At 42.5% G+C, this 42,777-nt stretch carries 36 protein-coding genes and 1 CRISPR repeat array; of the genes, 22 read left to right on the top strand and 14 right to left on the bottom strand.

Annotated features, from left to right (window positions below; genetic code table 11):
* Positions 1–2: 2 nt before the first annotated feature.
* Positions 3–621: direct repeats of the CRISPR family, unit length 28 nt; unit sequence TTTTATATAAACATACTGGAATGTAAAT.
* A 351-nt stretch (positions 622–972) separates the two neighbouring features.
* Positions 973–2,727, top strand: coding sequence for a methyl-accepting chemotaxis protein (locus T344_RS0127070; RefSeq protein ID WP_027631301.1), 1,755 nt, complete (start codon positions 973–975; stop codon positions 2,725–2,727).
* 13 nt (positions 2,728–2,740) lie between these two features.
* Here the strand turns inward: T344_RS0127070 and T344_RS0127075 are convergent, their stop codons facing one another.
* Genes T344_RS0127075 through T344_RS0127085 form a run of 3 tightly spaced genes read right to left on the bottom strand, consistent with a single transcriptional unit; the run spans position 2,741 to position 6,814 of the window.
* Complete coding sequence (locus tag T344_RS0127075) at positions 2,741–4,168, bottom strand: sugar ABC transporter ATP-binding protein (RefSeq protein ID WP_027631302.1); 1,428 nt, start codon at positions 4,166–4,168, stop codon at positions 2,741–2,743.
* A gap of 15 nt (positions 4,169–4,183) precedes the next feature.
* Positions 4,184–5,170, bottom strand: coding sequence for a sensor histidine kinase (locus T344_RS0127080; protein ID WP_027631303.1), 987 nt, complete (start codon positions 5,168–5,170; stop codon positions 4,184–4,186).
* Positions 5,171–5,203: 33 nt separating this feature from the next.
* On the bottom strand, positions 5,204–6,814 hold the full coding sequence (locus T344_RS0127085; protein ID WP_027631304.1) for a response regulator: 1,611 nt from the start codon (positions 6,812–6,814) through the stop codon (positions 5,204–5,206).
* A gap of 341 nt (positions 6,815–7,155) precedes the next feature.
* Here T344_RS0127085 and T344_RS0127090 point away from each other — a divergent pair, with 341 nt between their 5' ends.
* The 8 genes from T344_RS0127090 to T344_RS0127125 all read left to right on the top strand — a co-directional run bounded on the left by T344_RS0127090 (position 7,156) and on the right by T344_RS0127125 (position 17,161).
* Positions 7,156–9,390 carry a pyruvate formate lyase family protein gene (locus T344_RS0127090; protein WP_027631305.1) on the top strand — a complete coding sequence of 745 codons (2,235 nt, stop codon included), beginning with the start codon at positions 7,156–7,158 and terminating at the stop codon, positions 9,388–9,390.
* Positions 9,391–9,510: 120 nt separating this feature from the next.
* Positions 9,511–9,762, top strand: a complete 252-nt coding sequence (locus T344_RS32020) for a glycine radical domain-containing protein (RefSeq protein WP_027631306.1) — start codon at positions 9,511–9,513, stop codon at positions 9,760–9,762.
* 56 nt (positions 9,763–9,818) lie between these two features.
* Positions 9,819–10,952 (top strand): substrate-binding domain-containing protein, encoded by a 1,134-nt coding sequence (locus T344_RS0127100; protein ID WP_027631307.1) that lies wholly within the window; start codon positions 9,819–9,821, stop codon positions 10,950–10,952.
* A 238-nt stretch (positions 10,953–11,190) separates the two neighbouring features.
* On the top strand, positions 11,191–12,747 hold the full coding sequence (locus T344_RS0127105) for a sugar ABC transporter ATP-binding protein (protein WP_242842153.1): 1,557 nt from the start codon (positions 11,191–11,193) through the stop codon (positions 12,745–12,747).
* Positions 12,748–12,760: 13 nt separating this feature from the next.
* On the top strand, positions 12,761–13,714 hold the full coding sequence (locus tag T344_RS0127110; RefSeq protein WP_004628951.1) for an ABC transporter permease: 954 nt from the start codon (positions 12,761–12,763) through the stop codon (positions 13,712–13,714).
* Positions 13,715–13,755: 41 nt separating this feature from the next.
* The gene (locus tag T344_RS0127115; protein ID WP_162178062.1) at positions 13,756–14,727 is read left to right on the top strand and encodes a glycyl-radical enzyme activating protein; all 972 of its coding nucleotides are present in this window, start codon (positions 13,756–13,758) and stop codon (positions 14,725–14,727) included.
* 194 nt (positions 14,728–14,921) lie between these two features.
* Positions 14,922–16,427, top strand: coding sequence for a hypothetical protein (locus tag T344_RS30145; protein WP_027631311.1), 1,506 nt, complete (start codon positions 14,922–14,924; stop codon positions 16,425–16,427).
* A 176-nt stretch (positions 16,428–16,603) separates the two neighbouring features.
* Positions 16,604–17,161 carry a GNAT family N-acetyltransferase gene (locus T344_RS0127125; RefSeq protein WP_027631312.1) on the top strand — a complete coding sequence of 186 codons (558 nt, stop codon included), beginning with the start codon at positions 16,604–16,606 and terminating at the stop codon, positions 17,159–17,161.
* Here the strand turns inward: T344_RS0127125 and T344_RS0127130 are convergent, their stop codons facing one another.
* Both T344_RS0127130 and T344_RS0127135 read right to left on the bottom strand, forming a co-directional pair.
* Positions 17,162–17,578 (bottom strand): Fur family transcriptional regulator, encoded by a 417-nt coding sequence (locus tag T344_RS0127130; RefSeq protein WP_027631313.1) that lies wholly within the window; start codon positions 17,576–17,578, stop codon positions 17,162–17,164.
* A 79-nt stretch (positions 17,579–17,657) separates the two neighbouring features.
* Positions 17,658–18,581, bottom strand: coding sequence for an ArsR/SmtB family transcription factor (locus T344_RS0127135; protein WP_004628956.1), 924 nt, complete (start codon positions 18,579–18,581; stop codon positions 17,658–17,660).
* Positions 18,582–19,432: 851 nt separating this feature from the next.
* Between T344_RS0127135 and T344_RS0127140 the strand changes: the two genes are divergently transcribed.
* The 5 genes from T344_RS0127140 to T344_RS0127160 all read left to right on the top strand — a co-directional run bounded on the left by T344_RS0127140 (position 19,433) and on the right by T344_RS0127160 (position 25,281).
* The gene (locus T344_RS0127140; protein WP_027631314.1) at positions 19,433–20,800 is read left to right on the top strand and encodes an ABC transporter substrate-binding protein; all 1,368 of its coding nucleotides are present in this window, start codon (positions 19,433–19,435) and stop codon (positions 20,798–20,800) included.
* A 165-nt stretch (positions 20,801–20,965) separates the two neighbouring features.
* The gene (locus T344_RS0127145; protein ID WP_027631315.1) at positions 20,966–21,862 is read left to right on the top strand and encodes a carbohydrate ABC transporter permease; all 897 of its coding nucleotides are present in this window, start codon (positions 20,966–20,968) and stop codon (positions 21,860–21,862) included.
* A gap of 1 nt (position 21,863) precedes the next feature.
* Entirely contained in the window at positions 21,864–22,724 is an 861-nt protein-coding gene (locus tag T344_RS0127150) for a carbohydrate ABC transporter permease (RefSeq protein WP_027631316.1), read from the top strand.
* 216 nt (positions 22,725–22,940) lie between these two features.
* Complete coding sequence (locus T344_RS0127155) at positions 22,941–24,227, top strand: arabinan endo-1,5-alpha-L-arabinosidase (RefSeq protein ID WP_242842154.1); 1,287 nt, start codon at positions 22,941–22,943, stop codon at positions 24,225–24,227.
* 70 nt (positions 24,228–24,297) lie between these two features.
* Positions 24,298–25,281 carry a glycoside hydrolase family 43 protein gene (locus T344_RS0127160; protein ID WP_242842155.1) on the top strand — a complete coding sequence of 328 codons (984 nt, stop codon included), beginning with the start codon at positions 24,298–24,300 and terminating at the stop codon, positions 25,279–25,281.
* A gap of 266 nt (positions 25,282–25,547) precedes the next feature.
* On the opposite strand, the gene T344_RS0127165 is transcribed toward T344_RS0127160, so the two are convergent.
* The 3 genes from T344_RS0127165 to T344_RS0127175 form a co-directional block, all read right to left on the bottom strand.
* Positions 25,548–26,738 (bottom strand): glycoside hydrolase family 130 protein, encoded by a 1,191-nt coding sequence (locus T344_RS0127165; RefSeq protein WP_027631319.1) that lies wholly within the window; start codon positions 26,736–26,738, stop codon positions 25,548–25,550.
* Positions 26,739–26,775: 37 nt separating this feature from the next.
* The gene (locus T344_RS0127170; RefSeq protein WP_027631320.1) at positions 26,776–27,984 is read right to left on the bottom strand and encodes an AGE family epimerase/isomerase; all 1,209 of its coding nucleotides are present in this window, start codon (positions 27,982–27,984) and stop codon (positions 26,776–26,778) included.
* Positions 27,985–28,101: 117 nt separating this feature from the next.
* Positions 28,102–29,112, bottom strand: coding sequence for a glycoside hydrolase family 130 protein (locus T344_RS0127175; RefSeq protein ID WP_027631321.1), 1,011 nt, complete (start codon positions 29,110–29,112; stop codon positions 28,102–28,104).
* 236 nt (positions 29,113–29,348) lie between these two features.
* Here T344_RS0127175 and T344_RS0127180 point away from each other — a divergent pair, with 236 nt between their 5' ends.
* The 6 genes from T344_RS0127180 to T344_RS0127205 all read left to right on the top strand — a co-directional run bounded on the left by T344_RS0127180 (position 29,349) and on the right by T344_RS0127205 (position 33,519).
* Positions 29,349–30,392 (top strand): LacI family DNA-binding transcriptional regulator, encoded by a 1,044-nt coding sequence (locus T344_RS0127180; RefSeq protein WP_027631322.1) that lies wholly within the window; start codon positions 29,349–29,351, stop codon positions 30,390–30,392.
* A 212-nt stretch (positions 30,393–30,604) separates the two neighbouring features.
* Entirely contained in the window at positions 30,605–31,741 is a 1,137-nt protein-coding gene (locus tag T344_RS0127185; RefSeq protein ID WP_027631323.1) for an aldo/keto reductase, read from the top strand.
* An 83-nt stretch (positions 31,742–31,824) separates the two neighbouring features.
* Positions 31,825–32,280 (top strand): YaiI/YqxD family protein, encoded by a 456-nt coding sequence (locus tag T344_RS0127190; RefSeq protein WP_027631324.1) that lies wholly within the window; start codon positions 31,825–31,827, stop codon positions 32,278–32,280.
* The gene (locus tag T344_RS0127195) at positions 32,277–32,492 is read left to right on the top strand and encodes a DUF1653 domain-containing protein (RefSeq protein ID WP_027631325.1); all 216 of its coding nucleotides are present in this window, start codon (positions 32,277–32,279) and stop codon (positions 32,490–32,492) included. The genes T344_RS0127190 and T344_RS0127195 overlap by 4 nt, the downstream gene beginning before the upstream one ends.
* Before the next feature lie 24 nt (positions 32,493–32,516).
* Complete coding sequence (locus tag T344_RS0127200; RefSeq protein ID WP_027631326.1) at positions 32,517–33,191, top strand: lactate utilization protein; 675 nt, start codon at positions 32,517–32,519, stop codon at positions 33,189–33,191.
* Between the two features lie 46 nt (positions 33,192–33,237).
* Positions 33,238–33,519: a DUF503 domain-containing protein gene (locus T344_RS0127205; protein ID WP_027631327.1), complete on the top strand. Its 282-nt coding sequence runs from the start codon at positions 33,238–33,240 to the stop codon at positions 33,517–33,519.
* Between the two features lie 97 nt (positions 33,520–33,616).
* Here T344_RS0127205 and T344_RS0127210 read toward each other — a convergent pair whose 3' ends face one another.
* Complete coding sequence (locus tag T344_RS0127210; RefSeq protein WP_027631328.1) at positions 33,617–34,930, bottom strand: MFS transporter; 1,314 nt, start codon at positions 34,928–34,930, stop codon at positions 33,617–33,619.
* Between the two features lie 103 nt (positions 34,931–35,033).
* Positions 35,034–35,765, bottom strand: coding sequence for a glycerophosphodiester phosphodiesterase (locus T344_RS0127215; protein ID WP_027631329.1), 732 nt, complete (start codon positions 35,763–35,765; stop codon positions 35,034–35,036).
* 269 nt (positions 35,766–36,034) lie between these two features.
* Between T344_RS0127215 and msrB the strand changes: the two genes are divergently transcribed.
* Positions 36,035–37,015 carry a peptide-methionine (R)-S-oxide reductase MsrB gene (msrB, locus tag T344_RS0127220; RefSeq protein WP_027631330.1) on the top strand — a complete coding sequence of 327 codons (981 nt, stop codon included), beginning with the start codon at positions 36,035–36,037 and terminating at the stop codon, positions 37,013–37,015.
* A gap of 131 nt (positions 37,016–37,146) precedes the next feature.
* Here msrB and T344_RS0127230 read toward each other — a convergent pair whose 3' ends face one another.
* From T344_RS0127230 to T344_RS0127245, 4 genes are all read right to left on the bottom strand, one after another.
* Positions 37,147–37,335: a hypothetical protein gene (locus T344_RS0127230; RefSeq protein WP_004628950.1), complete on the bottom strand. Its 189-nt coding sequence runs from the start codon at positions 37,333–37,335 to the stop codon at positions 37,147–37,149.
* A 267-nt stretch (positions 37,336–37,602) separates the two neighbouring features.
* Positions 37,603–37,911, bottom strand: a complete 309-nt coding sequence (locus tag T344_RS0127240) for a hypothetical protein (protein ID WP_004628971.1) — start codon at positions 37,909–37,911, stop codon at positions 37,603–37,605.
* Positions 37,912–38,000: 89 nt separating this feature from the next.
* Positions 38,001–38,228 (bottom strand): helix-turn-helix domain-containing protein, encoded by a 228-nt coding sequence (locus T344_RS31840; RefSeq protein WP_313561487.1) that lies wholly within the window; start codon positions 38,226–38,228, stop codon positions 38,001–38,003.
* Positions 38,171–38,527, bottom strand: coding sequence for a sigma-70 RNA polymerase sigma factor region 4 domain-containing protein (locus T344_RS0127245; protein ID WP_004628965.1), 357 nt, complete (start codon positions 38,525–38,527; stop codon positions 38,171–38,173). Before T344_RS0127245 ends, T344_RS31840 begins: the two co-directional genes overlap by 58 nt.
* A 324-nt stretch (positions 38,528–38,851) precedes the next feature.
* Here T344_RS0127245 and T344_RS0127250 point away from each other — a divergent pair.
* Positions 38,852–42,777 (top strand): HYR domain-containing protein (locus tag T344_RS0127250; RefSeq protein ID WP_027631331.1); only part of this gene is annotated, 3,926 nt, incomplete at its 3' end.

Genomic DNA, 42,777 nt, shown 5'->3' on the forward strand with positions numbered 1-42,777 from the left:
GTTTTTATATAAACATACTGGAATGTAAATATTTAAGCAAATATTTTAATACGAGGAGGTTAACTTGGTTTTATATAAACATACTGGAATGTAAATATATCCTCCGTCGGGGAATGAATAAATCGAGATATCGGGTTTTATATAAACATACTGGAATGTAAATTTGTCAATATCTGTGATCATAACGTCCAAAACCGGAGTTTTTATATAAACATACTGGAATGTAAATGTGAAAAAGTCAGAACAACTGACTTTGGATATATAAGTTTTATATAAACATACTGGAATGTAAATCGGATTATCATTGTCAGTTCCATATGTTCCTGGGACGTTTTTATATAAACATACTGGAATGTAAATACCACGACCACGACCAGTACTACAATTAGCCACCCATTTTTATATAAACAAACTGGAATGTAAATGCTCTTGATGGGTGCCCGTTGCGGGCCTTGTATCGGTTTTATATAAACAAACTGGAATGTAAATAGATCAGGCGTTTCGAGGAACATTGCCAGCGGCAGGGTTTTTATACAAACAGATTGGAATGTAAATTCACAAAATACCCTTGCTTTTCTAGGGTTAGTTCTGGTTTTTATATAAATATACTGGAATGTAAATATGGGAAAGAATGACGGTGGCCCGGACGGTTTGCAGCTTTTATATAATCAAAATGGAGATAAAGTTTGCTCAAGAAATAAATCCTTAACCGGAGGGAATAGTAAGGTTTTATTTGAACTCATTTACCTATTGTCAATCAAATAATCTTCTCAAATAAATAAACATTCCTACCATTTAGGTACGTATTTGTACCGGCAGATTCCGTAAACTAAAGATTCGGCATAGTATATAGGAAAAAGTTGTCATAATAAGTCAATTTAACTAAAAAACAGTTTCAATTTACCTTCTCTGGGTATATAATCTAGGAGTATATACAAGTTTACGTAATAAGTAGAGAGAGGTGCTAATGTTATGTTCAAAAACATGAAAGTATTTAACAAGGTATTGGTTATGGCTGTTTTTTTCCTGATATTGCTGTTAGGCCAGGGAGCTGTATCCTATTACTTCTTGAATGTGGCCAATTCCGGTATTGACAGTTTATACAACAATTATCTTAAGGGTACGGAATACATAAATGACATAAGAGCAAATTCGCGGGCTAATGAAGCGAATTTGCTCTATATAATTTTGAATACCGGTAACAAAACTTTTCAGGAGGAAAAACTGAAGGATCTTGACCTGAGAACACAGACCATATCAGAAGATATTTCAAGGCTCAAGGAATTGGAAATAGATGATTTTGAGGTTGATGCCCTTTCTTCGGCTTCTCTTAACGTCAAGAATTTCAATGAAGCCAGAGACGAAATCATAAAGCTGGCAATGGCCGGAGATCAGAAGTCTGCAATGAAAAAATACAGTGATAATGTCAAGTATATGAATGATTATCAGCAGCAGTATCAGGAACTGTCAAAAAGTCTTGTCAATCTGTCTATGACGATACATACCGATAGTGAAAACAATAAAAAAATAGCAATAGCCTTTTTGATTGGAACTTTCCTTATTGCAGCCGCCCTTGGCATCATCCTTGCCATTATAATCGCAAGGTCAATTTCAAGGCCTTTGAACAGTGCCGCCAGGCATTTGAATATCATAGGTTCGGGAGATTTGTCACAGGAAATTCCTGAGACCTATAAGAAGCACAAGGATGAGGTCGGCCAGATAATAAATTCCATCGGCAAAATGCAAATGTCCCTGACCGATATTTTACGTACGGTCAAATATGAGGCCGACAGATCCATGGAACATATTGCCGTAACCCATGAGAGAATCGAGGAACTGAACGGTGAAGTGGCCGCCATTACAGGGACTGCCCAGGAATTATCGGCAGGGATGCAGGAAACGGCGGCTTCGGCACAGGAAATGACAGCCACTGCCCATGAAATAGAAACGGCAGTTGAAAATGTAGCTTCAAAGGCTCTGGAAGAGGTGAATATTGCAACGGATATTAACCAAAGAGCCGGAAACATAAAGCAGAAGGCCACGGATTCCTTGAATGAAGCCAGACAGCTTTTTGAGACCGCACAGGAGAAGCTTAACAGTTCATTGATCCATGTAAAGAAAGTTGACCAGATAGGGGAGATGTATTCCACAATACTTGCCATTACCGAGCAAACAAACCTGCTGGCATTGAACGCGGCAATTGAGGCCGCAAGAGCCGGTGAGCACGGAAAGGGTTTTTCGGTGGTTGCCGATGAAATAAGAAAACTTGCCGACGAATCAAAAAATACCGTCTCAAAGCTGCAAAACATAACAAATCTTGTGACCGGCTCGGTAGCGGATTTGGCGGATAACTCAACCAATATGCTGAAATTTATGAATGAAAGGGTACTCAACGACTATTCTCTATTATTGGAAACCAGTGAACAATACAGCAAGGACGCTATTTACTATTACGACAATTCAACCGACTTAAGCGCAACCTGCGAGCAGCTGCTGGCTACAATACAAAACATGGTTTCGGCCATAAATGAAATTGCTCTGGCAGCAAATGAAGGTGCGGCAGATATTAACGATATCGCCCGCAAAACAATGACAATAAATGAAAAATCGGCAGAAACCAAAGACATGACCTATAATATTAAAGAAAGCTCGGACAGAATGATAGAACAGGCGGCACGGTTCATTATAACGCCCGGAAATGATGCAGTCAGGGGCACAGGAATTTAAGACCGCCGGGATTTTATAACCCCAGCCTGCCATCTTTGAGATAAATGGTATCACCCCTCAGATCGCTGAGCGATGGCCAGTTGGATGTGACTATCAAAATTGCAATTCCCCTGTCTGCCAACAAATTAATCATCTGCTCGGTAATCTGATTGACCTTTACATCGGTGATTGAAAAGGGCTTTATACACACAAGAACCCTGGGCGAATACAGCAGCCACTTGCAGTAAACCACTTTCTGCTGTATGCTGGGCGGAACCATGTACACCGGCTTTTTGAAATAAGTTGGATCTATCAGCTGATCAAGAGTCCTTATTACACTTTTGCCGTATCTGCTTTTGACCCAGAACCAGTTGACCTTGTTTGATAATGGTATGCACAGGTTATACAATACGCTTAGCCTTTTAAAAAGCATTACTTCGGTTGGATTTTCCTCGACAAAGCACACTCCCTTTTCCTGGGCATCGGCTATACTGCTGGCAGAATAGCTGTTATTATTAACGGTGATCCTCCCCCTGTAAGTGCCTATTGTACCGTTAAGAAGACCGATAAGGTCATTTTTGCTTTCATCGTCCATATAAAATATCTTCAGGATTTCGCCGCGCCGGATATCCAGGCTGATATCCTGCAAAACATCGGTATATATGTTATTCAGAGAAAGCACGACCTCCCTCTGCTGTGAGGATGTGCCGCCCTCACTTGCAATATCCCTGTAGGAATCATCCGGCTGTTTGGCATTCAAGAGCTGATATATCATTTTTCGGTCCAGGTTGGCCGAATTGAAAAGGCCCATTGTTTTTCCGTTTTTTATCAGACAGAGTTGGTTGGTCTGTTCGAAGACAACATCTTCAAAGGTCTCAGTTACAATAAAGCCAATCCCTTTACTTTTCAGCTTGTTTACCAGTTCAAAGAAAGTGATCAGCTCTGTGGTGGTCAGAATGCTGGTTATATTGGAAAGTACGATAAGCCTGCAATCAAGGGTATATGCCTTAAGCAGTTCTATGGTGATGCTTTCCAGGTTGGTCAGCTGGGGGATGGGCTTGTTTATGGGTATATCTATATTAAAGTGCTCAAAAAGCGTTTGGGTTTTTTTCCTGTATAGGCCTGATCTCAGAAAAATATCCTCTGAGTGGAAGAGAAAAATATTTTCATATATCTTCATCTGTTTTATCAGTTTTGATGATTCGGTTATCGTAAAGATGTTTTTTTTGACAGGATCGTCATTGCTGCTGCTTTCTATGACCTCCTCATTAATATACATCCTTCCGTAGGACAGTCTGGCATCTCCGTTTAACAACTTCAAAAAGGCGTTCTTTTCCTCCATGTTGTCAAAGATAATCCCAAGGGTTTCACCTGCAAAAACCTGAAGGTAAATGCTGTTAAAAATTTTCTGCCCCTTGAGCACAAGCTGGCCGTTGTCTATTCTGAAAATCTCCTCTTTCATTGCATTCCTCCGGGTCTATTCTGCATGCTTTGGAATTTTAGGAAGTGTGAGCCGTACATCCGTTCCGACATTTACCGTACTGTATACATGAACACCGTACTCGTCTCCGAATATGAGTTTTATCCTTCTGCATACGTTCTTAAGTGCGATTCCTCCGGCTTTCCTCTTATCACTGTTAACATAGCTGACGGCCACACGCTCCAAAGAATCATTTATTTTAGTCAATACTTCCGAGGGTATTCCCAGTCCGTCATCCTTTACACTTATAAACAGGTTTTTCCTTGTGCTTTCGATACTTATAAAAATATTGCCGCCCTGGGATTTACCCTCTAATCCATGAAAGATTGCATTTTCGATTATTGGCTGGAGGGTTAGCTTGGGCACCTGATTTAACAGGATATCTTCATTGTCGGGATAGTTTACGGTCAACTTGAATTTATCGCCGAATCTGTATTGCTGTATTGTAAAGTAGTTTTCTATATTTTCCAATTCATCCTCCAGGGTAACAAGGTTACCCACATCAGTTATGGTGTACCGGAAGAAGGAGGCCAGTGCTTCGGTTGTTTCGGCAATACTTGCAAGACCTGCATACAAGGCATCTCCTCTGATGGCCTCAAGAGTATTGTACAGGAAATGGGGATTTATCTGATTTTGCAGAGCCAGATACTCAGCCTGTTTCTTTGACATATTGATTGCATCCTGCTTGTTGAGCAGATAGTGAAAACGGTCCATGACCTTGACGGTTTCGGGTGTAAGGTAGTCGGGATTTTGAAAGAGTTCTTCATATATCTGACCGTTCAGAAACATTTTATATTGCTTCTTTATATTCACGTAAGGCAGGACAATCAAATAATAAAGGCAGGAAATTAAGGCCAGCAGCAATATTGTCATCACCGCTTTAAATTTTAGATCGTCAACTGCAATAATTCCTGCAATATTCATTAAAATCAATACAATAAAAGCCAGGGTACTTCTTGTGGATAAGGCAGTTTTTCTTTTCATATGCGCACCTGTCACAATGTATATAATGAGTTTTTAGGAATACAGCTTCCGGTATTCAGTGGGGCTGAGTCCGGTAGACTTTTTGAATTTCTTTGTAAAGTATTTTATATCATTAAAGCCTACCTGGGTGGATATATCAATAATGCTTTTATCGGTGTCGACCAGGATTTGTTTGGCATTCTGGACACGGATCTCGGTAATGTAATCCACGAAATTCATACCGGTTTCCTTTTTAAAGACACTGGAAAAATAGGTGGGATTAAAGCCTATTTTATCTCCGATTATCTCCAGGGTAAGTGCCTGGTTATAGTTTTCGTTGATAAACTGCTTTGCCAGCCTTATGGGTTTTGAATTCTCCAATTTTTTTTCGGCAGTCCAGGTATCAAGACTTTCATCAATCCTTTGCAGGAGATTGTCAAAAACCTCGTCCACAGAGCAGTACATAAAAAAGTCATACATCAGTGTTTCAAGGAGGTTCTCATTCTTTATGATAATTCCGTAAGTCCTTATACTGAACTTAAATAAATCAATCAGCTCCTTATAAACATCAAAGACAAGCTGGCCGGTTAAATTGCTGACCGACTTGATGTCTGACTTCAGCTTATCGAATAATATCTTTTGCTGGATATGATTCAAGGTCTCAATATTAAATAAAAACTCTTTTCTGAATTTTCCGTCAACAATCTGTTCTGAACGGACGGCAGCTGGTTTTATGTTGGTGTACTCCAATAAATCGGCACCGGATATCAATTTATTCAGATTTGCAATCCTCACTTCGCGTTTGCAGTCATTTATCCCGCTTAAATCACTTTTTTCCGAACTCAGGGCAATAAACAGTCTGAAATCACCTATGACATCTTTTAATTCCAGGATGGTGGTTCTGAACTTCTTCAACTGCTTGCGCAGCCTGGAAAATTCTTCATTGGTCCCATTTATAAGGCAGTAGACATAATCACTTCTAACTATGGAAATAACCTCGCTGAACAGAGAAAGATCCTCGGCCACAGTATCCCTTATTTTTGACAAAACAAATTCATATACGCGGGAATCGGTATTTGAGCCTTTGATAACCGGTTGTATCAGCAGCAGCTGGATGTTGCCCCTGACAAAATTGCAGTGGTAATGTTTGTTTATTTCATCCGGATTTGAGCTGTCTGCAGTAATTGTGCTTTTTTCCAGCAGCTCACTCAGAAAATTTCTTTTTAACTTCTTCTCGGTAAACGTCAATTGTTTTTTTATCTCTTCCTTTTCAGAAAGGTTGTCTTTCAAGACCTGGTGTTTTGTTATCAGCTTTTGAAGAGTCTGAAGCAGCTCTTTCTTTTTAACGGGTTTCAGTAAATAATCGTCCACCCCGAATTTTATAGCCTTCTGGGCATAATCAAATTGGCTGTAACCGCTTATGATTATGAAATGTATGTTTTTATTAATCTCCAGAGAATTCTTTATCAGGTCCAGGCCATCATAGTTTGGCATTCTGATATCGGTTATTACAATATCGGGACTATATTGCTTTACATAATCAAGCGCAGTCAGACCGTCCTGTGCAAACCCTATAAGCTCCAGCCCCAGGGCTTCCCAATCCACAAGACATTGGATCAGTCTGCATACCTTTATTTCATCATCTACTATCAGAACTTTTAGCATTGACATTACCCCCGCTGAATAACGTATAAGGATTTAAATTGCTGTGCTTGGTGTTTCGGATATTTTTATGATGCTCTCATTTCATTGTTCATTATACACTATAAATTTTTTAAAATACATATATAAACTATGGATATTATACAAAAGAGACGCAACATCTAAAGAAGTTACCCCCTGATATAAAGATATTAAGTTTTAAAACAAAACTTCAGATGCTAATATAGTGTTGTAAGAAATCACTAAGCGATATGGGAACTCGAAAAGTGGTTTTTGTGCATATCTTACAATCTAAATCAATCAAGATAAATATTCTATCTCATTTTCCAAAAGGAGGATTACAAATGGCACTTGGATCATTTCAAATTGACACCCAGCCGGTCAGATCAGAGCGAATCGACAGATTGCATAAATATGTGACATCATTTGCTTATGGTATTTGTCCGGAGAGAGGTCATTACCTGACAGAATTTTATAAGGACAATATGAGTCTGCCGGCGATAGTCAGAAGGGCAAAAGCAATTGACCATGTACTTCAGAATATGAGTATATACATTATGCCGGGCAGTCTGTTTGTGGGAAACCAGGCATCAAAACCAAGATGGGCACCGCTGTTTCCAGAGTTTGAAGTAGAATGGGTGGAGGAGGAGCTTATAAAGGGGAATCCTTATTTTCCTGATGAAAGACCTGCCGACAAATATATCTTGTGTGAAGAAGACAAGCCTGTAATAAAGTCCATGTGTGACTGGTGGGCCGGAAAAACACATACCGATACACTGAGGGCCAGATTGCCAAAGGATGCCCTGGCTACACATTACGACTTAAAGGCGGCCGATATCGGAACCTACTTCCAGGGAGGAGACGGTCACTTTGCACCGGATCATGAATTCCTCTTTACCCATGGTATCCAATATATAATTGATGAATGCCAAAAGAAATTGGAGGAAATCAACTGGAATGAACCTGATGCAATTAAAAAGAAGGATTTCTATGACGCAGCTGTGGTAAGTGCAAACGCAATTATCAGGTTTGCCGAAAGATATGCCGATCTGGCTGAAAAGACGGCAGCCCAGGAAACAGACAAGGCAAGGAAAAAGGAACTGTATGAAATGGCTGAAATCTGCAGAAGGATTCCTCGCTACCCGGCTCAAAACTTCAGGGAAGCACTCCAGTTCATAATATTGGTACACATCTGCATCCAGATTGAAGACAACGGCGCCGGAGTCTCCTTCGGAAGATACGACCAATTTATGTATCCGCTGTATAAGAAAGGACTGGCCGACGGTTCACTTACCCGTGACCTTGCCCTTGAGCTGACAGAAAACTTCTTCCTTCAGATATATACCTGCAACAAGGTAAGAAGCTGGGTGGACACAGACTTCTACAGGGGTGTTCCAATGTTCCAGAACCTTACCATAGGCGGACAGCATCCGGTAAAGAAGTGCGATGCTACAAATGAACTGAGCTACATCTGCCTTGATGCAACCTTCAATACAAGGGTGCCTCAACCGTCACTAACAGTCCGTTTCCACCGCAATACTCCATTTGAGTTCAAAATGAAGGTTGCCGAAGTAATCAGACTCGGAACAGGTCTGCCGTCAATATTTAATGATGAAACCTATATTCCGGCCTTGATGAACAGGGGATATGAATTGAATGACGCCTATGACTACTGTGTAATCGGCTGTGTTGAGCCTGGAACAGCAGGCTTGCTGGGAGGAAGAACAGGCGGTGCATGGCTCAATTGTACCAAAATCCTTGAAATGTCCCTGTATAACGGAACTGATCCAAGAACAGGAATATGCCTGCACCCGAATAAAAACGGAAAAGATCTCGCAACCTTTGAAAGCTTTGAAGAGGTCCGGGAAGCATATCTTGACCAGTTGGCCTATTACGTCAAAATGGAGGCAATTCTCGAAAATACAATTGACCAGGTATGGGAGGAAACTCTTGACGAACCCATGGCAGCCATATTTGGATGTCCCACAACGACCATTCCAAGAGGAAAGCCCATAAAGCAGGGCGGAGCAAAGTATGATCTGACAGGCCAGCAGACAATAGGTACCGCCAACGTTGCCAATAGTTTGTATGCCATCAAGAAATTGGTGTTTGACGATAAGGTCATAACTGGTGCACAATTGAAGCACGCACTTGAAACTAACTTCAGTGATATGAGTACCGATCCTTCAGGTGTTCAGATCAAAGCCATGTGTCTCCAGGCTCCAAAATACGGCAACGATATAGATGAAGTGGATGAGATCGCACGTGAGATGCTTGCAGCTGTGGCTAATGAACTGGTATCCTATAAGAATACCCGCTATGGAAGAGGGCCTATAGGAGGAACCTTGCACTGTTCCACAAGTACAGTTTCAAGTAATACGCCATTCGGCAAGGTTTGCGGTGCTACACCTGACGGAAGGGAAGCTTATACCGCCGTTGCCGACGGACAGTCTCCCATGCGCGGAACCGATATAAAAGGTCCCACAGCCGCAATAGCTTCAGTAGCAAAGCTTAATAATATTTTACTTTCCTGCGGTTCATTATATAATATGAAATTCAGCCCCGCTGATTTGGTATAGAGCATTTTACTGTATTTTATGTAAACAAATAATTGGCAAGCAGGCAGCTGAATAATGTTTATTTATTAAAATCAAAATATTTGTTATATTGTTAAATTTAATGAAAAAGGGGGATCAGCCATGTCTGAAATCACTGTAAACAAGAACGACGGCCTGAAACGTTTCGTCAGTCTCATAGACCGCTATTTTGCGGCAGGCGGCTCACAGATGCAGTTTAATATAGTAAGTAAGAAAACTCTTCTGGAGGCCCAAAAGGACCCTGAAAAGTATTCGAATCTTCTGGTTAGAGTCGCCGGGTACAGCGCATATTTTACCCAGCTTTCAAAAGAGGTTCAGCAGGATATTATCGAACGTACCGAAGAAAAACTTTAGAAAAACTTCAGTAACACAATAAATTTCAAATAATTAGTTTGAGGGGGAAAAAAATAATGAAAAAGAGATTGGTGAGTCTTGCATTAAGCATCAGTTTGCTGGCAACCCTGGCAATAGGCTGCAGTTCGGGGCAAACTGCTTCAACAAATGGCGGCACGGGAGGTGCCGCAGCTAATGTATCAACAACCCAGCCGGCACAAAAAGGCGGAGTATTTTCAGCAACAAAGGAACAATTGGAAGCTTTGCCTGAAGCAATGCTGGGTGAGAAAGATGAATTCAAAGGTTTAACCATTGGTTTTTCCCAGAGAAATATAGCCGGCTCCGAATGGTGGGAGCAGCTGGTAAGACTGGCTAAGATGGAGGCCGAGCACCTGGGTGTGAAGCTTACGGTCTATGATGCCGGAAATGATTTGGCTCAGCAGCTTGCAGACATTGAAACACTTGTTAATATCAAACCTGACGCAATGATAATCAATCCTTTCCATTCGACAGGAGTACTTCCGGCAGTGTCCAAGGTACACGAAGCCAATATTCCGCTTACAGTTGTCAACTGTGCTCTGGATGCCCAGGGAGCGCCATTCACCTTTGTATCCTGTGATGTTGAAAACAGCGGATATAAGGCAGGCTTTGAACTTGCAAAGTCCTATGACGAAAAGAATGGCTGGAAACCTGAAGTTAAGGCACTTGTGCTTTCGGCCGCAGCCCAGGAGCAGGAATCCGACCTCAGACGCTGGGGAATGCTGGCAGGCTATAACGATTACATGCTTGAAAAGTACGGCAAATCCAATCTTAAAATTGTGGCTTACAGATATTATAACTGGCAGCCTGAACCTGCAATGAATGAAACTCTTGACGCTCTGCAGGCAAACCCCGACATTGATGTAATATTCAGCGCCTGCGACGGAGGAGCCCAGGGAGTTGTGGCTGCACTTGACTCCATAAACAAGTCCGGACAGATACTTGTAACCTCAATAGATGCAAGAAAGTCAGTTCTTAAATGGATAAAGGACGGAGACAAGGGTATAGTTTCAACTGTTGCAAATGATCCCAGAATGATGGGTAAATGGGCTGTATATCTTGCAGCAAAACAAGCAAAGGGAGTTACAACTCCTGCAACCTTCTATGTACCAAATACTTTATACAACAAAGCCAATGTTGATAAGGTATACGATGAAAAATCCCAGTATTAATATATAAAAATACTATAAGAACACTATAGGAACAGTCATAAGAAGGGGATGTCTCAAAATGAGACAAATGCAATACATGAATTAATACCGGATACAGTGCGCGAGTACGGTTTTAACAGATGGGAAGTTCCATTAAAAGTACATGCCCGAATTTGTAGGAGATACACTTGTGATGAGCTTTACAAATTTCAGGCATGTACTTTGTGGCACTCCATTTTAATCCAATAATATAGGGGAGATGTATGTGGAAAAGTTTTGTCAAAACGCATGTGAAATATCCTGTACAATCCAGATGAAAAATATAACTAAAGCTTTTTCAGGCGTAAAGGCCCTGGACGATGTTTCCCTATCGGTCAATATGGGAGACATTCATGCATTGATCGGAGAAAACGGTGCGGGAAAATCCACGCTGATGAATATACTCGGCGGAAAATATTCACACGGCACCTATGAGGGGACAGTATGCATGAATGGAAAGGAATTGAAGCTGAACAGCCCGAGGGATGCAAATGAAGAGGGTATAGTGATGGTGCACCAGGAACTGGCTTTAATTCCCGAATTGAGCGTTGCTGAGAACATGTTCCTTGGCAACATGCCTCTTAAGAACGGTATGGTGGATTGGAAAAAAACCTTTGAGCTGGCCGAAGAAACACTCAAAAAATTATCTCTTGAAATAGATGTCCATACAAAGGTAAAGTATTTGAGCATCGGGCAGCAGCAGCTCATTGAAATAGCCAAGGCCATCAATCTGGGAGGCAGGGTAATGATCCTGGATGAGCCGACGGCACCATTGACAGGAAGAGAAATAAGCTTTTTGTTTGAAATTTTAAGAGATTTGAAGAAGCACGGAATAACTATTATATATATCAGCCACAGACTGGAGGAAATATTTGAACTGACAGATACTATTTCAGTCATGAGAGACGGCAAAATGATAACCACACAAAAGACCTCCGACATGACTCACCACGATCTGGTGTCGTATATGATAGGAAGAGAAATGCAGGAGTTTTATCCGCAGGATGAAACACAGACCGGAAAAACCGTTATGAAGATAGAAAACTTTTCGGTGGAACATCCAACCTACCACGGTAAAAAAATTGTTGACGATGTGACAATGGAATTCCGGGAAGGTGAGATTGTGGGCATTTCAGGACTGCTGGGTGCCGGGCGTACCGAGCTCATGAGTGCCGTAGTGGGAGCCTATATAAAAAAGGGCAAAGGCAATGTTTTTATTAATGACAAAAGGGTGGAATTAAAAAATCCTAAACAGTCCATTAACAGCGGTATAGGTTTTATAACTGAGGATCGAAAAGGAAATGGTCTGATTCTTTCAAAATCCGTTGCCTTCAATTCATCTCTGGCCGCATTAAACAGGATTACAAAAAACAGGCTTCTAAACAAAAAAAGGGAGACGCAGCTGGTTTTGGACCTTGTCGACAGACTTAAAATCAAAACCGCCAATGTACAGAACAAGGTAAGCAGCCTGAGCGGAGGTAACCAGCAGAAGGTTGTAATAGCCAAATGGCTGGCTACCATGCCTAAAATTCTTATTCTCGACGAACCGACCAGAGGTGTGGATGTCGGGGCCAAATTCGAAATATACACAATTATGAAAAACCTTGCAAAGGCTGGTGTTTCAGTAATAATGATATCCTCTGACCTGCCTGAGGTAATAGGAATGAGTGACAGAGTATATGTTATGCGAGAAGGTAAGCTTTCGGGCGAGCTGAAAAAAGAGGAGCTGTCTGAAGTGAACATCATGAGCTATGCAACCGGAACTATTACCGCATAAAGGAGTGTATCAAATGGAACTTATAAAATCCAATCAAAATCAAAAACTGAAAGCTGTAACAAGATTTGCCAAGGAAAACTTCGTAATTATTGCATTTGCAATTTTGCTGATATATGGATCACTTGCTTCGCCTGCCTTTTTAACTGTCAGCAATATTAAAACGGTACTTCTTCAGAATTCTATTTATGCGATATGTGCTATCGGTATGCTGCTGATAGTCATAACCGGAGGAATTGATCTGTCGGTAGGTTCGTTTGTTGTGGTATCGGTGTGCTTCACAGCCGGTTTCATACAGGACGGGCATGGAATATTGGCAATAATTTTTGTAATTTTATTATGTATTGTGTTTGGAATTGTTTCGGGGATATTGGTGGCATATGCCAAAGTTGCCCCGTTTATTGCAACTCTTGCAATGATGACCATTTTAAAAGGTATTGCCTACATGTATCAGGTAGGGCAAAACAGAAGAATAGACGGAACATTTCTTCCTAAATTCATACAGGGAAATCTTTGGGGCATTCCAATTCCGGTTATTATACTTGCATTGATTTTTGTAGTGTTTGCAGTAATTTTAAGAAAAACCAAATATGGCCGGGGTATTTATGCTATTGGAGGAAATGCCGAGACTGCAAGGCTTGCAGGAATAAACGTTAAAAAATATCTCATAATAACCTATGCCCTGGGCGGACTGCTCTTCGGCATAGCAGGAATGATTCTGGCAGGCAGGCTCAGCATGGGAACGGCAACAGTCGGAGAGGGCTATGAACTTGATGCCATTGCAGCCGTTGTTGTGGGCGGTGCAAGCTTATCCGGCGGTGTGGGCAGTGTTACGAAAACCCTGATAGGTGCATTCCTGATGGGGGTTCTGATAAATATAATGAACCTCATGGGTATAGCATCATATCCGCAGATGATATTAAAGGGCGTTATTATAGTGTTCGCAGTTTTAGCCAACAGGGACAATTAATATATAATCGGATAAAAATGTATTGGAGCGGAGGTATGGCTTTGATAGACAATAAGTACCTGAACAGCAGTAGTGAGGAACTAAACCAGGTTACAGGAACTATATCGGATATTGAAAGGTATGCAATCAACGACGGTTTTGGGTTGAGAACCACTGTTTTCCTGAAAGGCTGCCCGCTCAGGTGCAAGTGGTGCAGTAACCCCGAAACCCAGAAATTTCACCAGGAAATGGTATTTTTTCAGGATAAGTGCATAGGCTGCGGAGCCTGTGTAAGGCTATGTGAATACGGGGCACTGGATAACGGTCTTATTGCCGACAGAAGTATTTGCGATTCATGCAATAAGAGAGAAAAAGCTTTTAAATGTATTGAAAAATGCTATCCCAAATGCCGTAAAATAGTCGGTGATAAAATGACGGTTAAAGAGGTAGTTGATATTGTAAAGAGGGATATGCCCTTTTACGAAATGAGCGGCGGCGGAGTCACCTTGTCGGGCGGAGAACCCATGTCACAGCCGGAATATGCATATGCTCTTCTGAAGTCCTTCTGCGAAAACTGGATTGATACTGCCATTGAAACCTGCGGAGCAGGGGAAAAACATGACTATGAGCTGGTGGCGCCATATTTGAAATTTGTATTTATGGACCTTAAATCCTGTGACAGCAGCAGGCATCTGGAATGGACGGGCTCCGACAACAGCAGGATAAAGGAAAACATCATTCTTATGGACACACTGGCGGCCAGGTACGGCTATGATCTTATCATAAGAACACCTGTAATACCGGGCTTTAATGACAGTGAGGAAGAAATCGGAAATATAGCAAGGTTTGTATCGGAAAATTTAAAAAATTACAAGGGGATGGAACTGCTGCCGTATCATAAACTCGGCAGGGGCAAATACACCAGTCTCGGCCGGGAATATCAGCTGGCTGATGCTGCAGTGCCGTCCGATGCAAGGATGCTGGAATTAAATAAAATATTAAATGAGTATAATATCCATATTTATAAATTTTAATGGGATGCATGTATACCCTATGGTTTTATTGCCTGAAGGACAACAACGGACAAAGGTAATAATGCCATAGGGTGTTTTATTTTGATAAAAACACCGGGTGGTATCCGTTAACATAATCGATACCTGTTTTTGTAGCCATATCAGTCAATCCGGCATATTTTATAATTATAATATGGTGGCTTAGGGGAAAAATTATGAAAAGGAGAAGAAATCCTGGCAGTTTGAACAGAAGGAAGCCCGAAGTAGCAAATGTTCAACCGGGAGAACCGGTTGGCAAAGCACCGGATACTGGGAGCGCAGATATAGTTGAGACAGCAAGCGTATTTACCAATCAGGTTAACGGCTATGAATGTGAGGAGTATACTAGAGGTAACAAATCCAGCAAATGTAATAAGTGTAAATACAACTGTGAAACAATATGCTGCAAATATGGTGATTGCGACTGTTGTAATTTTGCCTGTGCCAGCGATAAGGAATTGCTTATAAGGATTATTTGTCTTTTAATCAATAAGGAATATGGCCTTAAAGCAATAGAACAAAAAATTAGAAATTCTGAAGAAAATGAGGATAAAAAGAATATAGAGTCAATTACCGATCTCCTGGAGAGAGCCATAGTAGGTCTGGGAGAAACTGCGGTGGGAGCTGTTAAAAAAGCAGTTGACGCAGCCGGAACGATGACGGATATAACACATGGATTGGCAAATATAGCTGCAGGAGCAGCCGGAACAGCAGGGGCATTGGCGTTAACATCCAGTGGATTAGCGAATGTATCTGCGGGAACAGCCTTAACAGCAGGGGCGGCGGCGAGTACAGTACATGGAGTAGTGGAAGTACCAGCGGCGACAGTCTTAACAGCGGGAACAGTAGCAGATACAGTAGCAGAAACTGCAGGCCTGGCAGCGGCAGGGGCAGCCACAGTGGGAGTGGCAGGAGACATAGCGGCAGAAACCGCAGGCTTGGCGGCAGCGGGAGCAGCAACTGTGGGAGTGGCGGGAGACATAGCGGCAGAAACCGCGGGCCTGGCAGCAGCGGGAGCAGCCACCGCAGGAGCGGCAGCAGACATACTGGCAGAAGAGGCTGGAGCAGCCGCAGCAATATCGGGTACACAGGCAAGTTTGGCCGACATAGTGGAAGGAGAAGCAGCCACAGCCGCTGCCGTATCGGGAACTATAGCAAGTGCGGCAGAAACAGTCAACGGAGCGGCCGCGACATCAGCCGCCATATCCGGAACGGTAGCCGCCATATCCGGAACGGTAGCCGGTATAGCCGGGACGGCAGCCGGAGCAGCTCAAACCGCCGCAGGAGCGGCCGCAACATCCGCCGCAGCTTCCGGGACGGTAGCTGATATAGTCGAAACAGCCGCAGGAGCGGTCACAACAGGACCGGTTACTGCCGGCGCTGATGCCGGCACTGTCCAGGTGTGGGTACTTAACAATAACAATGAAGCAACAGGAGTAATTGATATTATCATGTACAATATGACGGTTACTCCCAAAACCGGTTACTACAGGAATAGTTCTGCAGTACCGGCCAGAAGCTCGGTTTTCTTCACCATCGCCTCGGTACCTGCCGCATATGAAGTACAGATAAGGGGACTGGCACGCAATATAATTGCATATGCGGTTTCTCTGAATGGAATGAAAGACAGTTTAAATATGCAGGTACCTGTTGAAGCCAGGATTTTGTTCATGTATCCCTAGTGGTCTGTAACATCTAAATTCATATATTGCCGGCGGTTGAATTTCCCCGGGACTGCGTTGTCGTCAGTTGAGTTTCCGGGGAAAATTCATTTGTATTCTATTTTTGGGGCTTATCATATATAATATAGCAGGATGATCTGTTTTCATCATAAGAATTATATTCCGGAGGCGGCCCCATGAACCTGACAACAACACGTGTAAATTACAGACTGTTTGAGAAAGAGGATTTTGATATTTTTTATTCTGTTTTTTCAAATAAGGATATTATGAGATATGCATGGATAGATGAATTTAACAGTGAGCAGGAAATACTTCCGTTTTTTGAAGACTTCCTAAGTGTGGAAGATATGCCCAACAGGAATAACTCCTATGCTTTTGCAGCCTTCTCAAAAGAAGATAACAGTTTTATCGGTTTTGCTGATATACAGATACACAGCCGGAATGATGGGGGAGGCTGCGGCGAAATAGGGTACTTTCTGATGCAGGAGTTCTGGGGAAAGGGCTATGCCACTGAAGTGGCGGGCGCAATGACGGATTTCGGCTTCGAATGCCTGAAACTTCATAAGGTCTGTGCCCGCTGTAACGCCAATAACTTCAGATCGGAAAATATTATGAAGAAATTGGGAATGACTCTGGAAGGCCAGCTGAGAAAAGTAAGATATAAACGCGGAGACTGGGATGATGAAAAGTATTATGGGATACTCCGCGAGGAATGGCAGTCAAAAAAAGGGTAGCTATTCTTTCATATTTTCAGTGCACTTCGGACATATTCCGAGAAATTCAAGACTGTGCCCCGTTATTGCAAAGCCGGTTTTACGTGTCAGATACTCTTCCATATTGGTCAGCGGACATTCATCAATGGGTACGGTTTTACTGCACAAGGTACAGACAAGCTGATGCTTGTGCTGGTGATTGTTTATCTGGTAATAGGTCTTGCCGTCCTGGCTTAAATTTTTAAGCAGTATTCCCTTATCCGAAAGTGTTCCCAGAGTGCGGTAGGCTGTGGAAAGACTCAGATGAACATCCTTCACAACAATAGAATATATATCCTCGGCTGTCATTGGCACCGAGGATTTCTCCAATAATTTCAATATTGCCAGACGGCTTTTTGTGGTTTTTAGATCCGTTGCCTTCAAAATGTTTTCCTTCATTGGAATTCCCCTTCAATCGATTAAATGGCGGTAAATAAATATATACCACTCCAATTTTTATATGTCAATCAACTTGAGGTTATCCCTGAACGGGTACCTGTTCATAAATAACCCTCACATTTATACCCTGGTTATAGTTGCCGAAATTTTTGCCGAAAATTGTAAGTCCTCCCACATGGGCGGCTTCTTCAGGGACCGACATTCTAAAAAACAAATCGCTTTTATAAGTCAGATTCAGGTCTTCCAGCGTAATGGGGGAGATCTGAAGGCCGTCTATAAAGGTTCCGAATTTATTTACTGTCAAAAGCTTTAAAAGCCCATACTGATTCCAGACAGAAAACCACCAGGAGGGTGTGAGTATACCTTTGGTGTCGGCATAATCGCCGGGGCTGGTCCAACTGCCTAAATGTACGTTGTTTATGCAGAAGTTGACGTCCGAGGGCCAGTTGCTGCAGTTCCCGGGTGCTTCGGAACTGATTTCCATGGATATCTGGATTTCAGAGAAATCCTGTCCGGGTTTCAGATAATTAGGTATCCTGTATTCCACATATCCTTTTGTAAACCACAAAATATCGCTGTTTATTCTCTCGGGGTCGGCAAAATAGCTGGGATTGTCAACTTCACCGATTAGTTTATATTGTGTAGCCAGGCCGCAGGTTGGAAAAATCTCGTAAGAGGAGTAATGACCCACTCCGATTTCAAGTTCATAGGAATTGGCAACCTCCTGCTGGGCTATGTCTATAACAAATTTATCCTCATGCAGTGCACATATTTTTTGGATACCGTGTTTTGCTGTCAGAGTAGAGATTTTTATCAGACCACATTCCTGTAACTTTTTAATATGCATAGTAACCGCACCGTTTGTAAGATTTAACTTTTCAGCGATATCATTCATATTCAGCTGTTTATGTTCAGCCAGGAGATCAATAATCTCAATCCTTATATCGGAGCTCAATGCTTTGAATATAGGAAGGCTGTCTTTAAGTTTAGTAATGTGAATCATTTTAGTCTCCTTGTAATATTTAAAAATTAAATATTCTCAAATATAGCTAATAATATTCTAACATAAATAAGTAAAAGGTAAACAGTTCAATAATGCTGTCTAAAAATATGTTGAATATTGGTTTGAATTCATTAAATTAGTTTATAAAATGCTAAAACATTCCATGGAATATCCGTAATAATTTATTTTGTCTTTCAATTCATGCCTCAATATTTATTATATAACATAAGCTTATAAATAGAAAGATAATGATTTAGTGTTTTATAAACTATTACCGAAAATTCAGGACTATATTAAGAAAATGTAAAATAAAGCGCAAATAATTACCTAAATATGTAATATTGGGCGAATATTTTATATTAGTTTAAAATATTATATAAAAATTTAAATTTTTATATTGACAGGCTTTTGTAAAAAAGAGATAATAAACACATAAAATATTGAACAAAAATTGTGAAACTTTTTATAAAATACGTAATTTCATATTCTAAATTGTTCTAAATGGGATAATATTAATATAAAACTGTTATTGTTTTAATAAAATATAAACTAATTCAAATTATTTTAAATTATTGATTTAAGGAGAAAATACATTAGAGAATAAATTAATTAATTTGAAATCTACATGTTAATCAACGCTTTCCAGTGAAACTCTTCCGGTGTAAAAAAAATCATCAGTAAAAGCAAATATTGGACTGAATTAAAATGCAGTTTAATTATGAACCAAAGTGAGAAAAGTTATTATTTGATTGTGCGTGTACATAATGATATTAACACAAGCAGATTATGGTCTTTCTCATGATTAAAGTTCAGGTTAAATATAAAAAATAATTTAGAGGAGGATATTTTTTATGAAAAGAATTCTTTGTTTGACGCTTGCGGTATGCATGATGGCGGTATTTGCTCTGACAGGCTGCGGCAGTTCTTCCGGCCCGGCAGATTCAACAGCTGCGGCTTCCAGCTCGGCTGCGGTGCAAACCCAGCAATTAGGCTCAAATGCAGGTGCAAATGCAACAGAAATGAACTTTTGGACATTTGTTGATTTACATGGTAAACATCTGGATAAAATGTTAGGTTTGTGGAATGAGAAAAATCCTGACAAACAGATCAAGCTGAACGTTACCGTTATGCCTTACGACGATATGCATAACAAGCTTCTGATAGCCGTACAGACAGGTCAGGGTGCTCCGGATATAGCTGATATCGAGCTTGGAAAATTCCCTAACTTCCTTGAAGGAGACAACGTTCCTTTGGAAGCGTTGAATGATGTATTTGAACCCTACAAGAGCACAACCGTTCCCGCCCGTGTTGAAATTTACAGCAAAGGCGACAAGGTTTATGGATTCGACTATCACGTAGGTGCCACTCTTGCGTACTATAACACTGAAATATTGGAAAAGGCAGGTGTTGATTACAAAACTATCAAGACCTGGGATGATTATAAAAAAGCAGGAATACAGGTTTATGAAAAGACTGGAAAATATATGGGAACAGCTGATACATCAGCCACATGGCAGGCTTCATTACTCCTGGCCCAGCAGAATTCCGACTTTACAGATGACAATGGACAGCCAAAGGTCAACTCCCCTGAAATGATTAAAGCCATGGAAATGCTGGTGGATTTGCAGAAGAATAATGTTATCCACACTATTCCGGGCGGACAGCCGGATACTGAAGAAGCAAAGGGTGAATACAACAAAGGCAACTATGCAAGTGCACTAATGCCGGAATGGTTCATGTCAAGATTTATAAATGAAATGAAGGATCTTAAAGGTAAATATGCCATAGCTCCGCTGCCGGTATTTAAGGAAGGCGACCCCCGTTCGGTAGGTTTGGGCGGAACAGGTACCGTTGTTACCAAGACTGCCAAGAACGTTCAGCTTGCTAAGGAATTCGTTGCATTCGCCAAGCTTTCAAAAGAAGCTACTACTGAAATTTGGAACACTTTGGGCTTCGACCCGGTCAACATGGAAGTGTGGAACGACAAAGCCGTAACTCACAACCCTGACAACGAGTACGTTCAATACTTCAAGACCAATGCATTTGATACATTGAATGAAATCAAAAATGAAATCAAAGCCATTAAATCAGTCAAAGCTTCTCCGACTATTAATAATATCCTTTGTACGGTTACACTGAATGCTATTTTCGAGGATGGGCAGGATGTCAAGGAAGCTTTAAATGAGGCACAGGAGCAAATTACCCAGGAATTGAAGTAATAGCAGAGCATCAAGACTCATGTCTTATATATCGCATAATATGATTTAGAACTGCCATATGTTTCATGGCCGGAGGCCGCATAATCAGTGGGAGATTTATACTCGCACTGATTATGTAATTCCGGCATATGTCGGTTACTTTATCACGAAAGGGGGAATTTGAATATGATAAAGAAGTTTGTGTATTCTCAGAAGGTTGCACCATACATTTTTGTTTTACCGTTCGTAATCATATTCTTGATATTTTGGCTGTTTCCTCTTGCTAACTCATTTGTTATGAGCTTTCAGGAGAGAATGCTGGGTCAGGATCCCAAGTGGATCGGAACGGCAAATTATACTAAACTGCTTACAGATAAAGTATTTCTTAAATCAATAACAAACAGTGTTGTTTATATGGTTGGAACTCTGATTCTATTAATACCGTTCCCCATGTTATTTGCATGTCTTATAAACAGTAAGCTTATGTGGGGAAGAGAATTTTTCAAATCATCCTTCTTCCTTCCGGCTTTAACTTCAGTTGCTGTGGCAGGTACTATTTTCCGTTTGATTTTCGGTGAAATGGAAAGCTCACTAATGAATTCAATTTTATCTCTTTTTGGAATGGGTCCTTTCAAATACCTGAAGGAGCAGAATCTAAGCATGGCCGCCTTATTGACTCTCGCCTGCTGGAGATGGACAGGGGTTAACATGTTGTATTACCTGTCCGGTTTAAAAAGTATTGACAGTGAATATTATGAAGCGGCATCGATAGATGGTGCTTCGGCCTGGCAGAAGTTCAGGGCCATTACAATGCCATTGCTGAAACCGACAACCATCTACGTTTTGACGATCAGTATCTACGCCGGTCTGGCGATGTTTACCGAAAGCCTGATGATGTTCAATGGAAACAACTCTCCGAAAAATATTGGTTTGACCATAGTCGGATATTTATATAGACAGGGTATAGAAAAAAACAAGCTGGGATATGCAGCTACGGTTGGAATTGTCCTTTTAATAGTTGCTATGACTATTAATCTGACTCAGCTCAAACTTTCAGGAACATTCAAAAAGGAGGAGGATTAATGTGAACAACCTGCAAAATACAGGCGGGACAAGGCAAAATATAATTGCAAAAGTACTCCTGCTTATATTCTTTTCAGTTTTATTCATAGTTATTATGCTTCCCTTTTATGCAGTGGCGCTTTCTTCCTTTAAACCGGGTGCCGATTTGATACGCTATGGCTTGAATTTAAGATTCGACCTGGATGTTATGAGCTTTAAGAATTTTGAATTTCTTTTTACGGGGAAACATGATTATTTTATGTGGTTTAAGAACAGTATGTTTCTTACCATCGGACAGGTGACACTCACCCTGTTCATCAGTGCTTTTGTAGCCTATGGTTTTGCAGCCTATGACTTCAAAGGACGCAATCTGCTGTTTGTCTGCGTACTGCTGATAATGATGGTGCCCTTTGAAATATTGCTGCTTCCGTTGTATTCATTGATCAATGATCTTCACATGATGAACAGTTACAGTGCCATTATAGTGCCGGGTATTGCAAATGCAGGAACCATATTCTTCTTCAGACAATACCTGAGAAGCATACCGAAGGAACTTATCCAATCAGGCAGAGTTGACGGAGCCAACGAATATCTTATATTCTTCAGGCTGATCCTGCCGGTTATGAAGCCTTCCTTTGCGGCTATGGCCATATTGAACGGTATGAACAGCTGGAACAATCTCCTGTGGCCGTTCATGGTATTGGGGGATCAGAACAAGTTTACCCTCCCGATAGGTTTGAAGACCCTGCTGACACCGTATGGCAATAACTACGACCTGTTGATTGTAGGATCTTTCTTTTCAATAATCCCTATATTCATACTGTTTGTGGCCTTCCAGAAATATTTCATTGACGGTATGACGGCAGGTGCGGTAAAAGGCTAAATTTCAGTGTCACGGACAGCTGGGGCAATGTATTGAAAATTGTGAGCCGGGAGTTCACAAACTGTTGGTTAAGGGGGCTTTCATATAAAAAAATTTATTGCAGTTATCCTGGCAGGATTATTTATTTTTAATTTAACTGCCTGCGGTGATAATGAAGATAATCTATCTGCAGCGTATCCGGAGGAACCTCCAAAAGAGACTCTGTATGACCACTCTGTGACAAGTGATGAAACAAAATGGGGCAGCCTGAATTTTCATGATCCATCCGTTATTAAAGACGGTGAGTGGTATTACACAATCTCAACGGATGTAAAGGTCGGGGGAACGCCTAAAGGCGGAATACCCATAAGAAGATCAAAGGATCTTATCAGCTGGGAATGGGTGGGCAGAGTTTTTTCAAAAGTGCCCGAGGATGCCCGCAAGTGGACCAGAGCCAGGACGCTGTGGGCACCGGATGCAATAAAGTCCGGCGACACCTTTTACCTGTACTATGCAGCCTCAAGATTCGGTACAAATCAATCCTTTATAGGACTGGCCACCGGCAAATCCATGGAGGGCCCCTGGGAATACAAAGGGGAAGTGATTAAGTCAACAAGCTCCTCCATCTGGAATGCCATCGATCCCAATCCTGTTTATGATGCGGAGGGAAACCTGTACATGTCCTTCGGCTCCTTTTTTGGCGGAATTTTCATAGTTGAAATGGATACAAGCACGGGAAAGCTCAAAGAGGGGTGCAAGCCTTCTTTGATTGCAACCAGAAGCAATAGTGTGGCCTCTGCAATTGAGGGCCCGTATATTGTCTACAATCCCGAATGTAAAAAGTATTATCTGTTTGTATCATATGATTCTCTGTCAAAGGACTACAATGTCAGGGTGGGCAGGGCTGATAAAATAACAGGACCCTATGTTGACTTTAATGGGAATGTTATGACCGATACCGGGCTGCCCCCCAATGATGTGGGCACCAAAATAATGGGCGGATACAAATTCGGCCGAAAGGACGGCTGGGTAATGCCGGGACATAACTCGGTACTGAAGGAAGGCAATGACTACTTTATTGTGCATCATGCCAGAGGAGACCGGGATACCAACTGGCCCTATCTGCACATAAGAAAAATACTCTGGTCGGATGACGGCTGGCCTCTGATATCACCTGAAAGGTATGCCGGTGAAAAAGAACAGAAGCTGAGTAAAAAACTTCTGGTTGGGGACTGGGAGGTCATTGTACTTGATAAGGACAATAACCTGCAGCTTTCCTCAAAAAAAATTACTCTGAAGTCAAACGGAAAAATTGATGACGGAACAGGCAAGAGCACCTGGGAATTCAGAGCTGATAATACTATTTGTATGAAGCTGTATGACCCGGGCAGGAAGCCGGGAGCCGAATATATTGAGCAAACTTCGAAGGTGATGCCTTCGTGGGACTGGGAAAATTGGAAAACCACTTTAGTGTATACGGGAATAGACAATTCGGGAATCTGCGTTTGGGGTAAAAAAGACTGAAAGACCATGACAACTGACAGCGGACAATTGCTATAACCGTAACATTAATAAACAGCATTGCGGGGATCAATTGATTTACAAAAATTACGATGACAAGGGTGAAAATGTAATGGCAGAAAAAATTTTAATAAAACCGGTTTTGGAGCAGAGAGCAGATCCCTGGATTTATAAGCACACAGACGGATTTTATTACTTTACGGCATCTGTGCCGGAATATGACCGGATTGAGGTCATAAAATCAAAAACTATAAGCGGTCTGGCCGGCAGCCAACCCGCCGTTGTATGGAGAAAACATAAAAAAGGTATTATGAGCGAGCATATATGGGCTCCCGAAATACACAATATCGATGGGAAATGGTATATATACTTCGCCGCCGGAGAAGCGGGAGATGCGTGGAAAATCAGGCCATATGTGCTGGAGTGCACAGGCTCCGACCCGATGACCCACATGTGGGAGGAAAAAGGAAAGATCCAGAGCGAAACAGATCCAACTGCATTTACCGACTTTTCATTGGATTCCACTACTTTCGAGCATAGGGGAAAAAGATATCTGATCTGGGCAGAAAAACGCAGAAACCTATCAAACCTGTATATTGCCGGGATGAGCAACCCCTGGACTATAGCTTCAAAGGCGGTAATGATTTCAAGTCCCTCTTACAGGTGGGAACAGATCGGCTTTCATGTAAACGAAGGGCCTGCTGTTATAAAGAGAAACGGCAGGATATTTGTCAGCTATTCCGCAAGTGCAACGGATTCAAACTACTGTATGGGTTTACTCAGTGCCGATGAAAACTCAGAGCTGCTGGAGGCCGGGTCCTGGACAAAGGCGGCAGAACCTGTATTCAAAACAAACGAAGATACAGCGCAGTATGGACCGGGGCACAACAGTTTTACAGTATCCGAAGACGGCAAAAAGGATATCCTCGTTTATCATGCCCGTACTTACAGAGAAGTGGAAGAGCCTTTGTATGACCCCAACAGGCATACGTTCACCAGGGAATTAAGATGGAATGAAGACGGTACGCCTGATTTCGGGAGACCGGGAGAACAATAAATTAAAACTGTTGATTGTACTTAAAAATAGGGGAATGTCATTTTAAATGGACATCCCTTATTTTTATTGATAGCTTAAAATAATCTGAGCAGAAATCTGGTTTCATTGTGGACAACATCATACTTTGCCACGATACCGGGAATTTTTACTATGCTGAGAAGCTTCCACATACAGTAACCAATGAAGAAATTTCATATTCTGCCGGTATACTTTTCCAGCTCCTCCAGGGGCATATCTCCATGGCTTGGATTCATAAGCGCCTCCACTCACAATATAATTTTCTTACTGCTGAGCAATTCAAGATTCCCTGAAATCAGCTCTATTCGCTGTTGTACACAGGCATAGCTTCTCAGAGGGTCCTCGGGGGTGTTCATTACATAATCCAGCATTTTGTCCACTGTGGTGGCTGCAACATGACACCTTGTGTCAGAAGAGGCATAGTAAATGAGAATATCTCCGTTAGCCCTTGCTACAGCGCCATTACAGAATACAACATTGGATACGTCACCAATACGTTCTTCACCTTCGGGGGCTATGAGGAATCCGCCCGGGCGTTTTGTGACCTGTTCCGGATGCTCAAGGTCCGACAGGAAGGCATAAACCACGTAACGCAAGCCGGCGGCGGTGTTTCGTACCCCGTGGGCAATGTGGAGCCAGCCTTTCGGTGTTTTTATGGGAGCAGGACCCTGTCCGTTTTTGACCTCTTTTATGGTGTGGTATTCCTTGCATTCCATAAGAATTTCTTCATCAATGCATGCATTCTCCATACTGTCGGTATATCCGAACCCAATACCGCCGCCTTTTCCGGTGTCGATGAAACCGTCCTGGGGCCGGGTATAGAGAGCATACCTGCCTTTGATGAATTCCGGATGAAGCACGACATTGCGCTGCTGCGGGGAGGAGGTCTTAAGGTCGGGCAGGCGCTCCCAGTCTCTCAAATCCCTTGTTCTTGCCATGCCGCATGCTGCAACGGCACTTGAAGTATCACCGGAGGGTGCGGCCGGGTCCTTCCTTTCTGTGCAGAAAAGTCCGTATATCCAGCCGTCCTCATGTTTTACAAGCCTCATATCATATACATTTACATCAGGATTTTCAGTTTCAGGCATTACAACAGGGTAGTCCCAAAACTTGAAGTTGTCTATTCCGTTATCACTTTCGGCCACGGCAAAGAAGGATTTCCTGTCGGTGCCTTCCAGCCGGACCACCAGATAAATCTTTCCGTTTAATTCAATGGCTCCCGGATTGAATGCGCAGTTGACACCAATTCGTTCCATGAGATACGGATTTGTGTTGTGGTTTAAATCGTATCTCCAGAACAGAGGGGTATGTTCATTGGTGATTACAGGATATTGGTATCTGTCAAAAATACCGTTTCCCCCTTTTAATTTTGAATTTTTCCTGCCTGTCAGACTGTTATGCTCCTGTACCAGATAACGGAGCCTCTCATCAAATACCATAATTTTCTCTCCATGACCATAAAATATTTTGTTTACTTTAAGGGATATACTTACCCAGTCTTTCTATCATTTCAAAACACATCCGGCTGTTGTGGTAGGGACATTTCCAGGGCCCGGCTTTCTGATCTCCGATGATCCGGGAACCGTCGGCTGTGGTTCCCCAGAACCATTCACCGTTTACCCTGTCGATAATATGCTTATCAATGAATTCCCACATGCTGCAGGCTGCATCCAGGTAGCAGTTTTCTCCTGTGAGCTGATAGGCATTGGTGAAACCCACTACGGCTTCTGCCTGTGGCCACCACTCCTTAAAATCTTCCAGTGAACCGTTTTCCAGCTCATAAAAAAGTCCTCCGTTGATTCTGTCCATGCCGTCGGAAAATACCTTTCTGGCCATTAAAACGGATATCAACCGCACTCTTGAGAGCAAGGCCTCATTTCCAAGCACTTCTGCGGCCTCATACAACAGCCAGCTGCCCTCGATATCATGTCCGTAGGAAACAGCTTTGGAAAGGGAGGTCCAGCTCCTGTCAAAGAAAAGCCGGAATTGAAAGGTGAGAGGATCGATGATGTGGTCAATGGTGACATTTATCAACTCCCGGAGACTTCTTTCCAGGCTTTTGTCCTTCCACACCCTGTAGAGATTTGTGTAGGCCTCCAGCACATGCAAATGAGTGTTCATGGATTTTTCAGCATTCATATCCTTACCGCTTAAACTCATGTGGGGTGTAGGTGACCAGTCTCTTGCACGGGCCTCCACGTAACCTTTTTGGCCGGCATCATAAATATTGTTTTCTATTGAATGGTACAGCCGTACAGCATGATCCAGACTTTCTTTTATGCCGGCAGCCCTGTAGAATTCCGACAGGCCGTATATTGCAAAAGCAATGGAGTAGGTCTGCTTTTTTGTATCAACAGGGTTCCCTTTGTAATCCAGCATCCAATACACACCTGAATATTTATCGTCCACAAAGTGTTTGATTATATAGTCGTAAGCTCTTTTTGCCATGACAAGATACTTTTCATCCCTATAATATCTGTAGGCTGCGGAGAAAGTCCACAGTATCCTGAAATTGAGGACCGAGGCCTTGTCATGTCTTATATCGGGAGACAGGTCGTTGGATATATAACCGTAAAAGCCGCCGTTTTGAACGTCAACTGAATGATTGATCCAGAACTCCAGAATATTATTCTTGAGTTCATGCTCAAATCCGCTTGCGAGATTTTTAATATCATGCTTCTCCATATTGACCTCCTAAGCCATATTATGGCTTGAGCCGCATGGCGGCCGCAAAATGAATGAAATTTGTTCGCTCCTCTACCGCTATAAGGCTAATAAAGGAGGTTAATTTGCAATACTTCACTATCTGTATTCCTCGGAGTCCCCTGCCGCAAGCTCGGAATTTGCTTTTATAAAGCCGAGCAATTCATCTGCTTTGGCATATGCCAGGGCTGAATAGGTGTCGGCAGCACCGTAATATATGGCGATTCTCCCGGTGTCGGCATCCGTCAGGGCTGCGCAGGGGAATACGACATTGGGGACAAAACCCGCGGTTTCATAAGGTCTTTCAGGAGTCAGCAGGTAATCCCTGGTACGGTATAAAACCCTGGAGGGATTGTCTGTATCGAGAAGTGCCGCTCCGAAGCTGTAAACAAAACCGTTGCAGGTGCCGGACACGCCGTGGTATAGCAGCAGCCAGCCTTCGGTAGTTTCTATGGGGACAGCTCCGGCTCCTATTTTGACACTTTGCCACCAGCCCGAGCCTCCCTTTTGCATCACCCGTCTGTGCCGTCCCCAATGGATCATATCCGGGCTCTCACTGAGAAAGATATCTCCGAAGGGTGTATGCCCGCTGTCGCTGGGCCTGCTGAGAAGCAGGTACTTTCCGTTTATCCTTCTCGGAAACAGAACACCGTTCCTGTTGAAGGGGATAAAAGGGTTCTCGAGGCGTATGAATTCCCTGAAGTCCCTGGTCATTCCCAGACCAAGGGCGGCTCCGCCGAAATCAGTGCACCAGATGATGTAATATGTACCTTCCACTTCTACAAGCCGTGGATCATAAGAATAGTTGGGCTGATAGGGTTTACCGTCACTGTCCTGCCATCGTATGGGTTCATCTTCAATTTTCCAGCTGAGGGCATCGTGACTGAAACCCACATGAATACGGGCTTTACCGTCTTTGTGATCTGCTCTGAAGATCCCTGCAAAGCCGCTGCCCCAGGGAACAACCGAACTGTTATATACTCTTGCCGTGCTTGAAGTAGGATTCCAATTGATGATGGGATTTCCCGAATGTCTCCAGACAACTCCTCCGAAACCTTCGGGTTTTTCCTCCCAGGGGATATTTTTTAAAGCTTTGCCAATAATTTTCATTACAGCCCTCCTTAAAAAAATAATATTATATATTCATTAATATTTAAATTGTGTAACATGAAATATTAATATATGTAATATTATAATACTTAAAAATCTTAAAAATGTAAAGTAAAAATAACATTATATGTAATATTACAAAATGCTTTGAATAAAGCACTATTTATGCTATAATTCAATACATAATTACGAAGGAAGCATCAAATATTCACACCAATCTTGAGTCTGGAGGAAGTATGCCAAAAAAAGTAACAATGGATTCCATTGCATTAAAACTGGGCATTTCTAAAAATACAGTTTCACTTGCACTCCGCGGCATGCCCGGAATAAGTGAGGCAACAAGAAAAAACATTGAGGCTGCTGCAGAAAGCATGGGCTACAAATATAAAAGCAATGCCCGGCAGCAGACAACACGAAACCTCTGCCTGGTTATTGCCAAAAGCACCCGGGATTCAATAGGATTTTTCAGTTTCATACAGCTGGGAATTGAGGATGAAGCAAAGAAGAACAACGTTAATACCATCATACACTACTATGACGAAAAAGATGAAATATTTGAAATACCAAACTGTGTGAAAGACGGTATGGTTTCAGGTATAATAACTCTTGGCAGGATTTCCCGCAAGACCATCAATGCTATAATAACCTATGATCTGCCCGTTGTTATGGTGGATAATTATTTTGACGATCTGGTTATGGACTGCGTATTGACGGATAATCAATGCGGAGGTTATCTTGCCGCTGAACACCTGATAAACTGCGGACATACAAAGATCGGTTTTTTAGGGAATATTTATGCCTCTGTCAGCTTTTATGACAGGTATCAGGGATACTTAAAGGCGTTGAGAGAATACGGGCTCCATTATAACCCCGGGTACTCGGTAATTGACCTCAAGCTCGAAAATGTTGTCAATGAAGAAATAGCATTGATAATTGAGGGGATGAAAGCCGGAGAGGGGATTCCCACAGCGTTTTTCTGCTGTAATGATGCCGAAGCTCTTGTCATACTGAAGGTTTTATCAAACATGGGAATAGCAGTACCCGAGGAAGTGTCCGTTATGGGTTTTGACGACATAGAGACATCACGGAGTGTAACTCCGGAGCTTTCAACCATGAGGGTACAGAAAGAAATGATGGGCAGAAGGGCCGTATGTAAACTGCTGCAAAAAATGAGTGGCATTGAAGAACCCACGGAAAAGATACTGTTATCCGCAAATATAATTAGCAGGAACTCTGTAAGGAAGCTGGATAAATACAGCCCCGGCGGCGCGAACTTGTAAAATATACGTTTAATCCGGCTTTGGACTATAGAAAATATAGTTGGATTACGCGGCCTTTAGTATCCGGTCAGCAGCTTGAGTACAACCTTTGCCGTACCTGGGCCGGTCATCGGCACTTATACTGATTAAAGCAATTGTTAAAAGTTCAAAAACAAATCAATGGTTCAGTGGTGTAATAAGGTAATATTTTATAGAAAAGGGAGAGGTTTGTCATGAATTATAATGATTTTGGAAAAACAGGTGAAAAAGTATCCTCACTGGGATTCGGCTGCATGCGTCTGCCTGAATACCAGGAAAACGAAAAATGGTTTATTGATCAGGATAAAGCATCCGAGATGATAGGCTATGCGTTTGAAAACGGTGTAAATTATTTCGATACCGCACCTTATTACTGCAATAAAAACAGCGAAGAAGCGCTGGGTAAGGCAGTAAAAAAATTCCGCAGCAAGGTCATGCTCTCCACAAAAATACCCTTGGAAGTGGTAAAAGGGCCTTCGGATTACCGGAAAACCCTTGAGGCAAGCTTAAAGAGAATGGATACCGATTATGTTGATTTCTATCATTTCTGGGGTATTAACAAAGGCTCTTTTGATAACATTATCATGCAGCATGATTTGCTGCTTGAAGCGCAAAAAGCCAAAGAGGAAGGCTTGATCCGCCACATCTCCTTCTCTTTCCACGATGAACCCCAGAGCATAAAATACATAATTGACGGTTCCATCAAGCGTGGCATTTCAATGGAAACAATGCTTGTACAGTACAATCTGCTTGACCGCAGCAATGAAGAAATGCTGGCATATGCAGCGTCAAAGGGTCTGGGTACTGTTGCAATGGGGCCTGTGGGCGGCGGAAGACTTTCAGCACCTACCGACTTGTATACAAAGCTGACCGGAAAACCTGCAATTGCCACATATGAGCTTGCTTTTAAATTTGTACTGGGAAATCCCAATCTAAGCTGTGCATTATCCGGAATGGAGACTCTGGACATGGTTCAGAAAAATGTTAAGATCGGAAATGATCCGGCCGTGCTCTCCGAAATGGAATGGGAGCAGCTTGGGAAAGCCATGGAGCAGCTCAAAAAATTCAGTGAATTGTACTGTACGGGTTGTAAGTACTGTCAGCCCTGTCCCTCTGAAATCAAAATTCCTGACATATTTAATTTCTATAACAACCATAATGTTTATGGCTTAACGGAAACAGCAAAAAACCAATTTGCGGGCTACAGGAAAGATGGCGGAAAAGCAATATCCGACTGCATAGACTGCGGGGTCTGTGAAAAAAAATGTCCTCAGCATCTTAAAATCCGGGATGAGCTTGCACGTGTTGAAAAGATACTGCTTTCACTTTAAGAAACTTTCTGGCGGCTCATTGAATGGGATAATTTACAACGAATCAGATATTTTATAATATGTTTACGGTTTGGAGGCTGTTTATGCAGATACTTGTTGATGCTGACGCATGTCCGGTTAAAGATATAATAGTGAGAACTGCAAAAAAGTACAAGGTTCCGGTGACCATGATCATTGATACAAGTCATGAGCTTTCGGACGGCTACAGTACTGTGATCACTGTAGACAAAGCAAGGGACAGTGTGGATATAAAGCTTATAAACCTGTTGAAGCGCGAAGACATTGTGGTTACACAGGATTACGGCGTTGCCGCAATGGGGCTGGGAAAGGGTGCCAGAGTATTAAATCAGAACGGACTCATCTATACCGATGATAACATTGACAGACTGCTTTTTGAAAGGCATCTGGGGCAAAAGGTCCGCAGGGCGGGAGGCAGGACCCGGCCTATAAAAAAACGTACCGGAGAAAATGATGAGGTGTTTGAAAAAGCGCTGGTGAGCCTTCTGGAAAGACAGAGATTGGAGGGAGGGCCGGGATGAGTCGGATAAGACCGGGAATATACAGACATTTTAAAGGAAAGGAATACAGAGTGCTATACATAGCCAGGCATAGTGAAACACTGGAGGATATGGTGGTGTATCAGGCACTTTATGGTGAAATGGGAATATGGGTTCGTCCTGCCTCCATGTGGGATGAGATGGTTCAGCGGGACGGTCAGAGCTTCAGGCGTTTTGAATACATTGGAGAGTAATATGGGGAAAGGGGTTAAAACACTATGGATATGAATACTAAGGCAATTATCGGAAAAAGAATAGACAAAACAATGAAAAATCTTGAGAAAAACAATATGCAGGTACACTATGTTGAAACAAAGGCCCAGATACCTGAAAAGGTCTGTGAACTGCTGAAGGACGGGGATACTGTCGGAGTCGGCGGTGCCATGACTCTGTTTGAAAGCGGTGTCATAGACCTGCTGCGTTCTGGAAGGTACAAATTTCTGGACAGGTATGAAGAGGGGCTCACAGGCGAGCAGATAAATAAGATATTTATTGATTCCTTTTCTGCTGATGCATATATAAGCAGTGCGAATGCCATAACCGAAAACGGGGAACTATATAATGTCGATGGCAATTCCAACAGGGTTGCGGCAATTTGTTTCGGGCCCAAATCGGTAATTATTATCGCAGGTTATAACAAACTGGTAAAGGATTTGAACGAAGCCATAATAAGGGTAAAAACTATTGCTGCTCCCGCAAACGCTACAAGACTTTCCTGCCAGACCTATTGTAAGGAAAAAGGGGAATGTATGTCCTTCAACGGCCATCCCGGCGAAATGGAAAGCGGCTGTTCGGGTCCGGCCAGAATTTGCTGCAATTATGTGGTTTCGGCTTACCAGAGGCATAAGGACAGGATTAAGGTAATCCTTGTCGGAGAGGAACTGGGCTATTGATTTACTGCCATGACAACAAGTCGGCTTGCGTATCCGGGGAGGCTTTATGATAGTATCGTCACTGACTGTTAGGCTCTATGCACCAACCTGCCATTCCCTCAAGGATAAGAGGATGATTGTGAAGAGTCTGGTGCAGCGGGCACGCAACAAATTTAATATTTCCATAGCAGAGGTGGATGAGCAGGATTACTATCAGACCATCGTAATAGGTGCTGCCTGTGTATCCGGCAGCAGAGCTCAGACCAATGCCGTACTGGGCCAGGTCCTGCGCTTCATAGAGGAGAATTCCGGCGCTGAAGTGGTGGATTTCCTGTATGAGGAGAGATAAATATTTATTTAATAACCGAACCTTTTTCCATTTTTTTTGTATATAATGTGAATACCCGGGTGATTTTGATATTAAGCTTAAAGGGCAAAAAAATACGTTATTTCTGAATTTTTACATCCCCGGCGGCTTCTCCGTGGGTTACAAAAAGCATGCATATTATTGCCAGAGCAAAGGATATTGAAGAATATACAAAAATGGCATCGTAACTGCTTACCATATCCCGGATGAAGCCGAACAGTATTGGGCTTATTATTGCCGCACTGAAGGAGAAGAAATAATAGTAGCCTGTATATCTGCCTATATCCTTCCACTGAGCCATTTCAACCACCATGGGAAGTGAGTTGATATTCACACAGGCCCAGAAGATACCTCCCAAAAGCAGAAGTATTCTCAATGCCCATATATTATCGGTAAAAAGCATCAGTGTGAATAAAAGTGTCACACCTGCAAGTCCGGCAAGGATAGTTCTTTTCCGGCCCAGCTTTGAGGAAATAAAGCCCGCCGGTATTGAGAAACCCAGAAAAGTCAGTGAGAACATTGCCAGCAGCAGTGAGGCATCACCGGCAGTAAGAAAATTTCCCGAAGTATCCCTCAAGGTGTTGGTAACATAAAGGCTGAAAAAGGTTTCTACTGCATTATAGCCCGTAAACCAGAACAGGATGGCAAGCAGCAGAAAAACAAGACTTTTGTTTCTTCCCGGCTCGGCCGCATGTGACCCGTCGGGACTTTTCTGAGGGAAACCATGAATTTTGGCCGGTACAGCAGATTTTTCAGGTTCAGCCGGCTCAACTGCCAATCCAGGCAGTTTATTATCCGCAAGTTCTTCTTCCAGCTCCTTGCCCGTTTTCTCCCTGACAAAAACTTTTAAAACTATAACTGCAGCGAGCATGAGAACAGCACTGGCTGCGAAGGGCAGCGGCATGCCTCCCAGCTTGAACAGCAGGCCTCCGGCAAAGAAGGAGAACAAACTTCCAAGGCCCCCCATAAAGTTGATGATCCCGTTGGCCTGGCTTCTCAGCGGAGCGGGTGTCAGATCAGGCATGAGGGCTACAACGGGGGCTCTCCAGGTGGACATTACAAAATTGAAAATTATAATGACTGCCATTAATGAAAACAGTGATTTGGTAAACGGTATGAAGGGAAAGACTACTGCGCATACGGGTATCCCCAATAATACATAGGGCATTCTCCTGCCGAAGCGGGTCCTGGTTTTGTCCGATAATGCTCCGAATACAGGCTGGAAAATCACCCCGAAGATATTGTCAAAAGTCATTACTATTCCAATCAGAGTGGTACTTGAGAGATAGTTCTTTAACAAAACCGGCACATAATTATTGTACATGGCCCATGCTATGGAGCTGGCAAAAAATCCAAAGCCTATCAGAAAGGTCTGTTTATAGTTTAGCTTCATAAGTGTTCCTCCCACTGCAATTTTCCAGATGTTTCACAGGTATGCTATTTTCAGAGGTATACTATTTCCATGGATATACCATTTTTATGGATATGCCATCACATCATGCCATCTGTCTTCTGATTTTAAAGGCTGTATCAGGATAATTTGTGATAACGGCATTAACGCCTTCCTTATACATCCATCCAAGGTGTTCGGCGGTATTTACCGTCCAGGGATTGACCAGGATACCGTTCTCCCTGCACTTTTTGACAGTATCGGGGACCGCAAGTGTATAGTAAAAGGGATGCACTGCCTCGGCCGTCAAATGGGCCGCATAGACATGGGGATCCACCATTGCCTCGGTGTACAGCAGTCCAATGGGGATTGATTTGTCGATCTGTTTTATCAGCATCAGGCTGTAGTGGTTAAATGAGGAGTAGATGACTCTTTTCTTCATGCCCGTCTTTGAAACCAGAGAGGTGACTCTCTCTTCAATGCCTTCATAATTAACCAACCCTGACTTTATTTCGATATCCACTGTCAAATCAGTACCTTTTACAAAATGCAATACCTCTTCCAGGGTAGGAATTTTGACGTTTTTATAGTTGGGGAGGTGATTTGAAAAATCATAGGACAAAAGCTCTTTTAATGTCTTGTCGATTATGCGTCCGCTGCCGTCTGAACAGCGGTCTATTGTTTCATCATGTGCAACTACCAGATGTCCGTCTTTGGTCATGTGAATATCCAGCTCAATACCGTCAGCCTGCTGCTGGTGTGCAAGCTTAAAAGCCTCCATGGTATTTTCAGGAGCATAGCCCGAAGCGCCTCTATGGGCCCAGATTAATGTCTTCATTGCAATTCACCTTCCTAAAATGATAATATGATATTATCTATTAACTATAATATATGGACATAACAAAGCTTTATATCTCACTGATGTTAATTAATATTAATTAATGTTAATTGTTATTAACATCTATTTTAGCACTTTTGCCTAAAAGTAACCACAATTAGGTAAAAACGGAAGCCTGGTTTAAAAGCCTTTTGTTTAGGGTAAATTTAACTGTAATAAGGCGTAAAGATGGAGCGTTATAAATAATATAGTAAAAAGGACGTGAAATTATGATAAATCCAAACAGAACTTTTTCTGAAATATGGCTGGCAGGCGGATGTTTCTGGGGAGTTGAAGCATTTATAAAAAATATTCCGGGAGTAATTCACACTGAAGTCGGATATGCCAACGGTAAAACCGAAAATCCGACCTATGAGGAGGTATGCAGCAAAAACACCGGACATGCCGAGGCTGTCTATTTAAAATACAATCCTCAAAGACTGCCCTTGAACATACTCCTTGACTACTATTTCCGCATAATAGATCCCACACTTCTAAACAGGCAGGGCCATGATATCGGAACTCAATACAGAACGGGGATATACTACAAAAATCTTGCCGACAAAAGAGTCATAGAAGAATATGTGGATAAAAAGCAAAAAGAATACTCCAAAAAGATTATGACCGAAGTTTTGCCCATCCAAAATTTCTACAGAGCGGAAGAATATCATCAGGCGTATCTTGATAAAAATCCCAACGGATACTGCCATATTGACTTTGAATTGATAAACAGCCTAAAAAGGGAAGCCGGCAAAAAGGTTGACAAATCCAAATACTCAAAGGCTGAGGAAGAAGTTCTGAAACAACAGTTAAGCCGTGAACAATATGAGGTTACTCAGAAGAAAGCAACTGAAGCACCTTTTGAAAATGAGTTCTGGGATAATAAAAAGAAAGGCATCTATGTTGATATTGTCACCGGAGAGCCCCTATTCGTTTCATCGGACAAGTTCGATTCGGGCTGCGGCTGGCCAAGCTTTACCAGACCCATTGATGATGAGGTTATAGAATACAATGAGGACAAAAGCCACGGAATGTACAGAACGGAGGTTACCAGCAGAGTGGGAGGAAGCCATCTGGGACATGTTTTCGAGGATGGTCCGGCCCAGGAGGGCGGCCTGAGATATTGCATCAACAGTGCCTCTTTGAGGTTTATACCAGTTGAAGAAATGGCGGACAAAGGTTACGGAGAATTCATACCTATGGTAAAATAGTCCCTGTATACCGGTATCCGCCAATAAAAGCCCCTTTGAAGAGCTGCGTGGCAATCATTGACGGATACCGGCCGGGAACACTATGATTTTGCATATATTGGTTAAGAGCTGTATTCAAGTTTTGTGACAACTTACTTATTTTCATCAGTGGTTTTCCTTGTGAAGAAGTAAGTAACAATCATGGTAGTACAGTTAGAGAAGAGCAGGAAAATATCCGAGTCGATTTTTTTCCCCGACAGAACAATTACAACAAGAGTAAAAACCAATGCAAGAGTTACAATACTTTTTACATTGATTAAATTTTTCAGTTTATCCTTCATTTCTTCATACCTCCAATTCTTTTGCCTGTTGCTTTTATTTGAGCCTTTTGACCCGGGATTCCGTCCACCTGTGACGAGGTCAGGGCTTGAAACCCTTTAATGGCCATAGTATAACCCTCTCCTTTCAATATGCGGTTTCTTATGTGAGTTTCGGGCTTTCGCTTATTCCGGTCGGTTCAATCAATTGGATATGCCAGGGTCAAAATCCATGCATACTGATTTATGACTGGAAGCAGCTTTGGATAGACACAGGACTGTTCGGGATACTTAACTTTTACACGACACCTCTTTTCCCAACTCCTCTCGCAGCTCATTAATCCTTTGATGAGCCTGTTTGGTGCTTTCTTCAACTCTTGCCAGCCTGTCCGCATGATTGTTAACGGTCTTGTTCAGGCATCTCAATTCAAGTAAAGTCGTGTCACTGCTGCGTTTTATATATTCTATGTCGGCTTTGAGCTGTCCGACTTCTATTCCGCTTTGCTTTGACTCTCCCTTTACCCTTGCCTGGAGGGTAAGATATCCAAAAACGACCCCGCTGACTGCCGCTATGCAAGTAATCAATATATTTGTTTCCACCTGCACCCCTTCTTTCCTGACAGATATAAAAGGACTACCCTTGCCAGCAAGTAATCCTCGGTAGTCTAAATACAATCTTCCGGAAAAATTTAAAAATATGTCATCTGGTCATGAACAATATTTATGAGTTCGACTCGTAGAGATTGAATAGCATCTTCTCTGGGCAGCATTATGTATCTGGACAAATATTCGATATCATCAGAAAATAAATTGATAATTTCATTCATTGACACTTTATCACCCTGCTGAGCCTGTCTTACTATTTGTATGAATCTGTCAGGGTTTGTCGTAACAATTCCAATCCTTTCTTTTTCCATTTATTCACCCCCTGTTGAGTCATGTTAAGTTCACAAGCGACCTCCTGCTCCGTCATACCGTCGATTATAGTTCTCCGGATGATGTATCTGCATTTCTCCCATGGTATAGAATCCAATAACTCTTTAATATAGACATTTGATAAAATTTCTGCCTCAAACCCGCTGTCGTGTACCTGGCTTTCAAAAAGGAGATAACATTCTTTTAACTGTTGATTACGAGCCTTATACTGCAATCTCCATGCTGCTCTCCTCAGTAGCTTTCTGTAGTTTTCTACCGAGATGCCATCGTTAGTTTGCATAAGAAACCTCCGTCCTGATGAATTTTATGGACTTCAATATTAAATTGTAGGATTGTTTTTAAACTGGTATATTTTGTAACTTATTTTAGTGGTTTTACTATTATAGTAATACTTTTTATCTATATAACAACCAAATTTTTTAATATCATACAAATTATGTATATTATGGATGAGATTTTTCGAGTTGTTATTTTTGACATAAAAATTCCTTTATATGAGAAGGGGGTTTCATCAAAAGTTGCCTGTTTAAAATCAGGAGGCAGGTAACAATTTAAAAGTCGGATACCAACCAATTCAAAACCAAATCTTATTGGAGGAATGCAAATGAAACATTTAAAGGAACCGTTTAAAGCTTTTGCTAGGTACACGGGTAAACAATTTAAATGGGTATACTGCTCGCTCATAATACTTTTAGTTTCTCTGGCAGTAATCCCTAATGTGAATCAAGTATATTCCGCCGGAGAAACGGGGGAGACCTTATATGCGGTTTCTCCGCTGAACCAGCAGATAAAACTGTCTCAGCCCACTGCATCAGCACCGGGAGGACGAGGCTTCATGCTGCCGCAGGCAGTCGTGGTAAAAGATGCCTCCGGCAGGCCTGTTGCAGGTCTTTCTGTAACCTTTGAAGTTTCTGCCAATAGCATGATAACCTCAATTATGAGAGGCTATAACAGCAGAATCTTTACGGTTACAACCGATTCCAACGGTATGGCGTCGGCTGCCAATACATATCCAAACTATGTAGGCGAAGGGTATCAGGTCTATTCAACATATGCCGGAATTATTCAAACCTTACAGGTAAAAGCCAGTATTCCCGGAGCTAATACGGTTACGTTCAACGTGGAGGTAGGGACATACAGTTCAAATCTGGTAGACAAGACTCCGCCTTTTATTTCAGTTCAGGCAAAAGATGACACCGGAGCCGACTACATTGCCGGAACCTGGACAAGCCATTCGGTATCCGTGGCTTATACCGCAACAGATTCTCTTTCGACCATTAAATCCTGCACTCCTGAGCAGATATTCAGTGAAGAAGGAGCTAACCAGACTGCAACCGGTACTGCCGTTGACAGTGCCAACAATTCTGCAAGTGTGACCTTTGGACCCATAAACATTGACAAAAGTATGCCGGTCACAACAGCTACCTACCCAAAGCCGAAATCGGGCGGCTGGTATGATGATAAGGTAACTGTAAGCTTTGACTCAACAGACAGCGTTTCAGGAGTCAATGCAATATTCTACAGGATCGGTGAAGGTACTCCCGTTAAACTGGGGGGGCAAAGCGCTACTGCGGATATTGATCTTGAAGGGACAAGCGTCATAACTTACTGGGCGGTGGATAATGCCGGAAACCAGGAGCAGGCAAAGACCTTTACCGTCAAGATCGACAGGTCTGTTCCCACAGTGACGGCTAAACTGAGTCCGGAAAAGAATGAAAATGGCTGGAACAAGTATGACGTAACACTCACTCTCACAGCAAAAGATACTCAATCAGGTGTAAAGGAGATTCGTTACAAAACCGGTGAGTCAGGTGAAGAGAAAACCGTTTCGGGAGACAATACTGAAATACTCTTCAAAACGGAAGGAATAAGCCGGATATTCTACTGGGCAACGGATAATGTGGGCAAAAGCAGTCCCGTTGAGAACATTGAAATAAAACTCGACAAAAGCACCCCTGTTGTTATTCCGCCCCGGGATATCACATTGGAAGCAACTGCTGTCAGGACACCGATAGACATTGGAACAGCCCAGGTAACAGATGTAAGTGACTGGACACTGGAAAATGATGCTCCAGGAGACGGATTCCCTGTGGGAACCACAAAAGTCATATGGAAGGCTACCGACTCTGTGGGTTTTGTGTCTCAAGCCGTGCAGAATATTACTGTTAATGACACAACAAAGCCGGTCATTACGGTGCAGGGAAATGTAGTAGTTGAGGCTACGGCAGTTGAAACCCCTGTGACTCTTGAGCCTGCAACTGCTACAGATATATTTCCTGTAACAATTTCAAGCGATGCTCCGGAGAAATACAAGCTTGGTGAAACATTTGTAACCTGGAAGGCAAAGGATGCAAATAACAATGAGGTGACTGCAACACAGAGAGTCGAAGTGATTGATTCAACGAAGCCTTTATTGAAATTGCCGGACAACCTTACAGTGGAAGCCACAGGCAGAAGGACTCAGGTGGATATAGGATCTGCTTCGGCAACGGATATTTTCAAGGTAACCATAACCAACAATGCTCTGCCCGATTATCCCATAGGCACCACATATGTGGCCTGGAAGGCTACCGATGAAAGTAATAATGTTTCCGAAGGTGTTCAGGAGATAAAGGTTCAGGATACCACAAAACCTCAGCTGACTATTCCGGAAGATATAACCCTGGAAGCACCGAGCAGATATGTTAAATTGAATATCGGGAAAGCCACGGCTACTGATATATTCCCTGTGGAGATTACCAGTAATGCACCTGAGGAATTTACGGTGGGAAGAACCGAGGTTAAATGGAAAGCTGTTGACGAAAACAAGAACGAAGACACCAAATCACAGTATATAACCATTACCGATAATACTCCTCCGGTGATAACCATACCGAAAGATATAAGAGTGGAAGCAACCGGAGAAAAGACAAAGGTTCCAGTAGTTCCGCCCGAGGTATATGACATATTTGAGACAACCATCACACGCAACGGTCCCCAGGATAATCTATTCCCTGTTGGTCAGACAGTTATAACCTGGGTTGTAAGAGATGCAAACGGGAACTCATCTTCGGTTGAACAGTCGGTATATGTTGAAGACACCACAAAGCCCGTACTCACTCTGCCCAAAGATATAAAAGCAGAGGCAACAGCCAGGAGAACTCCTGTGGAGCTCGGCACGCCTTCAGCGTTTGATATCTTCCCGGTCACCTTTACCAATGATGGTTTGGCGGATTACCCTATAGGTTCTACCCCGGTAACCTGGAAGGCTACAGATACTCATGGGAATTTTACAAAGGGAATTCAGCATGTCACTATTGAGGACACTACAGAACCAGTTCTTCATGTCCCGGTGGATAAAACCATTGAGGCTACGGCTATCCTGACGCCTGTAGATATCGGTAAAGCGACAGCAACAGATATCTTTACGGTAGAAACATCAAGTAATGACATCAAATACTATCCTCTTGGCGTCACCGAAGTAGAGTGGAAAGCCCGGGACGAGAATAATAACGAGGCAACCGGTACTCAAAAAATTAATATTGTTGACACAACGGCTCCTGTAATAAGTGTACCTCGTGATGTAACCGTAGAGGCCACCGGCGATAAAACTCCTGTGGAGCTGGGAAAGGCCGAGGCATCGGATATTTTCGCAGTTACTATTACAAATAATGCACCAGAAGACGGTTTTGCCGTGGGTACTTTTGAGGTCATCTGGACTGCAGCCGATTCAAATGGTAACTCCAGCACCGGAGTACAAAAGGTAACTGTAAAAGATACAACTCCTCCGGTACTTAAGGTTCCCAACAATATATCGGTAGAAGCCACCGCAGTAAAAACACCGGTGGATATCGGAGAAGCTGCTGCAACAGATTTATTTAAGGTCAGGATATTAAATAACGGTATAGGAGCATATCCTCTTGGAAGAACAATTGTAACCTGGACGGCAATTGATGAACATAATAATTCTACTGAAGGCACTCAGGAAATTACCGTAACCGACAGGACTCCTCCCGTTGTAACACCGCCTGAGGATCTGACTATAGAAGCTACGGCCAAAATGACAGAGGTTACCGACATTGGACAGGCAAAAGCAGCCGATATCTTTGAAATCAAATCGATTAACCACAATGCTCCGGGGATATATCCATTTGGTACAACGAATGTAACCTGGACGGCAAAAGATGTTAATGGCAATGTTGGTGAAGGTATTCAGAAAATTACAATTATAGACACGACACCACCTGAGCTGGAAGCGCCTCTGGATTTAATTGTTGAAGCTACTTCAGCAGATGGAACACCTGTGGATATAGGTAATCCTGTATACAGCGATATTTTCGGCGTGGAAGTGTCGAATGATGCTCCCGGGTTATTCCAGATAGGAACAACCGAGGTGACCTGGACGGCAACCGATGAGCATAACAACAGTACCACCAGGATACAGAGGATAATAGTAAGGGATACAACACCGCCAGAGCTGAAAGCACCGGCAGACAAGGTGGTGGAAGCAACCGCGGCAGAAGGAACCCCTGTGGAATTGGGAACCCCTGA

Origin of the sequence: Ruminiclostridium cellobioparum DSM 1351 = ATCC 15832, from assembly GCF_000621505.1 — a bacterium.
GTDB classification, from domain to species: domain Bacteria; phylum Bacillota; class Clostridia; order Acetivibrionales; family DSM-1351; genus Ruminiclostridium; species Ruminiclostridium cellobioparum.

Excerpts from the sequence above, each read along its gene's own strand:
- T344_RS0127070 (WP_027631301.1), top strand. The coding sequence starts at position 973 with ATGTTCAAAAACATGAAAGTATTTAACAAGGTATTGGTTATGGCTGTT.
- T344_RS0127075 (WP_027631302.1), bottom strand. The coding sequence starts at position 4,168 with ATGAAAGAGGAGATTTTCAGAATAGACAACGGCCAGCTTGTGCTCAAG.
- T344_RS0127080 (WP_027631303.1), bottom strand. The coding sequence starts at position 5,170 with ATGAAAAGAAAAACTGCCTTATCCACAAGAAGTACCCTGGCTTTTATT.
- T344_RS0127085 (WP_027631304.1), bottom strand. The coding sequence starts at position 6,814 with ATGCTAAAAGTTCTGATAGTAGATGATGAAATAAAGGTATGCAGACTG.
- T344_RS0127090 (WP_027631305.1), top strand. The coding sequence starts at position 7,156 with ATGGCACTTGGATCATTTCAAATTGACACCCAGCCGGTCAGATCAGAG.
- T344_RS32020 (WP_027631306.1), top strand. The coding sequence starts at position 9,511 with ATGTCTGAAATCACTGTAAACAAGAACGACGGCCTGAAACGTTTCGTC.
- T344_RS0127100 (WP_027631307.1), top strand. The coding sequence starts at position 9,819 with ATGAAAAAGAGATTGGTGAGTCTTGCATTAAGCATCAGTTTGCTGGCA.
- T344_RS0127105 (WP_242842153.1), top strand. The coding sequence starts at position 11,191 with ATGTATGTGGAAAAGTTTTGTCAAAACGCATGTGAAATATCCTGTACA.
- T344_RS0127110 (WP_004628951.1), top strand. The coding sequence starts at position 12,761 with ATGGAACTTATAAAATCCAATCAAAATCAAAAACTGAAAGCTGTAACA.
- T344_RS30145 (WP_027631311.1), top strand. The coding sequence starts at position 14,922 with ATGAAAAGGAGAAGAAATCCTGGCAGTTTGAACAGAAGGAAGCCCGAA.
- T344_RS0127125 (WP_027631312.1), top strand. The coding sequence starts at position 16,604 with ATGAACCTGACAACAACACGTGTAAATTACAGACTGTTTGAGAAAGAG.
- T344_RS0127130 (WP_027631313.1), bottom strand. The coding sequence starts at position 17,578 with ATGAAGGAAAACATTTTGAAGGCAACGGATCTAAAAACCACAAAAAGC.
- T344_RS0127135 (WP_004628956.1), bottom strand. The coding sequence starts at position 18,581 with ATGATTCACATTACTAAACTTAAAGACAGCCTTCCTATATTCAAAGCA.
- T344_RS0127140 (WP_027631314.1), top strand. The coding sequence starts at position 19,433 with ATGAAAAGAATTCTTTGTTTGACGCTTGCGGTATGCATGATGGCGGTA.
- T344_RS0127145 (WP_027631315.1), top strand. The coding sequence starts at position 20,966 with ATGATAAAGAAGTTTGTGTATTCTCAGAAGGTTGCACCATACATTTTT.
- T344_RS0127165 (WP_027631319.1), bottom strand. The coding sequence starts at position 26,738 with ATGGTATTTGATGAGAGGCTCCGTTATCTGGTACAGGAGCATAACAGT.
- T344_RS0127170 (WP_027631320.1), bottom strand. The coding sequence starts at position 27,984 with ATGGAGAAGCATGATATTAAAAATCTCGCAAGCGGATTTGAGCATGAA.
- T344_RS0127175 (WP_027631321.1), bottom strand. The coding sequence starts at position 29,112 with ATGAAAATTATTGGCAAAGCTTTAAAAAATATCCCCTGGGAGGAAAAA.
- T344_RS0127180 (WP_027631322.1), top strand. The coding sequence starts at position 29,349 with ATGCCAAAAAAAGTAACAATGGATTCCATTGCATTAAAACTGGGCATT.
- T344_RS0127185 (WP_027631323.1), top strand. The coding sequence starts at position 30,605 with ATGAATTATAATGATTTTGGAAAAACAGGTGAAAAAGTATCCTCACTG.
- T344_RS0127190 (WP_027631324.1), top strand. The coding sequence starts at position 31,825 with ATGCAGATACTTGTTGATGCTGACGCATGTCCGGTTAAAGATATAATA.
- T344_RS0127195 (WP_027631325.1), top strand. The coding sequence starts at position 32,277 with ATGAGTCGGATAAGACCGGGAATATACAGACATTTTAAAGGAAAGGAA.
- T344_RS0127200 (WP_027631326.1), top strand. The coding sequence starts at position 32,517 with ATGGATATGAATACTAAGGCAATTATCGGAAAAAGAATAGACAAAACA.
- T344_RS0127205 (WP_027631327.1), top strand. The coding sequence starts at position 33,238 with ATGATAGTATCGTCACTGACTGTTAGGCTCTATGCACCAACCTGCCAT.
- T344_RS0127210 (WP_027631328.1), bottom strand. The coding sequence starts at position 34,930 with ATGAAGCTAAACTATAAACAGACCTTTCTGATAGGCTTTGGATTTTTT.
- T344_RS0127215 (WP_027631329.1), bottom strand. The coding sequence starts at position 35,765 with ATGAAGACATTAATCTGGGCCCATAGAGGCGCTTCGGGCTATGCTCCT.
- msrB (WP_027631330.1), top strand. The coding sequence starts at position 36,035 with ATGATAAATCCAAACAGAACTTTTTCTGAAATATGGCTGGCAGGCGGA.
- T344_RS0127230 (WP_004628950.1), bottom strand. The coding sequence starts at position 37,335 with ATGAAGGATAAACTGAAAAATTTAATCAATGTAAAAAGTATTGTAACT.
- T344_RS31840 (WP_313561487.1), bottom strand. The coding sequence starts at position 38,228 with ATGGAAAAAGAAAGGATTGGAATTGTTACGACAAACCCTGACAGATTC.
- T344_RS0127245 (WP_004628965.1), bottom strand. The coding sequence starts at position 38,527 with ATGCAAACTAACGATGGCATCTCGGTAGAAAACTACAGAAAGCTACTG.